Raw genomic sequence first — 57,671 nt, forward strand, 5'->3', positions numbered from 1 at the left:
TCTCCAGAAAACCCAGTACAACAATATTTGTACAAGGTACCGCTGACAGGCGGTCCGGCTGAAAGACTGACTCCTGCGGCATTTAGCGGGACTAACAAGTATGAAATGTCGCCGTACAGCCTTTGGACATACCATTCTTTATCTACTTGGAAATTGTATCGTCCACTGAATGAGTTTATCAATCTGAAAGATACGCCAGTGGTAAGCAAGAAGATGCAGGATGGCATGAAGAACTTTATCAATCCAACAAAGAACCTGGAATATGTACAGGTAACAACAGTAGATGGCGTAAAGATAGATGGATTTATGGTGAAGCCAACAAACTTTGATCCGTCTAAAAAATACCCTATTATCTTCACCGTGTATGGTGGTCCTGCGGCAGCCACTACGCTGGATTCCTGGTATGTAGGCCGGGATCGACTTTACAAAGGTAACATGGCAGATGATGGATATATTTATGTATCGTTTGATAACCGTGGTACGCCTTTGCCAAAAGGAAGAGAGTGGAGAAAAGCGATCTACCAAAAAATTGGTGCGATCGATACTCGCGATCAGGCAATGGCAGCAAAAGCATTGATGGAGAAATATGCTTTCATTGATTCTACGCGTACCCTTATCTGGGGCTGGAGCGGTGGCGGTACCATGACGTTGAACTTGCTTTGCCAATATCCAGGTATTTTCAAATCTGGCGTAGCCATAGCACCTGTTACGAATTTATTGACCTACGATAATATTTACCAGGAGCGTTATACTGGTTTGCCACAAGAAGACATGGATGCCTATAAAAAAGGCTCCCCTGTATCTTATGCGGAACACATGGAAGGCAACCTGCTGATGATTCAAGGTACGGGAGATGATAATGTACACTATCAGAATTCTGAAATGATGCTGAATGCACTCATCAAGTATAATAAGCAGTTTCAATTCATGGCATATCCCAATCGTACACATAGCATTTCAGAAGGAGAAGGAACTGAAGAGCATCTGTCGACGCTGTTTACCAACTTTGTGAAATCGCATTGTGCGCCGGGAGCGAAGTAGATTTTTTATGGCGAAGGAAGAAGTTAATTCTTTACCTTCGCCTCCCTAAAATGAGTGATATGTCTAAAACCAGGATTATTGGTATCATCGCAACGGCAGCAATTATTATCTGTGCTTTTCTGCCTTGGTCAGAAATCAATGATGCACATCTGAAGCACTTGATATTTACCGGTGTGAATACAGAAGGATCCAGTTATGGAGAACCGGGAAAACTGAATATTTTCCTATCAGTATTAGGTTTGGTCATGTTTGCATTGCGTAAAAAATGGACCCTGCGTGTCAATCTGTTTGTATGCGGATTCCTGCTGGCATGGACATTCCGGAATGTCTTGATTTTCTCCCGTTGTGAGGTGGGTATTTGTCCACAGGTGCATATCGCATTATATATTTCTGTAGTGGCTGCACTGGCAGCATTCTTATCTGTGCTGTTTACCAGGGTAGATCAATAAACACTTACCATACTTTCTGCAGGATCCAAGTACCTGCCATTACACCAGCGCCCATTAACCAATAACGTATAACAATTGGTAATGGGCGCTGTGCTGTTAATTTGGCTTTGATAAAGCTGAATATTGTTAATCCCAGGAAAACCAACATCATGCTGGTTTGAGAAGCAGCATTGAAGTTTTCATTAGAGAGATACGGACACACTGACAATGCACCGCCCATCAGAAAAAAGAGTCCTGTAAATATGGAACTTCTGATGGCACGGCCACGACTAAACGTAGTTTCCTTCACCTGTTCTTCCTCCAGTGTACGTTCCCATAAATCCGCATCTTTTTTCATTTCCTCTGCGATATGATCAATGGTTGTTTCACTGATATCCAATCCCTGTAATTTCTTCTTTTCTTCGGGAGTGAGCAGGGGATTGTCATGCTGCAAATCTCCGCGATTGGCGTGGAAAGCACTAAACATTACCAGCAACGTACCAATGATCCAAATGGCCAACTGGAGGTTGTAGAATGTTTGCACTTCCATGGCGAAATGCTGTATGACCTGCGTAGAAAAGAAAAGCAGGAATAACCCATCTGGGAAACCGACTAATAAGTCGGTACTCCATCCGGAGCTTCGGATGGCTTTGTGGCTGTCCGCCATGTATGTAATAATTTTAAATTCCTGATGTCTAGCGGTGGAATGTTGATTCCAGGCTGCGCTGAATGATGCTTACACAATCCAACACCTGGGCTGCATTAATCAGCAGGGGTGGGGCGAAGCGGATTTTATCGCCATGGGTGGGTTTTGCCAGCAAGCCATTTTCTTTTAAGGTGAGGCAGAGGTCCCAGGCCGCTTCAGGGTCATCGTGTTTAACGACGATTGCATTTAGCAAGCCTTTTCCACGGATGGTGGTAATGTAAGGAGATTGGATATCGTGCAAGGCCTTACGCAGCAGTATTCCCATCGCCTCGGCATTTTCCGCCATTTTTTCGGTCTTGAGTACTTCCAGCGCAGTGATGGCCACTTTACAGGCCAGTGGATTACCACCGTAAGTGGAACCGTGTTCTCCTGGTTTGATTGTCAGCATGATATCGTCATCGGCGAGGACAGCGCTCACAGGCAAGGTTCCGCCCGACAAAGCTTTGCCAAGTATCAGGATATCAGGTCTTACATTTTCGTGATCACAAGCCAGCATTTTGCCGGTACGTGCAAGGCCCGTTTGGATTTCATCGGCCATAAACAGCACATGGGCATCTTTACAATACTGGTAAGCCTGTGCAAGATAGCCTTCGTCAGGTACTACCACACCGGCTTCTCCCTGGATAGGTTCTACCAGGAAGCCTGCTACATTTTTATCTTGCAGGGCCTGTTCCAGTGCATTCAGGTTATTGAAAGGAATAATTTCATAACCTGGCATGTAAGGACCAAAATTATTTCTAGCATCCGGATCGGTACTGAAGGAGATCACATTTAAAGTACGTCCGTGGAAATTATGGCCGCAAACGATAATCTTAGCCTTGTTTTCAGGAATACCTTTTACTTGGTATCCCCAACGGCGACACAGCTTCAGGGCAGTTTCTACGGCTTCCACGCCCGTGTTCATCGGCAGGACTTTATCATACCCGAAGTAGCGGGTGATATATTCCGCATATTCTCCTAACAGATCGCTATGAAATGCGCGGGAGGTTAAAGTAAGTTTTTGTGCCTGTTCAATCAGGGTGGCTATAATCGCAGGGTGACAATGCCCTTGGTTTACAGCACTATAGCCCGAGAGGAAATCGTAGTATTGTTTACCGTCAACGTCCCACAGGTATACGCCCTTGCCTCGGTCCAAAACCACAGGTAAAGGGTGATAGTTATGTGCGCCATACTGTTCTTCCAGATCCAGAAAATGTTGCGTTCTTTCCGTAAATGTATTTGTGGGTATCATTCTACAAAATTAAATCAATTAACCTTTCAATCGCTGCACCAGTGCAACGTACTCTTTCATGGCATCTTCCTTGGATTTGCCTTTTTGCTCTTCCCAGGCATTGTGTTTGGCTTTTGCTACAAAATCAAATGGATTGGATGGTCCGTCTCCAGTGGCATCGCCTTCTGTTGCTTGCTTATATAAAGAATATAGCTGCAACAGGATTTCGTTAGATGGCTTTTCAGGGAGAGTTTTACTAGTTGCTACCGCCTGTTCAAATTCCTGTGTAAGTTCCATAGACCCTTATTTTAAGAGATGAATGATCGTTGTTTTACTAAGGTGCAGATAAATTAAACATTCACCAAATAAACCAACTAATTTTAATACCTTTGCGGGCTGAAATGGCCTGATCTGCAATGAGATCATCCATCGTACCAGTAAATCATCATATGAAGAATATTCGCAATTTTTGTATTATTGCCCATATTGACCACGGTAAGAGTACCCTGGCTGACCGTTTGTTGGAGTTTACCAAAACAATTTCAGACCGCGACATGCAAGCGCAGGTACTGGACGACATGGATCTGGAGCGTGAAAAAGGGATTACCATTAAGAGTCACGCTATTCAAATGAACTACACCGCCAAGAACGGTGAAAAATATACTTTTAACCTGATCGATACTCCCGGCCACGTGGACTTCTCTTATGAAGTATCCCGCGCACTGGCTGCTTGTGAAGGCGCCCTTCTCCTGGTAGATGCTGCACAAGGTATCCAAGCACAAACGATTTCCAACCTTTACCTGGCATTGGAAAACGACCTCGAAATCATCCCTGTTATCAATAAAATTGATATGCCAGGCGCAATGATCGAGGAAGTAAAAGACCAAATTATCGAATTGATCGGTGTTAAGGACGAAGATATCCTCCTGGCTTCCGGTAAAACCGGTATTGGTATTGAGGAAATCCTGGAAGCGATTGTTGCCCGTATCCCTGCCCCTGAAGGCAATCCGGAAGCACCGCTGCAGGCCCTGATCTTTGACTCCGTATTTAACTCCTTCCGTGGTATTATCGCTTATTTCCGCATATATAACGGTACACTTAAGAAAGGCGATAAAATCCGCTTTGTCAACACCGGCGAAGAATATGAAGCCGATGAGGTAGGTATCCTCAAACTCGGCCTCGAACCGAAGAACGAGGTGCACACCGGAGACGTAGGTTATATCATCACCGGTATTAAAAATGCCAAAGAAGTAAAAGTAGGGGATACCATCACCCTGGCTAGCAACCCTTGCCTGGATGGCATCAAAGGTTTCCAGGAAGTAAAGCCAATGGTATTTGCTGGTATCTTCCCTGTGGTAACAGAAGATTTCGAAGAGCTGCGTGATTGTATGGATAAACTCCAACTGAATGACGCTTCTCTGACATATGAATTGGAAACTTCTCAGGCACTTGGTTTCGGTTTCCGTTGCGGCTTCCTCGGTATGCTCCACATGGAAATCATCCAGGAAAGACTGGAGCGTGAGTTTAACCAAACAGTAATCACCACAGTTCCAAACGTAGGCTTTATCGCCTATGATACCAAAGAAGAAAAAGCCATCACGGTAAATAACCCGTCAGAAATGCCGGACCCTACCAAGATGTCCAAAATCGAAGAACCTTGGATTCGTGCACAGATCATCACCAAACCAGATTATATCGGTAACATCATGACGCTCTGTCTGGGTAAACGTGGTCTCTTGCTGAACCAAAGCTACCTGACCACTACCCGCGTGGAACTGATGTTTGAACTGCCGTTGACAGAAATCGTGTTCGACTTCTATGATAAGTTAAAAAGCCAAACCCGTGGTTATGCGTCTTTTGACTATACGCCGATTGGCTTCCGTGAAAGCGATATTGTGAAAATGGATATCCTGTTGAACGGTGATAAAGTGGATGCCTTGAGCGCCCTGATTCACCGCAGCCGTGCACAGGATTTCGGTCGCAAACTTTGCGAAAAACTGAAAGAACTGCTGCCACGCCAACAATTCTTGATCGCCATCCAGGCCGCTGTGGGCGCGAAGATCGTTGCCCGTGAAAACATCAGCGCAATGCGTAAAGACGTAACCGCAAAATGTTATGGTGGTGACATCTCCCGTAAACGTAAACTCCTGGAGAAACAGAAAGAAGGTAAAAAACGTATGCGTCAAATCGGAAACGTAGAAGTACCACAGGAAGCATTCCTGGCCGTACTGAAACTGGATGAATAGTAAGAATTACTCTTTAGCCTGTTGTCCCGGCCCACTGGGCAGGGACAACGAAAAGATAAATAAATCGGGAATGATGTCGCAGACGTCATTCCCGATTTCATTTTTAGTCTACCCTGGAGAGACGGGCAGGAGATTGTACCACCGAAGAAATTATATAAATCATAGTAAAGATTGTATAACAGTTCCCCACTGTATCTGAGCGACCTTTGAAAAGTCAATCGGCAGACATCCTAATACGGTAACGCCTATACGTAATCACTAATTTTATATAAATTCAAATCAATATGGAAACGTACAAATTCAAAACAAACATCAATTGCAGTGGCTGTGTAGCAGCAGTTACGCCACATCTGAATAAAGAAGAAGGTATTAGCCACTGGAATGTAGACACCAAAGTGGATGAAAAAATACTAACCGTAGAAGCACATGGCAAGACTGCTGAAGAAGTAGCTGCTGTGGTGGCAAAAGCCGGCTTTGCGGCTGAAAAAATCTAATGTAATCAGGTAAATCAGGTCATTCTGATACATAGAGATAAATTAAACGGGAGTAAGTATATTTGAGTAAAGCAATTTTATGAAGAATATACTGCTCCCATTTTTGTTTGTGTTCATCTCGGTTGCTGTGTTTGCCCAACAGACGCCTCCTCCCGCCCAACAGGTCTTGAAAGAAGCTACAGAACAGGCCTCCAAAGAAAAGAAGCATGTCTTTATTATGTTCCATGCGTCTTGGTGTGGCTGGTGCCATAAAATGGATGATGCCATGAACGATCCAAGTATCCGTCATCTCTTCGATAAAAATTATGTTATCCGCCATATTACAGTACAGGAAAGAGGCGAAAAAGTAGCCAATGAAAACCCTGGGGGGATGGAGCTACTCACACAATACCATGGCGATGATGAAGGTATTCCTTTCTGGCTCATCTTTGGCCCCGATGGTAAGCTCGTGGCGAATAGCCGCATGAAGAACCAAAGTGGTGAACTACATAACATCGGATGCCCCGGCCAACCGGATGAAATTGAATATTTCCTGTCTATTTTGAAAAGTACATCCAATATGACGGCAAGAGATTTGCTGGCCGTAAAAGAAAGATTTAGCAAATTTACTGCTAGGAATTAATACCGTCCTTACCGAACATCCCTTGCCTGAATGGTGTTTACACCTATAAACCACTGGCATGCGTAAATGGCTTCGGCTAACTCTATTTATTGCAGGAGGAATTCTGGGAATTCTTTTGCTACTGTTAATTGGACTGGCATTATATATAAGGGCCAACAAGGCCGATTTTCTCAAACAAATCACAGCGCAGATAGACGGCAGGATATCCGGGAAGTTAACCATTGGTGATATGGAACCCTCTCTGGTAAAGAACTTCCCCAATATATCCCTTAACCTTAGCCACGTACAGTTGCAGGATAGCCTTTTTGTAACCCATCATCGCTATTTGATGGATATACAACATATCTATATTAAGCTAAATACCTGGTCCCTGCTGCGCAAACGGCTCAAGATAAAGGAAGTGATCCTAGAGAATGGTAGTATTTGCCTGTATACTGACAGCAGCGGCTATACGAATACCAGTTTATTTCGCCCTAAATCACCATCCTCCCCATCCAAACAAGCAGATATCGGGAAGCTGCAACTGGAAAACGTTAGCTTCGTTATTGAGAATAAACAAAAACAAAAACTGTTTGATCTGCTAATTAAGGAATTGTCTGGTAGCCTGGTGAACCACGGGGATTCTGCTGCTATTTCCCTCTACACAAGAATACTCTCTAGGCAATTTGAATTCAATACCCTTAAAGGCAGCTACCTGAAAGACAAAGAACTGGACCTGCCATTGCTACTTTCCTTTAATCGAAAATCAAAAGTACTGCGTATCCCCGGTCAGAAAATTATGATTGATGGAAAGCCCGTGACATTGGGCGGTACCTTTGTATTTACAGAAAAACCTCCTTCATTCAGTCTTCGAATTATCGCCAATGAGCTGCTGCTGAGCGAGGGTGCTTCCTGGCTACCGCCAAATATTTCAGGAAAGCTGAATAATATCGGACTCCAAAAGCCACTGGACGCTACCGCTAACATAGATGGCTATATGAAATACAGGGATACGCCTCATGTGGTAGTTACCTGGAAAACCACTGGCAACGTGCTTCAGAGCTCCCTCGGCGCGTGGTCTAATTGTAGTTTTACCGGTCGGTTCAATAACCAGGTACTGGATATTCCCGATCATACAGATGCCAATGCAGCCATCAGTATATTTAACCTTTCTGCTGCGCTTGGCGCTGTGCCTCTAATGGCCGATACTATTCGAGTAGTGAACCTGAAGCAACCCTTGCTGAGAGGGCATTTTAAATCGTCCTTTCCATTGACGAATCTGAACGATAATGCCAATGCGCTGCCTTTGCATTTCGATTCCGGGCAGGCGGTGGCCGACCTGAACTACACCGGACCAATCATGAAAAATGATACGTCCGCTTCCTCGCTGATGGGCATTGTGCAAGTAAGTGGCGCTGCATTTACATATGCGCCGCGTGCCTTACAATTTAAAAACTGTAATGCCACTTTGCGTTTTACAGGACAAGATCTTCTATTGGAAAATATTCGGCTGCAATCCGCGAACAGTACACTTTTCATGAATGGACAAATGAAAAATGTATTGAACTTCTATTTTACGGCGCCAGACAAAATTTTGCTAGAATGGAATATACATAGTCCACTGGTAGACCTGAATGAATTCCGATCGTATTTGAGTCCTCGTAAGGGTAAAAAGCAATCAGTTGCCGCCAGGAAAGCAAAGATAGGGCGAGTGGGGAATCAGTTGGAATCCGTACTGGAGGCCTGCAATGTGAAAATGCAAGTACAACTGGATAAAACGGTTTACAAACATTTCACTGCGCAACAAGTAAACGCCTCGCTGCTACTAACAGCGGATGATATCCTATTGAACCGCATCTCCCTACAGCATGCCAGCGGAACGTTGGGACTACAGGGAAAGATACATCAGCAGGGCATTAACAACTTCTTTGATGTAGCTGCTAGTTTTACGAATGTGAATCTCTCGCAACTGTTTTATGCCTTTGATAATTTCGGCATGGACGGACTTACCTATAAAAATATAAAAGGTATTGCCAGTGTTAAAACCAATATGAAAGGGAATGTGCTCGACAATGGTACATTGGCGAAGCGCTCCCTAAACGGTACGATTCAACTGAGTATGAAAAAAGGGGCACTGGTAGATTTTTCACCGCTGGGAGATATCGGAAATTTTCTTTTCCGTAAGCGCCGACTAGACAGTATCACCATTGCTAATTTGAACAATACGTTTCGGGTGGAAAATGGGAAGGTATATATTCCTCCCATGCGCGTGTCGTCCAGTGCTGTGAATATAGATTTGCAAGGCGTGTATGGAATTGGCGGCGGCACTAATATTCAAATGGAAGTACCGCTGCGAAATCCCAATAAAGATACCTCCATCACCGATCCTCAAGAGCGGTTCAGGCGCAGTCGGAAAGGAATCATCCTGCGGTTGCGCGCGGTAGATGAGGGCGGAAAGGTTAAAATTAAAATGGGTAAAGGTGATGATGAATAAAAATAGTTTGTTGGAGAAATAAATTAAATTTAGGAAGACAAAAATCAACGTCATGAAAGCAGTTGCTATAAGAAAAATCAAAGGAGTTCCTGAACTGATGGAGCTACCCAAGCCGGAGTTAAGGTCTGGAGCTATGCTAGTAAAGATGGAAGCAGCCGGAATGAATCCATTCGACTGGAAAATGATTGATGGTATCTTGCAGGATAAGATGAAACATACTTTTCCTATGATATTAGGTGTGGATGGCGCTGGTGTGGTAGAAGAAGTTGCTGACGGCGTTACAAGATTTAAAAAAGGAGATAAAGTTTACGGGCAATTTCTCCATGTACCTGTAGGAGAAGGTAGTTATGCAGAATACATTATAGTACCCGAAAAAGCGAATATTACACATTCGCCCAAAACGGTCACACCTGCTGAAGCGGCCGCAGTGCCTACTTCAGGCATGACTGCGCAACAAATGCTGGAAGGACTGCATTTACACAAAGGAGATCTATTGCTTGTATTAGGTTCTACTGGCGGCGTCGGCTCTTATACCACGCAGATGGCCGCCCAGGAAGGAATTAAAGTGATCGCTACTGTTTCTGATAGAGAAGGAGGAGATCGGATGAAAAAACTGGGAGCAACTTATATCATTAATTATGAAGAAGCCCCAGTGGCAGAACAAGTACAACGGCAGTTTCCAGAGGGCGTACACGGCATTATAGATTTGGTGAGCCCTGCTCCTGGGTTTAGTAAGAACCTGAGTTTGCTTCGGCCAGGCGGCGGCGCTTTTACTACTGTGTTTGTAGCGGATGAAAATGAAATGCAGGCAAGAGGCTTCCATGGTGGCAACTTTGAAACCAAAGGTTCACCTGCTGCATTGGATAAGTTGGCAGCCATCATAGATAGTGGGGAGCTCAGTATTCCGCTAGAAACAAAAATTCACCTGGAAGAGGTCCCCGATGCTATTTTGGAAAGTCGCCGCGGCAGAGGGAAAGGTAAAACCGTCATTGTAATGGACTAACCCAATGATCGATATAAAAAATCCTCCGCTTGTTTACAGGCGGAGGATTTTTTTATGCATAGCATCTTATTTAACTGGCACAGTAGCCTTGTAAATGGCTGCGTGACTGTCTGTAGTAATCTTGTATTGTGCGCCAATTGCTGCAAACACGCACTGACCTTTATGTAAAGTAAGCTCTGTTTCGTTATCGCTGATGGTGGCATTACCATTCATCACGATCATGATTTCAGGAGCATTTGCTTCATGCTGATAGGTTTGGCCAGCTTTCACTTGGATATCGCTTACTACGAAATCCGGTGCAGGCGTAGGATAGATTGTTTCTAATCCATCATTGGTTTTATCGCCGCTGATAATATTTGGATGAACGGCTTCAAAGCGGGTATGCTTCAGCAGTTCAGGTACGTCGATATGTTTAGGAGTAAGACCGCCGCGGAGCACATTATCAGAGTTAGCCATCAGTTCTACGTTCTGGCCTTCCAGGTATGCGTGCGGAATGCCAGCATCTTGGAATACCGCCTGTCCTGGATGACAATGCACGATATTAAAGAAGTAAATAGAGAAGATACCTCTGTCTAGTTTTTCCATGCTAGCAGGATCGTTGAGCACTGCTCTTGCCGCCCAGAAAGCAGGATCTGATTTTTCGAGATGGTTGTTTTTATACAGTGGGATAGCGCGTTCTGTCAGTGGGCGCAGGAGAATATTCACCATTGCCTGTGGCATTTCCATCACTGTTTTATACAAACCGAAGTAGCCTTCTGCGTCGTATATACTTACCAGTGAGGTGAATTCCGGTGTATCCAGGAGTACTTTTTTCAGTTGTGCTTCAGGCAAGAAACCGTGGAGCAACCAGAATTCGCTGAGGGCCACCATGATTTCAGGTTTATGGTTGGCATCCTTATAATTTCTGTCGGGAGCATTGGCAGGCATGCCTGCAGCGTTCTCTCTCGCAAACCCTTTTTCCGCTTCAGTTTTAGTAGGATGCACTTGGATAGACAGCATGTCTTTTACATCCAGGATTTTAAACAGATAGGGCAGTTGACCGAATTGGTCCTGTATCTGCTGGCCGATGGTGGCAATAGGATTTTCCTGAATAAGGGTATTCAGTGCCACAGGGCCTTTATCGGTGGTAATGGTGCTGGGAGCGCTTTGGTGTGCCCCCATCCAGTATTCAGCACTGGGTTTGTCAGTAGCTGCAATTCCCAGTAACGCTGGGATATATTCATATCCTCCCCATGCATAGTGTTGAACTTTTCCGTCCAGTCTGAATAGTTTCATATTGAGTAACTCGGTTTGTAAAGTTGAGTCGCAAAAATAATAGAATTATTATGAACAGTAACCGCAATATCGGAAAACAAGGGGAACAACTGGCGGCGCAGTATACTGCTGGTTATTGCAGCATCCGGCATGTGAACTGGAAATATGGAAGATATGAACTGGATATTATTGCGGAGCGTGGAGGTACTATTTATTTCATAGAAGTAAAAACAAGAAGTAGTACGCATTTTGGATTTCCGGAAGACGCGGTTACAGTTGTCAAGGAAGCGCATATCCGAGCAGCGGCTGCGCATTACTTAGAAACGTATGATCTCCATCCGCAGGCAATCCGATTTGATATTATTTCCATCGTGCTGCGCCGGGGGCACAGTCCGGAGTTGGTGCACCTGAAAGACGTATTCTGAGCGACTTTCAGCGTTAACTAACACTTAACAAAAAACACATCTATGAAATTTATTTAATTCAAATAGCTGTTTTATCTTTGGGGCGTAATAATGATTAACCCTCGTTGTTAACGATCCATCTTCCTCAGAAAAACTCCATGATGAAGTTTAATTTAATTATTCATTCATTAACAAAAGATAATGGATCAATGGAGCTTAATATTGATGGCCTCTCAATTGGCCGGTATATTTTCGGTGGGAGAGAAAGCATATACCATCCGTCAGGAAGGGCCATATGCGAATAGATTTGAGATAAGTGTTGCTGGAAATAATGTAAGAGGGCCTGTGATACTGACTGTACTGAATGATCAGCATATACCTGTACGTATCATCCCGTTTGAGCCCAGCAGTCTTGCATCCGCACAAAGGGTGCAACTGACCGGTCTACCATCCGGTAAATATATTTTTAATTTTTCCCTGACCGGGAAGGCAGGGGAGAAAGCATTCGAAATAAGGCAGGACTAGAATTCTGCCGGTTGCTTTCGAGAGTCATTGTAAAAAAAAGTCCGCAGCTAATAACTGCGGACTTTTTATTTATTACCAGATACCGGTATAGTTCTGTGGAGTGATCGCTTTGAGTTCTTTTTTCAATGCAGCACTGATTTTGAGCCCATCAATGAACTTGTGCATACTTTGCTTAGTGATTGCATCGCCGCCACGGGTGAGGGCTTTCAGCGCCTCGTATGGCTGCGGATAGTTTTCACGGCGCAGTACTGTCTGGATAGCTTCTGCTACTACCGCCCAGTTTTGTTCCAGGTCGTTATGCAGTTTGGCTTCGTTGAGGATCAGTTTAGACAAGCCTTTTTGGATAGATTTAGTAGCCAAGATGGTATGTCCGAAAGGAACGCCCAGGTTACGCAGTACAGTAGAATCGGTCAGGTCGCGCTGCAGACGGGAAATCGGCAGTTTGGCGCTGAGGTGTTCGAAGATAGCGTTAGCCAGACCCAGGTTACCTTCTGCATTTTCGAAATCGATCGGATTTACCTTGTGCGGCATAGCTGAGGAGCCTACTTCATCTTTCTTGATTTTCTGTTTGAAGTAATCCATGGAGATGTATTGCCATATATCACGAGAGAAATCAATGAGGATGGTATTGATACGTTTCAGGGTATCAAACTGAGCGGAGATATTGTCGTAATGTTCGATCTGCGTGGTATATTTCATTCTTTGCAGGCCGAGGGTATTGTTCACGAATTTCTCCCCGAATTTTTCCCAGTTGATTTTAGGGAAAGCTACGTGGTGTGCATTGAAGTTACCAGTAGCGCCACCAAATTTCGCTGCAAAAGGAATTTCGCTGAGCAGTTTAATCTGACCTTCCAGTCTTTCTACGAATACCATGATTTCCTTACCGAGAATGGTTGGAGACGCTGGTTGTCCATGTGTACGCGCCAGCATAGGCACTTTCATCCAGGCTTTAGCCATTTTGGAGAGTTCCAATACCATATTCGCCATAGCGGGCATATATACATGCTCGATAGCGTCTTTCCAGAACAGCGGGGTAGCCGTGTTGTTCACATCCTGAGAGGTCAGACCGAAGTGTACCCATTCCAGTTTGTCTTCCAGACCGAGGTTCTTCAGTTCATTTTTCAGGAAGTATTCTACTGCCTTCACATCGTGATTGGTGATCTTTTCCGTGTCCTTGATCAGTTGGGCATTCTCTACAGTAAATTCCTGGTAGATCTTGCGCAATGCGGGTACCTTGGCTTTTGGCAGCGTAAATAATTTTTGCTCTGCGAGCGCAATAAAGTATTCCACCTCTACCATCACACGGTAACGGATCAACGCAAATTCAGAGAAATAATTGGCCAGCTCGTCCAGTTGCTTGCGATAGCGCCCGTCCAGCGGAGAAATGGCAGTTAATGGTTGTAATTGCATAATTTAGTTACTTTTGCAGCTTCAAAATTACAGAAATTGGAACGGAAAGTAAAAGTAGCGGCTGTAAGTTATTTGAATACGAAGCCTTTATTGTATGGATTCAGGAATCATCCGGTGATGGATATGATGGAATTATCAATGGACTATCCGGCTAAAATAGCGCAGCAACTGATAGACGGAGAAGTAGACGTGGCGCTGGTGCCAGTAGCCATTATACCTAAACTAAAAGAGTACCATATCATCGCTGATTACTGCATAGGAGCAGAGGGACCAGTAGCATCGGTATGTTTGTACAGTGAGGTGCCCCTTCATGACATTAAAAGAATTTACCTGGATTATCAGAGCCGTACTTCGGTAGCGCTCCTGAAAGTGTTGGTAAAAGAATACTGGAAGCTGGATGTGGAGTTTGTAGCCACCAACGGGGACTATGAAGCCAATATTAAAGGGACAGATGCCGGCCTGGTGATCGGCGATCGCGCCCTGAAACAACGCCATATATCTCCGTTTATCTATGATCTGGCAGAACACTGGATGCGTTTTACCAGCCTGCCTTTCGTATTTGCGGCCTGGATCAGCAACAAACCATTGCCGGAAGCCTTTACCAGCGCCTTTAATAATGCCACTGGTATCGGTATCAGTAATATCCCTGCTGTAGTAGCCGAGAATCCGTATGATGTATACGACCTCACTACCTACTATGTACAGAATATCAGCTACCCGCTGACACCTGCCAAACGCCAGGGAATGCAGAAATTCCTGGGCTATCTGATGGCAGCACAACCGGTGGGCTAACGCCTTTTTTGTTTAGCAGGATTTCCGTAACTTCATAATTCACCCAATCATTTAGGGGCTATGAAGATTGGTATCCTGGGTAGCGGTCCCGTAGGACTTACCCTTGGTAAAGGCCTTATTCAGACAGGGCACCAAATCACAATAGGCACCCGCAATCCGGCTCGGGAATCATTGCAACAATGGGCCAAACACCAGGGCGACCAGGTGGCCATTGGTACTTTTCGTCATGCGGCTGAATTCGGGGAACTTATTCTGATCTGTACTAGCTGGATCGGTACACAAAAAGCTATAGAATCTGCCGGTATTTGGAATTTCAAAAACAAGACCGTTGTAGATGTCACCAATCCTGTGGATGGAAAAGGCCCGGATGAATTCGGACGCCTTAACCTGATCATCGGGCACAATCATTCTGCCGGAGAGCAAATCCAGGCCTGGCTGCCACCAGATGCAAGCGTAGTGAAAGCACTTAGCTGCATCGGACATGAGCATATGCTCCTTCCCAGTTTTCAGGAAGGAACACCTACCATGTTTATCGCTGGCAACAACCCGGAAGCCAAACACTTGGTCAGAAAACTGCTCCAGCAAATGGGATGGTATGATATTGCAGATATGGGCAGAATAGAAATGAGCAGAAATATAGAACCACTGTCTGTGCTGTGGGCCGCATACGGCTTTTTGAATAACAGCAGAGGTCATGCTTTCAAATTATTGAAGAAGTAGTTGCACCAAACCCTCGAGAGGGCATTCCGTCCGATTACTCCGTGTCTGCGGTAGCAAAACCGCAAGACTTTCAAAAATAAAAAGCTGTATGAAAAAGGGAATTGACACTACGTCAATTCCCTTTCTATTTTCTATTTTTCGTTGTTCCTGCCATGCAGGAGCCTTTTATTATTTCACTTCTTTTACATTGATATAGAAATTAGGATCCACCTCGAAATCCTTTGCCTTCGGCAGTGTAAAGCTGGCGGTATGCCACATCGTTCCAGGATAAATCAGGGTATAGCCGCTTTCGTTCAACTTTACTTTCACTGGCATGTTGAAATCCTTTACTTCACTCACCCAACGGAATTGCAACTGCTGGCCAATGATCCGGTATTCCAGCGTTGGAAGGGTGGTTTTAGTCAGGTATTGTTCATACATCTTATTCAGATTGATACCGGTAAAGGAATTGATATAATCCTGCACCTGCCTACCAGTAACTGTTTGATGCCAGAAGGTTTTATTCATACCGCGCAGCAGTTGGCGGAAAGCCTCGTCGCTACCCATAATCTGACGAATCATATGGATCATCTGGGCGCCTTTGTAATACATATCTCCACTGCCTTCTGCATTCACATTGTACGCAGGGATAATAGGTACATCATTTTTGATGTTTTTCCTGATGCCATGCGCATATTCATTACCGGCTTTCGGTCCAAACTGACAAGTGGTAAAGAGGGTTTCGGAATAATTGGTAAATGCCTCGTGTACCCACATGTCTGCCAGATCTTTGGTGGTGATATTATTGCCAAACCATTCATGGCCACTTTCGTGAACAATGATAAAATCCCATTTCAGTCCCCAACCCGTACCAGAGAGGTCTCTGCCCAGGTATCCCATCTTGAATTTATTGCCATAGGCCACCGCACTCTGGTGTTCCATACCGAGGAAAGGTGTTTCTACCAGTTTATAGCTGTCTTCATAAAAAGGATATTTTCCAAACCAATATTCAAAGCATTTGAGCATTGGTTTTACCACTTCGAAATGAGTGCGGGCGGTGTCTACATCATAATCCAATACCCAGTAGGATAAATCTAGCTTACCACCTTCTCCTTTATAGCTGTCCTTGATTTCGGTATAGTGACCAATATCCATGGTTACATCGTAGTTATTGATAGGATTGGAGACATGCCATTTGTAAGTGGTGGTACCATCCGCATTAGGAATGGTCTTTTTCAGTCGGCCATTGGAAACTGCCATCAGCTCTGCGGGAACAGTCAGGGAAATATCCATATTTTCTGGCTCGTCGTATTGATGGTCTTTATTTGGCCACCAGGCGCTGGCGCCAAATCCTTGGACGGCGGTAGCAATCCATGGACGTCCCTCTCTGTCTTTCGCCCATACTACGCCGCCATCCCATGGCGCATTGCGGGCCCCATGTGGTTTTCCAGAATAGAAGATGGTGATTTTAGCGGATTTTTTAGGCAGTTGGGGAGACTTGATCTTCACAAACCAGGCATTACCATCCCTGGTAAATTCCAGAGAGTGTTTATCCTGTAAAATACTGTCTATCACCATAGGTTCCTGGAGGTCTATTTGCATAGTACTATCGGCTTTCAGGATGGTATAGGTGATGGTATTAAACCCGTTGATGGTGGAGTCTTCCAGGTTAACGTTGACATGGAGGTCATAACTGGTTACATCCCACCAGGCTCTTTCGGGGGTAATGCTTCCTCTGAGGGTATCTGCCCTGGTAAATTTGGTTTGAGCAAAACTGGCACCGGTGGCCAGCATTGCCAGGCAGAACAATTTTATGCCGCGCATAATTCGATATGATTTATTTCGGGAAAGATATTAATTTACTGCCAAATGAAAAGTTGTTATTGTCAGGCGGTTATATTTGGATTTAATTTAATGGCTATTGTTTTGATTTTCGGAGGCTGTGGGCCTTCCGGAAAATCGGATAAACAGGTATTCCGCTATAACCAAGTGGAAGGTATTGCCAGTCTTGATCCCGCATTTGCCCGCAACCAGGCCGTATTATGGGCCGTTCATCAGTTGTATAATACATTAGTAGAGATAGATGACCAGTTGCAGATGAAACCCTCGCTGGCCAAAAGCTGGGAGGAATCTCCAGACCATCAGACGTTTACGTTCCACCTCCGTACGGATGTTTATTTCCATGACAATGACATTTTCCCGGGAGGGAAAGGCCGCCGGATGGTAGCCGAAGATGTGGTGTATAGTCTGCGTCGTATTATGGACCCCGCCACCGCTTCCAGCGGTGCTTGGATATTCAACGGCCGTGTGCCTAAGGATTCCGCTTTCATAGCGGTGAATGATTCTACCTTTCAACTCCGACTACTCCAACCATTCCATCCCATCCTGGGAATCCTGAGTATGCAGTACTGCTCCGTAGTACCGCATGAGGCCATCACCAAATATGGGAAAGACTTCCGCAATCATCCTTGCGGTACCGGACCTTTCCAGTTTTTCCTCTGGGACGAAGGTCAGGCACTGGTGCTCCATAAGAACCCGCATTACTTTGAAAAAGATAGCGCTGGCCATGCATTACCATACCTAGATGCCGTACAGGTAAGCTTCCTGGAGAGTAAAGCCACAGAATTCCTATTGTTCCGACAAGGGCAACTGGATTTCATGAACGATATTGACGCCTCCTTTAAAGATGAAGTACTTTCCCGTAAAGGAGACCTGAAAGCTGAATGGAAAGATAAAATGGTATTGGACAAGCATCCATATCTAAATACTGAATACCTCGGGATCTTGTGCGATAGTACCCAAGAGCTTGTCCGCAATTCCCCGCTGCGCCTGAAGAAGATTCGCCAAGCGATCAACTACGGTTTCGACCGTACGAAAATGATGACCTATCTGCGTAATGGCATAGGAACGGCGGCTACCGCTGGATTTGTACCCGCTGGTTTGCCATCGTTTGACAGTACCCGTGTTCCCGGTTACCGTTATAATCCGGCCAAGACCCGCCAGCTCCTCAAAGAAGCCGGCTTCCCAGATGGAAAAGGTCTTCCTGTAATCAAACTGTTGTCTATTCCTATTTACGCCGACCTGGCCAACTATGTAGCCAATCAGCTCCAGGAGAGCGGTATTCATATTCAGGTGGAGGTCATCCAGAAAAGTCTGTTGCTGGAGCAAACGGCCAAATCTCAGGCCTTGTTCTTCAGAGGTAGCTGGATTGCGGATTACCCGGATGCAGAAAGCTACTTGGCCATGTTCTATAGCGGCAATCCCGCCCCGCCCAATTATACCCGGTTTGCCCATGGGGCCTATGACAAATTATACCTGCAATCCCTCCAGGAAACGAACGACAGCCTAAGGTACGCCGAGTACCAAGCGATGGACCGTATTATCGTGGAGGAGGCGCCGGTAGTACCACTTTTCTACGACGAAGTGATTCATCTTATCCAGCCATCCGTGCAAGGAATGGAAAGTAATGGATTGAATCTGCTGGAGTTACGAAGGGTCAGAAAAAGTTTGCACTAGGATATTTTAACATTTCCTTGGGGATAATCAGGTATCTTTTCCGCTCAGTTCCAGGTAATTAAGCTACCTTTACTGCTTATTTGTCAACTTATAAATTAGAAAATGACAGCAATCCTGATATTCTTCTGTGTGCATTGGTTCGCGTCTTTGTTTTTTCACACGTTCTATTTGCACCGATATGCTTCTCACCAGATGTACACTACCAGTAAATTCTGGGAGCGGTTCTTTTATTTTTGTACCTGGTTTTTCCAAGGTTCATCCTACCTGGTTCCAAGAGCTTACGGTGTAATGCACCGCATGCACCACGAATTCAGCGACACTGAGCAAGATCCGCATTCTCCACATTTCTTCAAAGATGTATGGTCAATGATGTGGCATACCCGTAAAATTTATAACGGATTTTTACACAAAACAAATAACGTAGATCCAAAGTTCCTGGAAGAGCCATTACCAGAATGGGATGCAATGGATAAATTCGGTGACAACAACATCACCCGTTTTATCTGGATGGGATTATACATCGCTTTCTATGTTGCATTTGTACCTGCTGGTATGTGGTACCTGTACCTGCTGCTGCCTATTCACTTCCTGATGGGACCTGTGCAGGGTGCAGTAGTAAACTGGTGCGGTCATAAATATGGTTACAGTAACTTCGATAACGGAGACAAGTCTAAAAATTCTTCTCCTATCGGTATCATCCTGATGGGTGAACTGTTCCAGAATAATCACCATAAGTTTAAAGACAGTCCAAACTTCGCTAAGAAATGGTTTGAGCTGGATCCTAGCTACCAGGTGATGAAACTGATGAATTTCATCGGTATAATTAAACTGAAGCCGGCCCTGATTACCCCGGCGCAGCTTAAAGACGCAAAAGCTGCATAATACACCGGAATCAATCTGTATCAATAAACAAGGAGTCCCGCCAATTGGTGGGACTCCTTGTTTTTATATATCTGCGTAGGAAACTTTTTCCCTGAAGGGCCTGAAATGTGCATAGTTGCCTGCCAATGCTAGCATGGGTTTATCCCCGGAGCTATCGCCATAAGCATAGACGTTCGTATAGTCTTCTAGGTTATATACCGCCCGAATCCTTTTTACCTTCTCATCCCCATTACAGTTGATTCCCTGTAGCTTACCCGTTATCACCTGATCTCTTACTTCCAGCTCTGAGCCGATACATTTAATCCCGATTGCCTCGCACCAGGGGGCTACCCAATGGGTGGCCGATGCAGTCACCACTACCACGTCATGCCCTTGCTGCTGGTGCTGGCGTATGGTCTGCAATGCCTGTTCCCGAATCAGTGTTGGCAATGCCTCCCTACAAAAGCGATTACATCCTTCCGCAAATGCTACTTCAGACATAGTACCAAAGAAATGGGTCAGCACCCTTTCTTTCATCTGCTGAGCAGGGATACGCTTCATCTTGAAAGCAAGGAGTGCAGGAAGGAGTCGGACAACGCCCGCCACCAGCGATTTTTGACCGCGCTGATAACGGATGATTTCCCAGAGTGTATCCTTGGTCGTTATAGTACCGTCGAAATCGAAAAATGCAATGGTCACAGCTTTAGTTTTTTGAATATCCCTTCCGGAATGGATGTAATAATCAGCATGATATATCGCCAATGCCATTTTACGTAGAGGGTGTTCTTTTTCTTCATTACACCTTTATATATAGCCACTGCCACATCCTCAGGTTGGGCGGTGATCACTGGAGGCAGTTTCAGGTGCTGTGTCATTCGAGTATTCACGAATCCAGGTTGTACACTCATCACGTGTATGCCTTTGTGAAAGAGTCGGTTACGGAGACCGCTGAGGTAAGCCGTGAAACCCGCTTTGGCGCTGCCATAAATATAATTGCTCATACGACCTCTTTCCCCGGCTACGGAGCTAATGCCTACAATGAGTCCTTTGCCACTGGCGGCATAGCTTTCCGCCACAATATTCAGGATGCTCACCGCCCCTGTATAATTGGTATGAATAATCCGGGCAGTTTCGTCCCAGTTTTGCTCCGCTTTCTCCTGCTCGCCGAGGTAGCCGAATACACAGATCGTGATGTCTGGGACCTGGGGCAGATTATTATAAAAGGCGGCATGGGTATCAAAGGCCAATGCATCAAAGTCATGTACAGAGGCTTTTATATCGAAACGTATTTGGAGGTCTTGTTGCAGCGGAATGAGCGCGTTGCTATTCCTGGCAGCAAGAAGGATATCATATTTTTTAGCGGCGAATTCACGAGCGATGGCTACGGCCATATCTGATCCAGCGCCTAATATTAGTACGGATGCCATGGGATTAAAGAAGTACTTGGTTAGCAGGTGTTAGTTAAAGCTATTAAAATCATTTCACGCAAAGGCACAAAGGAACAAAGGCGCAAAGTTGTTATATCATCTCTATACATTATTCCGCTTGCCTCTTTGCGAGCAAAACTATACAACACAATCCTTTGCTGCTTTGCCTCTTTGCGACTTTGCGAGCAAAAAACTACTTCGTTAGTAACAGTCGCTCTGATTGCAGGGATGTAAATCGCTTATCTGGATTATACTGTTGTACAATGGAAGCGAATTTCTCCGCGTTGGGATAACTCTTCCAGAATACTTCCTGTTTCATGCGGGCATCTTTGGAGAGATAGAGTCGGCCTCCATACTGCAATACAATTTCATCTAGTTCGTCCAGGAATTCAAAGAGTCCCTTACGTACCGGAAAATCCAATGCCAGCGTATAGCCTTCCATAGGGAAAGATATCAGGCTGTCTTGGTTGCCGAATACTTTTAACACCGCTAGGAAAGATCCCCATCCTTTATCGCTGATCCTTTTCAGGATAGCTACCAAGCCGTCTTTATGTTCCAGGGGCAATACAAATTGGTACTGTACAAAACCTGCCTTGCCGTAACCGCGGTTCCAGTGGAGAATGGCGTCTAGGGGATAGAAAAACGGTTCATAGGGAACTACATTATTGATTTCCCGTTTGAGGTTTTTATTATAATAGAGCCAATTGAATATCTTGACAGTCAGTGTATTAAGAATAAATGAAGGCAGATTGAAAGGGATTGTCAATTTTCGTTTAGCCGGCAGCGTAAGAGGGGCCTTACGTTGTTTGTCATTCAGCTCTGCTGGTTGGGCATGTTCTCCTACGATCAGGATACTTCTGCCGAAGGCGTCGCCTTTTTTGAGGCAATCGATCCAGGCCATGGAGTAAGTATAATGTTTATACTCCTCAAATAACCGGATGACATCCTCCAGGTTTTTAGCCTTGATCTGCGTTTGTTTGATATAGGCTGTCTCAATTTTCTTGAGATCGAATTTCACGCGGGTAATGACGCCAGTAAGTCCCATACCGCCACAGGTAGCCCAGAAGAGTTCTGTATGTTGTGTAGGCGAACAGGTAACCGTTTCTCCGGTGCCTGTGATCACATCCATATCAATGATATGATTAGAAAAAGCGCCATCTACATGGTGGTTTTTACCATGTACATCAGAAGCTACTGCACCGCCAATGGTGATGAATTTTGTACCAGGGGTGATAGGGAGAAACCAACCTTTTGGAACAATAATATCCAGCAGTTGGTCCAGTGTTACACCGGCTTGGGTTTCCAGGATACCTTTTTGGGTATCGAACAGCAGTACCTTGTCGTATTTCAGCATGGAGATGCTATGTTTGCCCAAGGAGGCATCACCATAGCAGCGGCCGTTTCCGCGCGCAATTAGTTCATGGTTGTCGGATACGAAGCTCCGCAACTGTTCTTCTTGCGTAAAAGTACTTTCCTCACTGGCTATCGCGGGGTAGTTACCCCAGTTTGCTAACCGTTTTTGCATTATTCAAAGAATCTAACGTTAGTGGGTAAATAAATTAAAACATAAAAACTCAGGACCCACAGGAAAATGGTTAATTGAATAAAACGGTCTTTATATAGGATCTTGGTGGGAGAACCAGTATTGTTCTCCACGTAGGTTATTTGCAAATATCGTAATAATCCCCCAATAACAAAAAGGGAGGTATAATAAAGCCGATAGGTATGGAAACGGGTCTGTGTTTCCGGAGACATGGTATACATCAGGTAGGACACAATGATAACCGCAGACACAAGCCCCAGCATTACATTCATGAAATCCAGGTTGTAGCCTTTGGCCGCCTTGCGCATTTCCTGGCCAGATGCAATCTTGATAAGTACATCATCTCTTCTTTTCGCGATAGCCATAAATAAAGCCAGCAGAAACACCATGATCATCAACCATTCCGACATGGCCACATCAGAGGCAACGCCGCCAGCTTTCACCCGCAGCACAAAACCAATGGCCAGGATAATAATATCCAGGATAGAGATATTTTTTAGGCCGAAGGAATAACCCAGGTTCAAGATGAAATAAATACCCACCACGAAGGCGAATTTCTGTCGTACATAATAGGAGAGACCAAAACCCACCAAGATGCAAAGCGCAAAAATGACGAGGGCCACTGGTTTAGAGATTTCTCCAGAAGCAAGGGGGCGTTTACATTTTACAGGGTGCTTGCGATCTGCTTCAATATCCTGGTAATCATTAATGATATAAATGCTACTAGCAGTAAGACTGAAAGCAATAAAAGCGATTAACAGCTCAGTAATTTTCTCCAGGTTAAAGAGTTGGCCGGCAAAGAAGAGCGGAATAAACAAGAAGGCATTTTTAGCCCAGTGCTTGGGGCGCAGTAATTTCAAATATTTCATCGGGGGACAAAGTTGACGCGACAAGATACAATTTATTCACCTATTTTTGAACCACTTAATGTTACCATTAGATTACACAAGTAGCGAATCCCAAGAATTCTTATGCCAAAATTATCCCTTAAGCCTCAACATTGGGCTATCATTGAAATTCTACTGATCATAGGTTTTGCCCTTATTCCGTTGTTCATGACATTTCCCTACCGGGTGAATATATTCTTATCCTGGGAAGGCGCTTATCGTATTTCAGAGGGGCAGATGCCGTATAAGGATTTCGGTATGCCGCTGGGGTACGGATTCTGGATTGTGCCCGCACTGTTTTTCAAAATCTTTGGACCTCAGCTTATTACCTTAGTGAAGGCACAGGTTTTCCTGAATATCCTGGCGGGGTTGTCCTTTGCTGGTATCTTAAAAGCCTTGGATGTACGACCAGGTATCCGTTTGTTGAGTGTTCTTGTCTTTATCATCTCTTATTCCTTTTCAAATTTTTGGCCCTGGTACAATCATACCGTCATTGTATATGAGTTGGCGGGTTTAAGTTTTCTGCTGCGCGGGTTATTCATGGAACAGAAATTATCAAGATGGCTGTTTATGACCATAGCGGCTTTCTTTCTCTTCCTCTCATTTTTCACGAAGCAAGACGGCGGCGGCATGGCCTTGCTGATTGCGCTGGCGCTGGTAATGTATAATAGCATTATTACTCGCCGCTGGGTGGATATACCTGTATTCGTAGGACTGTATCTAGCCATTGCTATATTGATAATCAAGCCACTGGGACCAGGTTTCGGGTATTGGTTCAATCATGGGCAGGCCCCGCATAATTCCCGGTTCGATCCTTATGATATTTTCACGGAGGTCATGACCAATTCCGTTTGGATTAAAGCCTATTTCTTGTTGGTGATCTTCAGTGTAGCCGCTGGGGTTAGGAACATACGTGTATGGCTTACCGATAGGAAACAGGTGCTCTTTACTTTATTGACACTGGGTATCCTGACAGAAGCAGCTATCTTCCAGATCACCAGTTATACCCCGCCAGATAACAATATCTTCTTTCATGCATTTGCGTTCGCGTTTATAGCCAGCATGTTATGTAATAAGTTGGCTATAAATGTTGATAACGGGAGATTCGTGTCGCTCGGATCATTGTTGCTACTCTTATGGTGGTCGGGGGCCTATTGGAAATACTTTGACCGCCTAACGGAAAGGCTCTTTCCACATCATACGATTGATCAAGTAGCGGCAGTGGGAGGAGAGAATGTTGTCTCCCGACATAACTATATGATTGTTAAACCAGACAGTTCCTTTACAGATGAGCCGGTGGGCAAATGGATCTTTTCGTCCTTGCCTGTGTTTAAAAAAATCTATATGCCGACTTCCACCGTGAATGGCATCAATAGGGTGATGAGCCTTCCGATCGTAAAATCGAAAAAAGAGGGCCTTAAAGTGCTGAATATGACGGAGCTAACACCTTTAGCTGAGGCGATGCCTTATAAGTTGGAAATGGGGCCAGATTACCCCTTATGGTACCATCTGGGAGTAGGTATGTTCAACCGACAACTGCATGCGTTCGAAAAGAAGGTAAGGGAACACCACTATGATTTGGTCATGTTCGAATATGCCCCAGGCTTAAATAACTTTTATCCCTTCGAATTGAGGGATGTGCTCAAAGAAAATTATCAGCTAGTCGATACCTTTTTGGCGCCTCGGCGCCCGACAAATGCCGTCATAGAAATCTATGTAAACAAATAGATAAATATTCTAACGTTAGTATTTAAAATATATATAACTTGCAGACAGCATCCCCACACTGTCTGCATTTCTTTTTTGAAGCGGTTTGTTTTTCTTCTCTGCTTAATATTCCATCATTTCGGCCGCTGGGCTATCCTGATTTTAATAGCATTTCCATTTTGCTAATAATTGATTCTTAATTATTTGTATTCAAAAAGATCAAGCGTTGCTTTAGGTCGCTCTTTTCTCCCCGTAGCCACTGGATTTTATTAACCATCAAAAATAACTTTACTGGTTAAAACTTCTTTGTACCTTAGCTGCTCCATTAAATCATTACGCTAATGATCAGTGAGCCATCTATCAGCAATCTCCGTTTAACGGGTGGCGATCTCTGCCTGGATTTTATCAATACAGTCAGCCACCGTCTCCGACCGGAAGAGGGAGATTACCTGCACTCCTTTCGGGATATCACTAGTTGGTACCAGCATGTAAATGGCATGTCGGACAAAACGATCCAGACACTGGATCGCCTCGCCAAATCTTACCCCCAAAAAGCCGCACAGGTATTTGGGAAAAGTATCCAGCTTCGGGAACTGCTGTATGAGATTTTCCTCCAGGTAATCACTGGCAAAGCACCTGACCCCCAAGCGCTACTGACCCTCTCTTCTTATATCTCCGAGGCCTATTCGAATATGGAACTGGTTTGGAGTAAGGACAAGGGCCTCTTACAATTGCAGTTTAATGCCCCAGCACTGGAGCAGGTGAACTGGCATATTGCCCAGCATGCCCTGGATTTGCTATCTACGGGTCCACTGAAACAGGTGAAACAATGCCCTGGCTGCGGCTGGATATTTCTGGATAAGAGTAAGAATAGTTCCAGACGCTGGTGTAGTATGGCTACCTGCGGAGATATTGACAAAGTGACCCGTTTCCAACAACGCAATAAAAAACGTAAGTAAATGAATCCTCCAACATCCGGTAAAGGCATCAGTACCCAAACATGGCTGTACCTGTTTGCTGTATATATTATCTGGGGCTCTACCTACTTGGGTATGAAAATAGCCACTGCCACAGTACCGGCTTTTTACCTGTCTTCCATGCGCTTTTTCCTGGCGGGAATTGTACTCCTGGCCATTGGCGTATATAGGGAGAGAACACTGCCCAAGTTCCGCCAGATCGTGGCTGCTTCTTTCGTTGGGGTGTTACTGATAGGTATAGGAAATACTACCGTGGCACTGGCCGTTCATTATATGCCATCCGGATTGGTAGCCCTGCTCGTGGCAGCCATGCCTGCCTGGTTCATGGGACTGGACTGGGCCTTTTTCAGTAAGAACAGACCTTCCACCACCACGCTGTTGGGAATTGCCGTTGGTTTCGTAGGACTGTTCCTGTTATTTAATCCGTTCCACCAGGAGAACGTACAGGCCTTTCCGTTATGGCCAGTACTGATTGTTATCCTGGGGAATATTTGCTGGGCCACTGGCTCTCTGATGGTGCCCCGCTTGCCCATGCCGCCACAAATCACTTCCACGGCTATTCAAATGCTGGCGGGAGGCGTTTTCGCCTTACTGGTAAGCGCCATTACAGAGGATAATACTGCCTCCAGCTTCCTACATATGCCTCCTGACGGCTGGACTGCCTATTTCTACCTGGTATTTATCGGATCATTAGTAGGATATACCTCCTATAGTTGGCTGACCCGAAACGCGCCACCCAAATTGACCGCTACTTACGCCTATATTAATCCTATTGTAGCCCTTTTCTTGGGTTGGGCCATTGGCCATGAAAGCATTACCTCTATGGTGATTGCCGCTGCGGCTATTGTGATTGCGGGAGTAGTTTTGATGACTTTAGGAAAAAAGTAAATTAAATGGACCGGGGAGTACCTTGCCCCGGCTTTTTAACCCCTTCGTTTGCATAGCCCCTTCATTTTCTGTATATTGTGAACCATTGCTTTTGATTGCATTTATTGGGAATGCCCTGTCCATCTCCGGATAACCCACCTGAAGAACCATCGCTGCTGTACGCGCTTTATTATCTATCATCTATCGGTTCCGCTCTACGGGTACATTTATTGATTTGTGTGTGCTGTTTCCCATCAGAACGTATTTTGAAAATAGATATATAATAAGACTATGAGAAAAACTATTATTGTATCGAACAGGCTGCCGGTTAAGATTCAGGAACAGGACGGTGCGCATGTCCTGCAGACTAGCGAAGGAGGATTGGCTACCGGTTTGGGGTCTATTTATCGGGAAGGGAATAACATCTGGATTGGATGGCCCGGACAAGTCATTAACGATAAGAAGGAACAGGAGAAAGTCACCGCTCAGTTGAGAAAGATGAACCTGCTGCCGGTTTTCCTCACTGAAGATGAAATCAACAACTATTATGAGGGTTTTTGCAACGAAACACTGTGGCCGGTTTTCCACTATATGTCCGTTTATGCCCGCTATGTAGAAAGTAACTGGGATGCCTATTTCCAAGTGAACCGGAAATTTCGGGATATGGTACTCTCCGTCGCAGAACCAGGAGATATCATCTGGATACATGATTATCAACTGTTATTATTGCCGGGGATGATTCGAACCGAGATGCCAGAAATCTCTATCGGTTTCTTCCAGCATATTCCATTTCCCTCTTTCGAGCTGTTCCGACTGATACCCTGGCGTACCGAGATATTGGAAGGTATGTTAGGAGCCGACCTCATGGGCTTCCATACATTCGATGACACCCGCCATTTCCTGGATGCCGTAGCCCGGTTGTTGCCGGCCCAAGCATCTGCCAATATCGTATCCTTTAATGACAGGGCCATTGTGGTAGAAACATTCCCAATGGGAATTGATGAAAAGAACTATGCCACCCTAGGCATGCACCCAATCGTGCGTGCGAATATGGCGCAGTTGCACGAAGCGTTCAAAACGGAGAAAATGATTCTCTCCATTGATCGGCTGGATTACTCCAAGGGAATATTACAACGACTCGAAGCCTTCGAAAGGCTGTTAGAGCTTTACCCGCAATATATCGAGAAGGTATTTCTGTATATGATAGTAGTGCCTTCTAGGGATACCGTTCCTCAATATAAACAGCTCAGAGAGGATATAGACCAAAAGGTAGGGCATATCAACGCCCGCTTCAGGACACTGAACTGGCATCCGGTGCAATATTTCTACCGTTCCTTTCCGGTGGAGATGTTGTCGGCCCTCTACAACTTCGCCGATATATGCCTGGTGACCCCTATGCGAGACGGTATGAACCTCGTTAGTAAAGAATACGTAGCCAGTCGTATCAATAACGACGGCGTATTGATACTCAGCGAAATGGCTGGCGCCTCCAAGGAACTCGTAGATGCGATCCTGGTAAATCCCAATAATGTGGGCGCTATGCGAGAGGCTATTGTGGAAGCCATCAAGATGCCACTGGAAGAACAGCAACGCCGTATGAAGCTGATGCGCCAGATAGTGAGTAAGTTCAATATTCACCACTGGGTAGAACTGTTCATGACAAGGCTGAAGGAAGTCAATACCATGCAACAGAAGATGCTAGCGCGATTGGTATCACCAGAAACGGCCATGTATATACGTCAAGAATATCGGAAGGCTAAAAGTCGCATTCTCTTCCTCGACTACGATGGGACACTGGTTGGCTTTCAGACAAACATAGACCTCGCAGCACCTGATCCGGACTTGTACCAACTCCTCCGGGAATTGGCTGCTGTACCAGGAAATAGAGTGGTCATGATAAGTGGCCGCAACCATGTGACACTGGGAAAATGGTTTGGCCATATGCCACTGGACTTAGTGGCCGAACATGGCTCCTGGCAGAAAACCAAAGATGGCGACTGGTTTCAGTTGCCAGGCCTCAGTGATAAATGGAAACAGGATATCATGCCTATCCTAGAAACGGCTACGGATCGTACCCCTGGTTCCTTTATTGAAGAGAAGAGCTATTCCTTAGTATGGCATTACCGCAAAGTAGAACCAGGACTAGGGGAGCTGCGGGCCAATGAGTTGATGAGTACCTTGAAATACTATACCAATGAGAGAGGGTTACAGATACTTCCCGGAGATATGGTGATTGAGGTAAAGAATGTAGAGATTAATAAAGGTAAAGCGGCTGAATCGTGGTTACGGGAAGGCACATACGATTTTATAATGGCGATGGGTGATGATGTTACAGACGAGGATGTCTTTAAATCATTACCCCCGCAATCCTATACGATTAAAGTAGGCAGCCAAGTATCTGCAGCTAGATACTATCTACGAAGTTATCATGAAGTGAGGCATTTCCTCAGAACTTTGAAGAAGTAAAAACAGGCGCTGGTGTTTACCCGCCGCGCTTCGCACGGCGGGTAAAACTAAAAACGCGATGCCGAAGGCATCGCGTTTTTAGTTCAGTTGATAGGTACTGTTATAAAAATATTGGTGTATCCAATTTCATAGAAATCCTATAAGCGGCGTTCATCAATCCTACATGACTGTAGGCTTGCGGGAAATTACCCCACTGGCTGCCATTGCCCGATTCCACATCCTCACTAAACAGTAGCAGGTGGTTACAATATTGGAGGAGCTTTTCAAATTCCTTTTGCGCCTCTTCTACGCGTCCTACACAGGCTAAAGCTTCTACATACCAGAAGGCGCAAACCAGGAAAGTCGTTTTAGGCTTTCCGAAATCGTCAGAGTGTAAGTAACGATAGAAAAGACCATCATCTGTTTTTAATTCCTTCTCCAGCGCTTCCAGGTGATCTTTTGCCTTCTGGGAATTGGGGTCCAGGTAGTTCATCATAATCAACTGTAAAGTACTGGCGTCCAGGTATTTGCTGCCTGCTGCATTTGTATATACTTTTCTTTCCGGATCATAGCAGCTTTCAATATGTTCAGCGGCCTTTTCTTTCAAAGCTACTGCACGCTGGATCAGCTCTTCATTCTTTATAGTTCTGGCCATCTTCTCAGCGGCGTTGCATCCAGCCCACTGAAAGAGATTCGTATAGCAGTGAATGTTAGAAATATTTCTAAACTCCCATATACCTGCATCTTTCTCATCAATGGTACGTTCTATTTTCTCCAGCAGCAAGACCACCCACCTGGTGCTGTCTTTTCTTTCAGAGAAAATAAAGCGGTGATCCGTATAAAGGGGCAGCATGGAAATCAGTACCTGTCCGTAGATATCATTCTGAATATGTTCATATGCCTGGTTACCAACACGTACAGGTTGATTGCCCATGTAGCCGTCTAAATGGGGGAGTACTGTTTCTATCAGATCCTTCTTACCGGTAATGCCATACAGCGGCTGGTATCGGAAATCGCCAGAGAAGGAGATATCCGTAATATAGCCGAAGTAGCGTTCCATTTCTTCAAAGTGCCCGATGTGATTGAGGGCGGTGAGTACATAAAAAGAATCGCGCATCCAGCAGTAACGGTAATCCCAATTTCGGCCACTGGTGGGGAATTCTGGCAAACTGGTGGTACTGGCGGCAATGATTGCCCCGGTATCCTCGTATTGATGCATTTTCAAGGTGAGGGCCGAACGGATAACGAAAGGCTGGTAGTAATTGGCGATAGAGGATTGTTTAATCCAGCTACGCCAGTATAGTGTTGTTTCCCGGAGGAATCTTTCTGCGGTGCTTTCCAGGGCAGCTTCCAACGGATGGCCGTAGGTGAGGAGGAGGTATTTGGTATCGTTTAATACGAACAGGTCTTCGTCAATAATATAATTGACAGCAATGTTGGTTGTCAGGCGGATGCGATCTTCACAACCAATAAACTCCACATGGCTACTACCGCGCAGGGGCCGCAGTTGTATGGCGCCATAATCGCAAACTGGTTTACATTTCACTCGTATACGTGGAGATCCTTGCAGTGGTTCCACTTTACGTATCATCATGAGTGGCTTAAACTGGCGTTCGTACTGCATGAAACGAGGTGCGAAATCTGTTACACGATAGCTACCTTCTGCAGTAGTGATTTCTGTACAGAGGACATTGGTATTCTCCATATAATACTGGTTCGTCTCATATTTTCCTTCGGGGAGAATACAGAAGTGGCCACCTTTATGTTTGTCTAGCATGCCGCCGAATAGAAAGGTACTGTCCATCCGGGGCCAGCATAGCCAGTCTACATTCGTGTTAACATTGATATGCGCCATATAGGAGCAGTTGCCGATAATTCCAGTCTGATAAGTATGTCTTTCCATAATACAGTATTATTTAAACGGGAGCTTTATCAAATACATTTCTGCTGTCAAAATGTTCTGGTGGCAAATGCTGTTCCACAATTGCTTGCCCTGGTGGCGGTATTCCCGAATAATACACATGACTTTTTCATAATTATCCCTATTTTTAAGGCTCACAAAGCCTTTACGATGACCCAGACAATGAAAAAGCTACAATATCTTCCCACCTTCCAGGAGGCAGAGCATACTCATCAGCGTATATATCTGCTGGCCGGAGATTTGGGCGGCACAAAGACGAACCTGGCGCTTTTCAGTGCTGTAGATGGCGAGTTGGATGTAGTTAGAGAGCAGACATATGTTTCACGAGACTATACTAATATCACGGATATGTTCACCGACTTTTTGGAGCATAGCAGTGATACACCGGTACAGCGTATATGCATTGGCGTAGCCGGTCCGGTATTTAATGGGAGGGTAGAGCTGACTAATTTGTCGAGGGAATTGACCACAGAGGAGATTCGTCAGGCCACTGGTGTGACCCATGCAGCCTTGATAAATGATTTGGAGGCGACAGCATACGGGCTGGCCACTTTATCTCCTCAGCAATTAACGACTTTACACAGAGGCTCCGCTTCTCATGCTGGGAATATGGCCATTGTTGCGCCGGGCACAGGTTTGGGGATGGCGGGATTGTTTTGGGATGGAGTGTCACATCATCCTTTTGCTTCGGAAGGTGGGCACTCTGATTTTGCTGCGCGGAATGATGCAGATATCCGATTGTTGAAATATTTACAGGAGAAATATGAAATCGTGAGTTGGGAAAGGGTAGTGTCTGGGCCAGGAATAAGGGACATCTATTCATTTCTCAGAGATGTAGAAGGATATGAAGAAAGTAGCACCTTGAGAGCGGCCTTACAGCAGGGAGATGAATCGGCCGTAATTAGTAAATCGGCGTTGACAGGAGAGATGGGGATTACGAAAAAGACGATGGAATTGTTTGTTCGTTATCTAGGACGCGTGTCGGCAGATCTGGCTATGAAATATAAATCCACTGGCGGGCTCTTCCTTGGAGGAGGTATTCCACCGAAGATTGCGCCTTTATTGGAAACAGGCGACTTCTATAATCATTATATCCAGGGCGATCGTATGGCGGAATTGCTGTCGAGTGTTCCTTTGCATATTGTCAATAATGATAAGACAGCCCTTTGGGGTGCAGCCTATTATGCACAACTTCTAAAATAAATTTATACTTTTGCAACCATAGGAAATGGTGTCTTCCTACAATCAAACCGTTTCGCATCGCCGAAGCTGATGGCGCCTACAAATTTTCGACAGGGTAGTAGTCTCCCCTGATTAAGTTTATTTGTAGGAATATGAAACATAACCAATACCTTCCCAAGGAACAATTTACGATTGCTTATCAGCTACTTCGCTGGACCTTATTAGTTACGCCTGTTGCGGTTGTCACTGGATCGCTGGTAGCGCTTTTTCTCTGGTTGCTGGATACGGTAACGCATATACGCTGGAATAATCATTGGCTCTTATTTCTTTTACCGATAGCGGGTATACTTATATATTATATGTATAAGTTGGCTGGGAAGAATGCCGAGAAGGGTAATAACCTTATCATGGAGGAGATCCATCAGCCAGACGGAGGTGTACCGGCGCGTATGGCGCCACTGGTACTTATCACTACCATTATCACACATTTATTTGGTGGGTCTGCAGGCCGTGAAGGAACTGCAGTACAGATTGGCGGTAGTATGGCGGGTTGGATTGGTAGAACGATCGGGCTCACGCAAAGGGATACACGTATTTTATTGATGACGGGAATTGCCGCCGGTTTCGGGGCAGTCTTCGGGACACCGGTTACAGGAGCAGTATTTGCTTTGGAGGTACTAGCTGTGGGCGTTATGCGCTATGATGCATTGGTTCCTTGTCTGATAGCCGCTGTGCTGGCAGATATGGTATGTAGCGCCTGGGGCATCACGCATACTCATTACCAGATATTTTATGAAGCCATTCCATCTACAACAGGAATTCCTTTCCTGCATATGGATGTATGGTTATTGGTAAAAGTAATTGCGGCGGGTGTTGCTTTCGGGCTTACCAGTTGGTTATTCAGTACGCTCATGCATGCGATTAAGTATAACGCCAATGCATATATTAAAAGACCTTGGTTGATACCAGTTGTTGGCGGTCTTATCATTATCCTTTTATGTTATGTTTTCCAAACGACCGATTATCTAGGTTTAGGGGTTACCAGTGAGCATCCGAACGGTGTTAGTATTGTGAACGCCTTCAAGGCGGGTGATCAGATCAGTGATTGGAGCTGGTTATTGAAACTCGTATTCACGGCGATTACGCTGGGAATGGGTTTTAAAGGTGGCGAGGTAACGCCGTTATTTTTTATGGGCGCCACATTGGGACATGCCATTGCCGGCTGGCTGGGCGCACCTGTAGATCTGATGGCTGGACTTGGATTTATTGCGGTTTTTGCGGGCGCCACGAATACACCATTAGCCTGTACGATTATGGGCGTTGAATTATTTGGGACTACACACGTTATTTATTTTGCGGTCGCTTGTTTCACTGCATATTATTTCAGTGGTCACGCTGGCATTTATAGTGCACAGCGACCGGGCGTTGCGAAATATTTCCGCGCCGATTAGAATAGCCTCAAAGGGAGTGAAGCCGTAAAGGAACCTTGCAGGATTCTTTTACGGCTTTTTCTTTCCCCATAACACAGCGTTTTAGCCCCAAAATTCGGCCGCTGAAAATTAAATATTCGAGACATAGGTCACATAAAACATTTTTATCGCATTCTCAGCGGCTTCATTTTCAGGCATCTATTTGATTTTTTGCGACGCCGGGCGCGAAGCGCCAAAAATTTTTTTTTAAAAACCGGGTTTCGGTGGGCCTAGTTTTGTGTGTTCCGAAATTGTCTGATAATCTATCTTATGTTAAATAGAAAATTGGGTTTGGGATTCCTTTAAAGACCCTTCTGCCCGATTTTAGGCAGGTCCACTTTTTATGATTTATTCGGGCCGCCGGAGGGGCTGCTCCGTGTTGTGAATGATGCCGCCTTTGATGTAATTGTTTGAAATCAATTATATTGCTCTCTATGACTGATATTGTAACATTGTTTCGCCCGGTGAATGCAAAAGAGCTAGAGCTGATCCAACAATCCGAATGGAAGGAGTTTCCGCCGCGGCTCCCGGACCAGCCTATCTTCTATCCTGTTTCAAATTTCGAATACGCCAAGCAGATTACGGTTGAATGGAATGTCCCGGCCTACGGTAACGGCTATGTGACGGAGTTTGATGTAGATAAAAATTTCCTATCGCAATATCGCCAGGAAAATGTTGGCGCGGAGCTGCATAATGAATACTGGATTCCCTCTGAGGAATTACCGGCTTTTAATCAGCATATTGTGGGGCCCATCAGGTTTGTATTTGAATACAAAGATGAACCGGCTGAGAAATGAATACAGCATTTGAATTAATTATCCGGGAGACAGCCAGCGCTCTTGCCACCACCATTCCTTTATGGTACGCCGAATTCTTGCAACAGCAAGATCTCCGGACCAGCCGCTATTTCTCTGATACCACCGCTCTATACGGCCTGGAGGAGTTAACAGAAATGAATACAGCCTACGAAATCCAACAGTATATGCCTGGCTATCTGCTGATTGGCAGCAACAGTGGAGATTATGGCCTGCTCATTAACAACGAAACAACAAATATCTACCTGGTGGAACTCGGCTCCCTGAGTTCGGACGATGCCGCTGTTATGGCCCTATCCCTGGAAGACTGGCAGCAGAAAAACTTTAGTAGCAACGAGGAGGACATCTCAGCGCCAAGTCCTTATACCATTCGAAGAAATAAGGCTCTCCAGGAATATGCCCTTACTCCTGATGCCGCCTGGCATAGCTCATTACAGCAAATCCAGCAACAACAAAAAGCCTTGGAACAATCCAAGGCTTCGAATACTATTACATTAAAGGAATATTTGTCCGAGAAACAACGGCTACTAACAGCCATGAATACACTAGCATCAGAGAACAATGGTTATCTGACTTTCATGCAATGGTGGAAATAACTTATTTAACATAATATAAAAAGAGCCCCTATTTTTTCCATTAAAAAGTAGCTGCCGCGGGTTGCTTCGCTTTAACGTTAATGATTGTACGATTAATGAACGGCGCCATAATGATGACCAGCATAATCACCCCTATCAAAATAGCTACCAACGCATAATAATCCATCGCATATTGGAGGAAGGACTGTTTCTGCACAGCGCGCCCCAGCAAGCCCGTGGCGGCTTTCGCGGCTTGATCAGCCGGTAAGCCCCGAGATTGCAATGCCGACTGGTAGCCATGTAGTCTCTCCGATAATCCATCGTCTATCGCCGTGATACGATCACTCAGCCGGGTGGCATGAATTTTTGCGTAGAAAAGACTGAAGTAATTAATCGTAGCAGTGCTGGCGCTGAAGAAAGCAAATCGCACAAATACCCCTATCGCGGCGGCCGACTGGCTCAGCTCAAATGGTACCGATGAAATGGTGAACAAGATGATGGGCGTCATGAGTAACCCCGCTCCTGCCCCTTGTATAAATAGAGGGACGATGAATGTTTGCTGATCAGCTTCAGATGCAAAATGAAAATACATCCAGGCGTGAAATACAAACAGCAGGAAGAACCCCACTAGCCAGATAAACTGTGCTGGGCGTTGACGAATAACAAATCGCGCTGCAATAATGGTTCCAACGGCTATTCCTAAAATATTGTAAATGAAGAGTTCATAAATATGTTGGGGATCCATTCCCAATACGGTAGAGAAATAAGTGGTGGTCACATTAAAGGCGCCACGGATAAGGTACAGCAACCCTATTAACACTAACCCAAATACGAAACCACGATACTTAAACACTTCCATGTGAATCATCGGCCGCTTGCGGGTTAGTTGTCTCACTATAAATACAAAGCCCAGGCCTACCACTGCTGCGATACTCCAAACAATGGTAGGGTCCTGAAGCCAGTAGTATTGTTGTCCGTATATGAGCACATAAGCTAGGCATACCAGGAATGGCGCATACAGGACAAAACTGCCCCAATCCAACTGGTAAAGAGGAACTCTCCTTACCAAATGGATCCGGTTCATCAGTAACAATAGTAATACCGCGCCAGGAACAAAAATGTAGATCATCACCTTGTACAGCACATTGTATTCATAATCATCAATGATCGGGGCGGTAACTAGTGAGGTAAAAGAAGAAGCACACAATATCAGTGCGTAAAAAAAAGCATATCCGATTTCACGGGCATGCTCAGACTTAAGCCGAGAAAACAACAGGGTCAAACAGATACTGGTAACGCCACAGTTCAGTATCCCCTGGAGAAATCGGCATATAAATAATATAGACAGTTCACGGGTATTGTATATGCAATAGGTAACAACTACCTGCAACACAATACATATCAGGAAGTATTCCTTGGTGGAGATACGGCTAAAAAAACGTCGTTCCAATGGTGTAAAAGCGGCCAGGGCAGAGTAATATACCAGCATCGAAAACTGTATATCCTGCGGCTCCACTCCATAAAATCCCGTAGCTGCGTTTACGTTAGCGGTGGCCAAAGCAAACAACATAACGGTTGGCAGCATCACCAGGATGATAGTGAGTCGGATCAGCCATTCCGGCGCCCAGCTTCTGAAATTTGCATCTTTAGACATAACCTATCAGTTCCTTTCTTTTTTCACAGCCACTACGGCACTCATTCCGGCACTCAGGTCTTTCAGTTCCGCTCCACTACCTTCCAGGCGTATACGAACAGGAATACGTTGGGCTATTTTCACGAAATTACCAGTGGCATTATCCGGAGGCAACAGTGAAAACCGACTACCAGTGGCCGCAGACAGCGATTCTATTACACCTGTATAAGTTTTACCGGGATAAGCATCCAACACAATTTTCGCTTTCTCGCCTACTTTCATATGACGAATCTGCGTTTCCTTATAGTTGGCCACTACCCATTTACCGGCTTCTCTGTCTACGATAAAGGCCAGCGTCTGCCCTGCTTGGACCAGTTGCTTTGGCTGAATGGTCCGACGGCCCATTTTACCGTCGTATGGAGCTAGGATGACCGTGTAAGAAACAGTGAGGTCATTTTTTGTGACTACCGCCTCTCTCCTCTTAATTTCCGCGTCCAGCGCTTTCAGTTGCACCTTAGCATCTTCTACGCGGGATAAAGAAGTTTCGTAGGAATTAACCGCTGTTTTATAATCTGAGCGCGCCACGTCCAGGGCTGCGGTTACTCTGTCCAGTTGCTGTTTGGTGGCTGATTCTACGTCGTAGAGCTTTTTATAGCGTTCATATTCTTGTTCCTGATTCGTCAGTTTGGCTTTAGCTGCCGCGATCTGGGATTGGTATACTTTAGAGGATTGGTCGGTGGTCTTTACATTACTCTGAATAACAGCAATTTGTGCCTTTGCATTGAGTAAAGCGGCTTCCGCTTCCTGCTGAGCGGTGGCATATTCACTGTTATCAATGATGATGAGGGTATCCCCTTTCTTGACATCCTGGTTTTCTTCGTACCGGATTTCTTCAATATAACCTGTGACTTTAGCGACTACCGGGTTGATGTATTCATCTACCTGTGCATCATTCGTTTCTTCAAAATTGGCCTGGCGAATCAATGTCCTGATACCCCAAATAGCCAGGCATACCACTACGATAGAAGCTACTATGGTAGTTATTCTTGAAATTATTCTGTCCGTTCTGTTGGTGTTCGTATTTGTATTTGTTGCTTTGCTCATAAATTTATAGGTTGCCTGTTGCTTTCAATAATTGATAGTATTGCAATTGTGCCGTCACCTGTGCAGTGGTCAGATCAAAGCGGGATTGCAGCAATTGCGTTTCTGCATCCAATAGATCTGTCAACAACGACAGTTGATTGAAGTAGGTATTATTGACAATCCGAAAATTCTCCTGGGCCTGTGCGATATTCTCTTTAGCTACCTGTATACGGGTAATCGCTTCGGTATAGCGCAGGTATGCGGATCTTACTTCTTCTCTTACTCTATCTTGCGTATCCGAATGTTCAATTTCCTGACGCATCAGGTTTATCTTAGCCTCTGCTTTCCGGTGTTTGTTCAGATAAAGCTGAGAGATAGGCAGGGAGGCTTTCACCCCGGCCATTCCCAAGCCATATGGATTAAAGGAATACGGATATAAGATGATTTCAGGATACGAGTAATTGTATTCCGCGAACAGTCCTACCTTAGGAAGAATATTCGCTTTCACCTGCTGGAGCTTGATCTCACTTAATTTTGTTTCTTTCTCCGAAATTTTAAATTCAAAAGAATGCGTATAGGCATCCTGCAGAAAATCTTCGTAGGTGCGTTGCTGTGAGGATAGATCTACGGTATCTGCTGCCACATGAATAATAGCGGTATCAGGTGCTCCCATCATGATATTGAGCCGCTGGGTAGCGATCTTCAGGCTATTGCGAATTTCCAGTAGCGTCATTCTCTGCTTAGAGAGCTTCAATTCCGCCCGTAGTACATCGCTTTTAAGTACTACGCCATTTTGCAACAACTGGCGTATCTCTTCCAATTCTTTTTCCCGTTCTGATATGTCCTGGAGCATGACGCTCTCGTATTGCTCATTTCGGTAGATATCGAGATAATAGGCAGCAGCTTTGAATCGGATTTCTGATTCGGTCAAATTCTTCTGTTCTTTTGCCAGCTCTGTTTCTGTGGTAGCAGCGGTGATTTCACGGTTTAACTTTCCACCGTTATAGAGGTTGAAATATGCTTCTCCGTTCACTTTATAAGTCCCCTTCTTTTCAATGGGGATCTGTGTTGGCGCCTTTAAAAGTCCGTCTTCATACAAAGTAAAATTGGAAAACCTGCCATACATACCATTGGCACTCACTTCGGGCAGCTTCTCCGATTTGGCCGTTTTAACACGTTCATCTGCACTTTGGACTTTCAGTTGCTGCATCTGCAACTGTTTGTTATATGTGGCGGTTCTTTTCCAAACTTCTAGAAGTGTCAGTGTGTTCTTGTGTTCAGGGTCCTGGCTAAAGGCATTCATGCTGCCGGAAAGTGCTATCAGCAACACTCCCGCCAGTATCTTATTACTAATTGTAGACATACATGTGACGATGAAGCTGCAAAGTTCCATTCAGTTGGGTAATTATTTTTTCTATAAATTGCCATAAAATTGTTAGAACCGGCCAAATGGAACATATCAACTATGACCAGATTCTTGCCGACGCAGATGAGTTACCTCAGTCGGCGTACATATGGCATTGGAAAACCGAACACCACTTCCCTTTCCATAAGCATAACAAAGGACAACTAACGTATGTTGAAGGAGGTGCGGCTTTTTTATATACCAGGGAGAAAACATATTTCCTGCCTGCAAGGCATTACATGTGGGTACCAGCGGGTGTAGAGCATTATTTTGCCCATCGGTATCCGGCGAATTATGTGCGCACGATTTATTTTTTTTCAGAGAAGGAAGACAAGCAGCATCCGTTCTACAGTACTACTGGCATTTACCCGGTCACCAATCTCCTATTGGAAATGCTCCTGTATACGGCTAAGTGGGAAGGTAATGTGCTGCCGGGTTCTCGGCCATATGCGTTTATCAAGGCGATGAAGAATATCTTGCCGGATATCAGTACTAGTCCTCTTCCTATTACCCTCCCTACCAGCGATCATCCGCGAATGCGGCCCATTCTTAAATACATCCAGGAGAACCTCAGCGAACCATTGTCTATGGAGAGTGTATGCCATCAATTTAATACTAGCGAACGTACCCTCACCAGGATGTTCCGTTCTTCTATGGATATTTCCTTCTTTCAATACCTGAAACTGGCCCGCATGGCCCGTGCCATGGGCTATTTGATTGAAACGGATAAAACTATCAGTGAAATCGCCTGGGATACGGGCTATAACAGTGTTTCTGCCTTCAGTAATACCTTCTTTAAATTAACGGGCAAACGCCCATCGGATTATCAGCATCTTAGTAAAAGTATTCCGCCGGAGGAGCTGTAATTTTTTCCGCTCAGGGAAAAGCGCTTGTATTTAAGATCGATTTGTGTAATCTTACTGTACAATCAAGATCTAAATCACATGAACCCACTTAAAAAACACCTGCTGATTCCTCTGCTGATCAGCGGTATTAGCGCCACTACAGTGATCGCGCAGCAGAAAGCCAACAAACCTACTCCAGTGGCCGGAGAAACCACCAAACCATCAGTGACCCTCAACCCTGATACTACTATAATGAGTCAGCATGAGGTAACGATTAAGGGACAGAAAATCTCCTATAAGGTGACTTCTGGCACTCAGCCTGTCTGGGATGACAATGGTAAAGCGGTGGCAGGTATCTTCTTCAACTATTATGAAAGAACGGATATAAAAGACAAAGGATCACGTCCGTTGGTCATTTCCTTTAATGGTGGTCCGGGATCAGCGTCTGTATGGATGCAGATTGCATATACAGGCCCTAAATTGCTGAACATAGATGAAGAAGGTTATCCGGTACAACCCTATGGCCTACACGAAAACAATCAGTCCATTCTGGATATAGCGGATATATTATATGTAGATCCAGTGAACACGGGCTTTTCAAGGATCGTTTCAAAAGATACGCCGAGAGAAAAGTTCTTTGGTGTGAATGCAGATATCAAATATCTGGCAGAATGGATTAATACTTTTGTATCCCGCAACAATCGCTGGGGCTCTCCTAAATACCTTATTGGAGAAAGCTATGGCACCACAAGGGTTTCGGGTCTAGCCCTGGAACTGCAAAATGCCCAGTGGATGTATCTGAATGGCGTTATTCTCGTATCCCCGACGGATTTAGGTATCAATCGTAATGGCCCGGTGAATGCCGCCTTGCGCCTTCCTTATTTCGCTGCTACGGCCTGGTATCACAAGGCGCTGGCTGCCGATTTACAGCAGAAAGACCTGACCGCTATGCTGCCCGAAGTAGAAGCATTTACCATCAATGAACTGATCCCTGCTATCAGTCAGGGGGCTTTCCTCGATGAGGCCAAACGTAAAGCGATTGCTACGAAAATGGCGAGGTATTCAGGGCTCTCCGAGCAAGTAATTCTCCAGTATAACCTGGATGTCCCTACGGACTTCTTCTGGAAAGAATTGTTGAGAGATAAAGGCTTCACAGTGGGAAGGCTGGATAGTCGCTACCGTGGCATTGACCGCCAACTTGCGGGCGAAAGACCAGACTTCAATCCCGAATTGACTAGCTGGTTACATTCCTTTACTCCAGCGATCAATATGTATTTAAGAGATGAGCTAGGTTTCAAAACAGACCTCAAATATATGATGCTCGGCCCTGTGCATCCATGGGATTTTAACAATGATAATTCAGGAGAGAATCTTCGTCAGGCAATGGCCCAGAACCCTTACTTACATGTAATGATACAGTCGGGTTACTACGATGGCGCTTGTGATTACTTCAATGCCAAATACAGCATGTGGCAACTGGATCCTGGTGGCCGTATGAAAGACAGGCTGTCTTGGAAAGGTTATCGGAGTGGACATATGATGTACCTACGTAAAGATGACCTGGCCACTGGCAGTGAGGATATCCGGGACTTCATCAAGGCTGCCTTGCCTAAACCAGGTACCCCCGCGAAGTATTAATTGTAGGGAATGTATATAAACAAAAAAGCCGCATATGATATGCGGCTTTTTTGTTATAGGGAGACACGATCTACACTATATCTTATAGCTTACACCTAGCATCATGTAGATGTTATAGAGTGGAAAGTCTAATCCTTTGAATTCATTTGGGAATACTGGTTTCAAGCCCCAGGAGAGATTTCCGATTACGCTAAGGCGTTTGCCTACCCTACGTTCAGCGCCTCCTTGCAAGCCAGCGTCGAATTTACGTACATCGCGGCCGAAGTCGAAAGAGGCTTCATCTACGATAATTTTTTCGCCGGTAGGGCCTCCGTTGCGGATGTAGCCATCGGACACTGTTCCGTAGAAGTTGCTACTGAACTTCCAGGAGAAATAACCGCCGAGGGAAAAGCGCCAGTTATCATTGGGTGTAAAGACCGCACTTACCGGGAAGGTAACATAAGCATTACGGACAATGGTCTTGTTCTTACCCGTAAAGGTTCCCTCAAAAGTACCAGTGGAAGAACCATCTTTCACGGTGATCACCGTAGGGAAATACATCACCTCATCTTTGGTGCCCATTCCTTTGAAATCCAGTTTTACACCTACTGCGGCGCCCCATTTACGTGTAGCCCTGAGAGATAGTTCATAACCCAGCGCCGGCGTGAATTCCGGCCAGTAGCCTTTGATAGCTCGAATGGTATTAGGCAGTCCTACAGGAGCTGTTCCTCCGAAGTTGAAGCCCGCAATAATCCTATGTTCCAGGAAAGGCTTAAAAGTAGTAGTGCTATCCTGTGCGCGAAGCGATCCAGCAACCGAGATGATCAAAAATAAAACGGTCAGTCTTTTATATATCCTATTCATTGTAGCATTGGTTCTTTATTCGTGAATAATCTTCAAACTGTCTACCAGCAAGCGACTGCCGATAGCGCCTTCATATTTATCTCCGTTCTGGCTGGAAGAAATAACGATCGCCATCATCATGCTTCCTGAAGTAATAGCATTAGGTTTATATACAAATGGCAGATCAAAGCGGGTAAAGTTTCCTCTGGCAGAACCGTCAGGCAATTGGGCTACTGCTACAATTCTATCTGAAGTATGGATATTGGTACCATCAAGGCGGGTAGTGCCTCTATAGAGCACCGCGTAGATAGAGCAGGAATCAATTACACCTGGTACAGGCTTTCCGGCTTTATTCTGGTAGGTTGCGCCGGGATTGTATTTATAATAGCCCGTAAACCTCGCTGCACGGCCCAGGTAAGGCTGTCCGAATTGTGTAGCTGCCAGTGGCTGCGTGATAGCATACTTACTGTCAAATACCCCGAGATACAGCGAACCGGCGAATAATTTGATGCCCATAATGCCGGATAAGGTAGTGCCGCCACGTGTTTCCAATACGGCGGAATAATTGCCGTGATAGGCTTCCGTTGTATCGCGTAGTGGATAAGCAGCGGGATCTTTGGGAACGCCTGCTAGTGATACGCCTGGGTTACCGGAAGACCAAATCTGCGAGGAATCTGGTTCAATGGGATACAAGTACTTAGAAGTAGGTTGAATAACCCATTGTTCAAAGTCCCATGCCCAGGTACCAATGTTTACCACTTCTATGGTATACACTTTATGGTATTTCCCGCTCTGGGAAGTAACCGTGTATTGCTGCAAGCTGGTGGAATCAAATCGCAGGGTATCTCCTGCAGGTGGGTTAATAGTAGCGCCGGGCGTTACTACAATTCTAGGTACAATACCGCTGTCGTAAGCATTCTTTTTCAGGTAGAGCAATACTTTCGCATTCGCTTGATCAATAAAAACATCGCCTGAGAGATATTTCTTATCGACGATAAAAGAGTCGATGTCTGCTTCCGGGTTAAGAGGGGCATCCTTGATGCAACTGGTAAATAGTAGTGCAAACAAAGCAATAGCCGCCAGGAAGCCTGGTTTCCGTAAATTCATCCGTTTAACTATTATATTCAAAAAATCGTTAACATTGCGCCATGTCTGATAAAGAAAGATTCAAACGTGTAAGTATATACGCTGCAAAATGCGTTACTGGCGTTGTTATAGTGAGCCTCCTTTCATGGTTATTTGGCTACAAAGATACAGTATGGGTGCTAATTTCCGTGATGTTAGTATTATCCCCGGATGGATCTGACGCGGTTACGCTGGCGGTTACACGTATCAAAGCCAATCTGATAGGGGCTTTATCGGGTTTCCTATTAATCCTCATTCATCTTAATCAGTCGTTGATGACAAACATTGTGGTGTTCATGAGCATTGCTGTGGTAATAACGGTAGTTCTTTGTAACTTACTGAAACTGGAAGCAGCCACTCGCACCGCATTGGCTGCAACGATTATTGTCATGACACATGAGGCCGGCTTACATGTCTGGGATACCGCTATTGAGCGGGTGGGCTCTGTGGTAACAGGATGTCTGTTGGGCTTAGTTATTACATTTATATTTCATAACAAATTTACGCAAAAGACTGTAGATCAAGTAGATATTCATCAGGAAGCATAATACAGAATTACTACAGAATCTGCCTTTACTTTTGCGGCACAAGGAGAGTTGCATGAAGAAACTGATTTTGATGGTTGGCATTTCCCTCACTTGCCTGGAGACCATAACCGCGCAGCAGTCGGTTGTTACAGATACGACAGCTAATAACCATTCTGTTCTGAAAGATTCTATTCCCTTGACAGGGGCAAAGCCTGAACCTTCAACTGTTAAATTGCCTCATGGAGCGGATAGCCGTTTCCGATGTTCAGCCGCAGGATTAATCATTCCTTCAGCGATGGTAACATATGGTTTCATTGCGCTCAACAACCCTTCTCTGCGGGATCTAAACCGCAGTACCAAATCAGAATTATCGGAAGATCATCCCAGATTTAATACCGGTATAGATAACGTGCTGCAATACACGCCTACGGCAGCCGTATACGTATTGAATCTCGCTGGGATTCATGGTAAGCACAATCTGCGGGACCGTACTATTATCTTGGGTATCTCCGCAGTGATTACAGCAGGTACTACCCGCATTCTGAAAACCAGCACGCATGAAGAACGTCCGGATGGCAGTAATAACCTGAGTTTTCCTAGTGGCCATACTAGCAATGCTTTTATGGGAGCTGAATTTCTTTACCAGGAGTATAAGGATGTATCTCCATGGATTGGCGTTGCCGGATATGCAGTAGCCACGGCTACAGGCGCCTTGCGTATGCTCAATAACCGCCATTGGCTGAGCGATGTAGTGGCAGGTGCCGGAATTGGTATCTTGGGAACCAAAGCAGCTTATTGGATGTATCCTTTTGTACAACGTAAATTATTTCCTGGGAAAAAAGATATGGTAGTGTTACCATATTACAATGCGGAATGGAAAAGTATGGGATTAAGCCTTTCACTAACCAAGTTCTAAGCGCTACTCAAAAGGCTTACTCAAAGTGGCATAGTGGGGATTTCTTTTAATCTGCATAATATTAGCAAATGATTATGCTGCCAGGGGTTATTCATCTGCACCTATCTAAAACGTGAGACCCTAAAGATAACACCATGGTAATGAACACCATCTTAAAATTAGCAGATGGCAAAACTCCCTAAATTATCCGGATAAATTTGTAAACGGCTCGTTAATTAGAGAATTTTAAATCCTGGTTGCAATAAATCTGGTTTTGTTAACATCTAATAAAGGAATCAACAAATTAATAGAGATAATTTCATTCTGACTTAAGATCAGTTATGATTTACTCTATTATTGCCCCCATTGGAGTTGTTATACTCTGTATTTTTGCCCTTGTATTGTTGTTGACTACAGAAGGATATCTCTCGCAAACGCACGTACCAAGAGAGGAGCATACAAAGCCCCCTCCAACCAAGGACAGAACTCCTTCAAAGGAGGAGAAAATATGTGCCTTGGATGTAGTGACCCTGGTAAAATACCCCCTTTCTGAAGACAGCGAGGAAGCTGTTGAATATCTCCGGAATAACGGTCATGCGTCTGTGAAAGTGACGGTCAGACAGGAGAAATGTTGTTCTGCCAGATGGCAGACAAGTCTGCTCGTATTTAATAGGGTTTTGCCTGGTGAGGAAATTGCATTGGGCTTTGCCGGCCACGACGAGTCCGATGATGATATTGTCAGTGCAGCACATACGATATTATCCGCTGAGTACCTTTCCTAATCATCTTTTTTAACCACTTGTATATGTACGCACCTTTTATATTCCTCTCTGCCTGTATTATTACCTATTTACTGTATAGATCTCAGACGCTTCGGAAATCTATGAAGAAAAAGCGCCAGTACCAGCCCTGGGAAGGTGAAGACGCGATGGTGGATGCTCGCATTGTGGGCATTTCCAATCAGCTATTTCCATTGTCTCGTTATATGCGTAGTCTCCGCAATAACTCTCATTCCAGGTGGATTACAGTGGCTGTCAAACAGATTATCAGAACAGATATGGGCACTACCTGTGATACCAGGCTGATAACAAACATTGCTCCGGGAGAAGAAAGAAGACTAGGCCATGCGGATGATGTGCAGGAAGGAAAATACCGCATCTTTATTGGTTACGAAATAATATGGGCTAGGTACACGCCAGTGCCAAAATGGTTTCAGCCTAAACCCAAACGATTCCCAACTCCTGCGGAAATGTACGATGAGGTAATGCGGAAATATAAGCCACAGCCCATCCGGGAATTGGAACAACAAGAAGGCCCTCTCTCCGACGGCCTGTGGCCTTAATTCAGGGTTTCATGCCAGCGGCAAAACCCTTTCCATCAACATATGCTAGCCAAGCCATCGTCAGAAATACCCCTACCGCTGAACCAGCCGTAACATCTTCGAAGAAGTGCTGACTCATATACATCCTGGAGTATCCTACCAAAATGGCTAATAACAGGAATACCAATGACCAGACTTTGTTTTTGGTAAAATGAGCAAGTACGGTAGCTGCCGTAAAGGCACAAATGGTATGCCCTGAAGGAAAGCTTCTGAAATTATCTAGTACATCCACACCAGGTACATAGTAGATATGCGGAATGCGAGGGTCTGCATTCGCCTTATGTATTAGTTGTTCAAAATAGCGGTGCGGTCTTGGAAAGGCGACCATGAACTTCAAGAAAAACCCCACCAGCGAGGTAAAGCAATAGGCGGTAGCCAATACGAAGCTTTCCCGTTTATTGATAAAGAAAAGTACGACTACCAGTGTCACAGCGGCGCCCGTACTTCCCAGATGTGTCACTTTCGGAAAGAACCAGTCGCCAAACCCGGTATGTAAGCTATTAATGAAGAAATAAATATCCTCTCGGCTATGCGTTAGTTTGATGCCAATTAACAGGGCCAGCAGTGGCAGATAAGCCCAGATAAAATATTTTACGCTTTGATATACTTTCTGAAATTGATTCATTCGCTAGTGCTTTATGTTTCTCCACCAATAGCTGATCTTGTTGGCAGTAGGCAACTGTCCTGTTTCGCCAGGGGTTGGCAGCCATAATGTGACATCCTTTTCAGCGGCCAATTTGATGATGGTTTCTCCAGGTTCATCCCAATCGTGGAAAGCCAGGTTGAATGTTCCCCAGTGTACGGGAAGCATTACTTTTCCTCCAAGATCAATATGTGCTTTGAGCGCATTGGCTGGTCCCATGTGAATGTCGGGCCAATGAGGGTCTGAAGCACCTATTTCTAGGATGGTCAGGTCAAACGGACCGAATTGCTCTCCGATTGTCTTAAAGCCTGGGAAATAGCCAGAATCCCCTCCTATGAAAACCTTACGTTGCTTTCCTTGGAGTACATAGGAAGACCAAAGGGTATTATCCCTTTGAAACCAGCGGCCAGAGAAATGTCGTGCAGGCGTAGACGTTAATGTCAAGGTGCCTAGTTGGATGGTTTGTCCCCAGTCGAGTATGGTAATTTTATCGGCCGGAACGCCCCATTTTTCCAGGTGTTTATTTACGCCCAGTGGACAAATAAACCGTGGCGCTACTTTGGCTAGGTATTTCATCAGGTGTCTGTCTAGATGATCATAGTGATCATGCGACAGTAATACGGCTGTTAGTGGCGGGAGTTCCTGCGGCAAAACCGGTGAGGGGAAAAAGCGATGCGGCCCCATGAACGGGAATGGCGATGCCCTTTTGGAGAAAACGGGATCTACCAGCAGTCGGGTTCCCTCTAGTTCTAACAAATAGCTGGAATGGCCCAGCCAGGTAAATTGCAGTTCCTGCGCAGGCTCCTTGGCGAGTGCCTGTTCACTGATGCGAAAAGGCCCCAGTGGCCCAGGCGGTGTTCGCTTACCTTTATAGGTGAGGAATTTCCAGAGTATAGACGGCATACTCCCCGCGTTCATTGCTGTATGAACCGTATTAAAGTATTTGCGCCCGTTGAAATGTGGAGGATAAGCCAAAATGCTATTTTATTAGTCTGCGGTGATAATTGATTTGCCCCATATGATAACGGAAATGACCATATAAATGGGTCACAAACGTACCATAGGTCATCGGTTGATTCATGGGATTATCTTTAAAATCAGTAGCCATGAGTTCATCAGACAAAGTGGGAATAACCGTTTGAATGGTTTTCCTGGTATCTTCAATAGCTTCCAGGAGCGCGGCCCTTGGAAGGTCTTTGGCCGCAAATTCGTAAGGCCTGTCACGTTGATAGCCCGTGTCTCCCAAAACTGCCCCAACAAAATGTCGGATATTACCACAAAGGTGCAGGCACAAATTACCACCAGAATTGGCAATGCCTGGCGCCACTTTCCAGATGGCAGCTTCCGTTTCATAAAGATTGATCTCTTCTTTCAGCGCATCGATGGCAGTATCAAAAAGAGCGGGTAAAATTTTGTTTAGCATATACTAATTTTCAGATACACAAAGTACGAATTATCCAGTTATAGAACTCTGGCTAAAAAGTTCCCCCGTTGATTTATACTACCGTAGAAGGCTATACGAATCATCTTAAATATAGGCTTATCGTTTCAGGTTTCTGCAAAGGGCTTCCAGTGTTTCTTTCACCTTTAAAATATCGTCCTGGTTTACGCCATCTTCTGCCATGGCCACTACGCTTAACGCCAGTGGATAAACGGTTTCTTTCAGTTGATGGCCATGAGTAGTTAACCAGACACGTTTCCCTCGGCGATCTTCATCGTCCATGGAGCGCCTTACTAGTCCTCGCTTTTCCAGGTTGTCTACTAGTTTGGTGAGACTCGCTTTATCTTTATCAGTTTTATCTGCCAGCTCCTGTTGACGGCAACCATCTTGTTCTCCCCAGAGGTGACGCAGAATAAAATACATATCCGGGGTGAGGTCAACGCCTTTCTCCATGAATACGGAAAGTAATTTCAACCGAAAGGCAGTATGTGCGCGTGTAATATGACGGCTGACCGCAAAGCGCAGTACATCCGCTATTTCAGGTTCACTCATTGGTTCATTGGGTTTAATCACGAATATTGGTTAACTAAAATAACAAATCTAAATTAGCTAAATCTGATTATCACTGATTTTAAACATATATTAGCCGCTGTTTGTTTCATAAAAATAATGCAGGAGGATGACTAACGAACCAGTAAAAGCTCGGTCTACACTACAAAAGAAGCTATTCCAAATAATCTTCATGGCAGATACCACTGCCGGAAGGATCTTTGATATCTTCCTATTACTCTTTATTCTGGGTAGTGTGATCGTCGTAATGATGGAGAGCGTACAAAGGCTCCAGGCCCAATACGGGGATGTTTTCAATGTATTTGAATGGACATTCACCGGCCTGTTTACCTTAGAATATCTATTACGTATTTGGTGCAGTCCCCAACCTAAAAAATACATATTCAGCTTTTATGGGATTATAGATTTGCTATGTATCATCCCATCCTACATTGAGTTCCTCGTAGGCGGCGGACACTTCCTTATATCTATACGTATTTTAAGGCTATTGCGGATTTTCAGAATCTTCAAACTTGTGCCCTTTTTACATGAGAGCCGATTTCTGATCATTGCATTACAACGGAGTCGTCGTAAGATTGCCGTTTTCTTTTTCTTTATCATGCTAATGACCGTCGTACTGGGATCTATCATGTACGTGATTGAGTCGGGCCATAATTCAGGATTCACCAGCATCCCGGTGAGTATTTATTGGGCAGTGGTGACACTTACCACCGTAGGCTATGGAGATATCGCCCCTATAACGCCCATAGGGCAAGCTTTTTCGGCTGTCATCATGATCATGGGCTACGCCATCATAGCCGTACCTACAGGTATCGTGACAGTGGAAATGAACCGTCTTCGTACATCCACAGACGTTAGTATACGGGAATGTCACAACTGCGGACGCAATATAGCAGATGAAGATGCCATCTTCTGTAAATACTGCGGCAGTCATCTCTGATAAGATTTCAAGTTTTAAAATTTACCATGAGCACTGGAAAAATAACCTCCATATTAGACAATGATTTTTACAAATTCACCATGCAGCATTGTGTGGTGAAGCTGTTTCCTAAGGCGAGGGCCCGGTATAAATTCATCAACCGTGGCCAACATGCATTTCCTCCGGGATTTGCGGAAGCGCTCCGCGCTGCTGTCAATGATATGGAACAGTTACAGTTGACCAAGGAGGAGAAACATTACCTGGCAATTACTTGCCCTTACCTGGATCCTACCTACTTGGATTTTTTACAGGGCTACCGATACAATCCTGATGAAGTACATATATCACAACATGGCGAGGACCTGGAAGTGATAGTAGATGGCTATTGGTACCGGACCATTCTCTGGGAAGTGCCACTGATGTCGCTCATCTGTGAACTGTATTATGAACTGACCAACCAACAACGGGTGAGTGATGCAGAAGTAATACGCATTACCAGGGAGAAGATTGAGAATTATGCCCGTATGCAAATAACGATAGCAGACTTTGGCACCCGGCGACGTCATTCCCTGGCGGTTCACCGACTGGTAGTACAAACCCTTCGCAAGTACGGCGAAGGCTGCTTCATAGGCACCAGCAATGTACACTTAGCCATGCGCAATGGCGTGATTCCAGTAGGTACTCATGCACATGAGTGGTTCATGTTTCATGCAGCCAAATATGGCTTTAAAATGGCCAATATGATGGGCCTGGAACATTGGGTACATGTATATCGCGGTGATCTGGGGATTGCCTTATCTGATACCTATACCACGAAAGTATTCTTTGAGCAATTTGATAAGAAGTTTGCTAAACTATTTGATGGCGTACGCCACGACAGCGGTGATCCGAAGGCATTCGCAGACGCCACCATCGCGCATTATAAAAGCAAGAATGTAGACCCGCTCAGCAAAACGATTATCTTTTCTGATGGATTGAATTATAATAAGGTAGCGGAGATTGCGGACTATTGCCGGGGGCGTATAGGGATGTCTTTCGGGATTGGAACAAATTTCACCAATGATGTAGGCCTGGAAGCGCTAAACATAGTGATTAAAATGTATGAAGCCCATCCCGAAGATGCTCCGAGATGGACTCCTGTAGTAAAATTATCTGATGTAAGCGGTAAATATACCGGGGATGAAGGCACCATTAAACTGGCAAAAATCATCCTGGGAATAGATTAATTCGACGCAGTACCAAGACCAATACCGGTATCTCCCTGGTGGATATCACCTGTTTCATATCCTTTTTTGAACCAGGCCATACGCTGAGCGGCAGTACCGTGGGTAAAGGCATCCGGTACAATACGACCAGTGGCTGCCTGCTGTAATTTATCATCTCCTACTGCACTAGCGGCATTCAGACCGGATTGAATATCACCTGATTCCAGGATCTTTTTCATCTGGTCTGCATGATTAGCCCAGAGGCCAGCGAAGAAATCCGCTTGCAACTCCAGCATTACAGAGAGTTTATTGTATTCTTTCTCACTCAGTTGGCCGCGCATAGCATCCATTTTACGACTGATACCGAGCAGATTTTGAACATGGTGTCCTACCTCGTGTGCAATTACATATGCTTTTGCAAAGTCGCCTTGTACACGGAAACGTTCTTCCAGCTCCTGGAAGAAAGCAACGTCCAGGTAAACTTTTTTATCTGCTGGGCAGTAAAAAGGGCCCATCGCTGATTCCGCAGCACCGCAACCGGAAACAGTGGCATCGGTGAACAGTTTCATTTTAGGTTTCTGATAGGTCATCCCCATTTTTGCAAACTGGTCTGTCCAGACGTCTTCTGTACTATGCAGTACTTTGGAGGAAAATTGCTCAATGGGAGTACTATTTGCCTTGGTCAACTGCTCAGTAGTACCGCCACCTCCTTGATCTGGGCCCTGTACTTGCTGTACGGCCTGCATGACCGTCTGAGGGTCCTGTTTGAGGAAGAGTGCAATCACAAAAATGACGATTGCGCCAATACCGCCACCAATAATACCGGTACGCCTGCCGCCGCCACCAGACTCCTTCTCGACGTTGTCGCTCATTTGTTCATCGTCTAAACGCATAGTTGTAGTAGGGTTTAATTAGATTGAAATTTTCAGCTCGAAATTACATTTTTGCCGGTGAATTCCCCGCAGTTCACCGAGAATTCAATTTTACTGACCGATCGGCCATTGGCGAAGCTTTCCCTTGAAGATACTTTTGTATTATCAAAATCGTTCAGCCATGTCACAGATACTTTATACCTCAGGATTAAAGAAATCCTACAGCAATGGAAAGGAATCCATTCCCGCCGTCAACGGTGTGAACCTGGAAGTTTTTAGCGGAGAAATATTCGGCTTCCTAGGCCCTAATGGAGCCGGTAAAACCACTACCCTGCGCATGCTCACTACCTTATTACAACCCGATGCCGGAGAAGTGGTGATCTGCTCATACGATCTATATAAACAACCGGAAAAGATTCGGGCAGTAATTGGCTATGTTAGTCAAAGTGGTGGTGCAGACAAAGACGCTACCGCCTGGGAAGACCTTATCTTACAAGCCCGGCTCTATGGCATGCCTAAACGAGCCGCTGCCGCCAGGGCCAGCGAACTCCTGGAAGCATTAGGCCTGGAAGACATCGCGGATCGAAGACCAGCCACGTATTCCGGTGGACAAAAACGCCGACTGGATATTGCCATTGGCATGATTAACAAACCTAAAATCCTATTCCTGGATGAACCTACCACTGGCCTGGACCCACATAGCCGGGAACAGCTCTGGGACGAAGTCCGCAAACTGCGGGATCTTGGAACAACCATCTTCCTAACTACCCATTATATGGAAGAAGCAGATGCTTTGTCGGACCGCATCGCCATTATGGATCAGGGGCAAATCATTCTTACAGGAACTCCGGCCTCCTTGAAAGAAGCAATTAGTAGTAGTGATACACAAGCCTCTTTGAACGATGTCTTCCTACATCATACCGGCCGTTTGAGTAAAAACGCCCAACTCGCCTAATACCCTTATTTACATTACCTGAAACACCTTATATATGAACTTTCTAACCACCCTTCAACTCTTTTATACCAGGAAAATAAAAGAAGCCCTGCGTAATCCCGCCTTTGTCATGATGACATTGAGCATTCCTTTATTGTATTTACTGCTCTTCGCACCGCTGCTCAAAAATTTCACCGGCATGTCGGAATTCGGTAATACGAATGTGTTGAATTTTTTCATGCCGGGTATGATAATGGTGCTTGCTGTTTTTGGGGGATTGTTTGTTGGATTTGGGATGATAGATGAAATCCGACAAGGGGTGATAGAGCGTTTCCGTGTAACCCCTACCAGTCGCCTTGCACTCTTATTTGGCGCGGTACTGCGGGATATCACTTCCGTTTTGGCGCAGGCGATCATTATTATTGCAGCAGCTATTCCTTTTGGCCTAAAAGTCAATATTGGAGGACTGTTGCTAATATTCCTGTTGGCCGCTATGCTGACGGCCATCTTTGCTTCCTTTTCCTATGCACTCGGACTTATATTTAAAAGTGAAGATGCACTGGCGCCAATAACACAGGGAATATCCATGCCGATAACGCTCCTGGCGGGATTTCTGTTGCCTATGAGTTTGGCCCCAGGCTGGTTACAAACAGCAGCCCATTTCAACCCAGTGTATTATGCCATCGAGGCAGCCAGAACACTGATGAGTGATCATATTGATACGCTGGTAGTGCTGAGAGCATTCGCCGTTCTGACGCCACTGCTGGCAATTGTTTCCTGGTGGGCAGTACGGAAATTTAAAACCGTTATCAGTTGATCTGGAAGTTTTTTTGATATGGAGAATAGGTTGGATTGTAGTAAATTACGAATACCAGAACAATCCATTTCAAAAAAACGGTATTATGAAAGTACAGCAGATCCTGCTTGCAGCAAGACCCAAAGGCTTACCCACGTCAGCAACCTTTAAAACAGTAACGGTAGACCTGCCGGAGCTACAGCAGAATGAAGTTTTGATCAAACCAGTTTACTACTCAGTAGATCCTTACATGCGGGGAAGAATGAATGATGCAAAATCTTACATTCCTCCCTTTGAAGTAGGCAAACCCATTGAAAGCGGTGGTATTGCCACCGTAGCAGAAAGTCGGGATAGCAATTTCCAACCCGGTGATCTCGTTATGCTGACAGCCGCCAGACCTTTGCTCCCTTGGTCTACTGCATTGATTTATCCCGCGTCTTCCTTAAAAAAAATCGATGAAAATATACCTCCCAGCTATTACCTTGGTATCTTGGGAATGCCCGGACTGGCCGCTTATTTCGGATTGCTGGACATCGGCAAACCAAAGTCCGGCGAAACATTGGTCATCTCCGGCGCCGCAGGAGCGGTAGGTATCGTAGCCGGACAAATAGGTAAAATTTATGGATGCCGCGTGGTAGGAATTGCAGGTGGTGCAGAGAAAGTAAAGATGCTGACCGACAAATTCAATTTTGATGCAGCGATTGATTATAAAGGCAATCAAGATATCAAAGCATCTGTTGCCGCCATCTGTCCTAACGGTGTAGATATTTATTTCGATAACGTAGGTGGAGAAATTTCGGACGGCGTAATGGCGCACTTGAATAATTTTGCCCGTGTCATTTTATGTGGTCAGATATCCTTATACAACAGTACGGAAATTCCTATGGGACCAAGACCTCAACCCATTATGATAACCAGAAGCGTATTAATGCAAGGTTTTGTGATAGGCAACTATGCCTCCCGATTTGCAGAAGGATTTAAAGCCTTGGTAGAATGGGTAAAAGCAGGAAAGTTAAAGTACACCGAAACCACGATGGAAGGATTTGATAAACTGCCAGAGGCTTTCCTGGGGCTCTTCGCAGGCAAGAACAGCGGAAAATTGATTGTCAAGGTGTAGTAGTCGGAATTTGCAGTGAGATTACGTATTTTTAGGCATGACAAAGCCGGTTATACATACACGCATCAAAAAAGTATTGGACAGTGGTATACTGGATACAGATGATATACTGGCCACTGAAGAACCACTAGAAATAAAACTGATTTTCGGGCCGACCCATAACCGCCGGCAGCAGAACATCACCGTTACCATGCGCACGCCTGGCAATGATGAGGATCTGGCTGCCGGCTTCCTTTTTTCTGAAGGTATTATCAGTAGTTATGACGCCATCTCCCAGGTAAAGGCTAGTGAATCTAGAGATGGTAGTGTGATGACCGTTTCCCTGAAAGAAAATGTGATCCCCCGCCTCAGTAGTAATAACCGCAACTTCGCCGCTACGGCCTCTTGTGGGGTTTGTGGAAAATCAGACCTCGCCGATATTCATACAGGCGTTTCCGTTGCTAACGGTAACGCACATATCAGTAGCGCCACCGTACTACAATTACCCCAAACATTACGTATGCAGCAGTCCCTCTTTGAAAGTACCGGCGGCATACATGCTGCCGCGTTATTTGACCAGCAGGGAAAGTTATTAATACTCCAGGAAGATATTGGCCGTCACAATGCAGTGGATAAAATCATAGGCGCCGCTTTGCGCCAAGGGCTATTCCCATTGGAACAGCAACTGTTATTACTGAGTGGCCGCGCAGGATTTGAACTGATACAAAAAGCCGCTATGGCAGGTATTACTATCATTGCAGCCGTAGGAGCCCCTTCCAGTATGGCTGTACAGATGGCAGCAGCATGGAATATCACCCTGATAGGATTTCTAAGAGAGGGTAAATTTAATATTTACAGCGGAGCTCAAAGGGTTGTCTTATCTTCATAACTTAATATTTCGAGTATGCAGGGAGATCAGAATCCTGTGAAATTCACAGGGCTAAAGCTCACCAAACCCAAGACAGCAGCAGCCGGCGCCCCAGCCGTTTATTACAGCATGAAACAGGTGTTCGAGGAAACCAACATCTTCCGCGGCATGAAAGCACTGCTGAAAATGAACCAGAAAAATGGTTTCGATTGTCCTAGCTGCGCCTGGCCCGATCCTGACGACGACCGTTCCCCTATTGGAGAATATTGTGAGAATGGCGCCAAAGCATTGGCGGATGAAGCCACCACCAAACGACTCACCCCTGATTTCTTTGCGGCCCATAGTATTGCCGAGCTAGGAGGACTTACCGATTACGAGATCGGGAAGAAAGGACGTATTGCCCAACCAATGTACCTGGCTCCTGGAGCTACCCATTATACGCCATTGTCTTGGCAGGCCGCCTACGATAAGATTGCTCAGCATCTACAGGCCCTCGATTCTCCGAACGAAGCTGTTTTTTATACCAGTGGCCGGACCAGCAACGAAGCAGCTTTTTTGTATCAGTTGATGGTGCGGGAATATGGCACCAATAATTTGCCCGACTGTTCCAATATGTGTCATGAATCCAGTGGCGTAGCGCTGGGGGAAGCAGTAGGCATAGGCAAAGGCTCGGTGAAACTGGAAGATTTCTATGAAGCCGAAGTGATAATTATCCTTGGACAGAATCCAGGCACCAACCATCCCCGCATGTTGACAGCTTTACAGAAAGCCAAAGCTAATGGCGCTTGCATCATTGCAGTGAACCCCTTGCCGGAAACGGGCCTGCTGGGATTCATGAATCCACAGACGGTTAAAGGATGGCTCCATCTCCCTACACATCTGGCAGATTTATTCTTACAGGTAAAGATCAACGGGGATATGGCGCTGCTACAATCAATTTGCCTCTTGCTGCTGGAAGCGGAAGACCAACAGCCGGGTAAGATCTTCGATCAGGAATTTATTGCGACTAAAACAGACGGCTATACGGAGTACCTGGCACATCTTCGCCAGCAGGATTTCCATGCGCTGGTGAAGGCTTCCGGCGTGCCGGAAGAAAAAGTCCGGGAAGCTGCGAAGGCCTTGCTACATAAAAATAAAATCATTGCCTGTTGGGCAATGGGGCTTACCCAACATAAAAATGCCGTTGATACCATTCGGGAAGTCTTGAACCTATTGTTGCTGAAAGGTAGTATAGGCAAGCCCGGAGCCGGTACCTGTCCTGTACGCGGACATAGCAACGTACAAGGCGATAGAACCATGGGGATTTACGAACAGCCAGCTCCCGCACTGCTGGACAAGCTGCAAGCAGTATATGGCTTTAATCCACCAAGAGAACATGGCTATGACGTGGTACATGCCATTCAGGCCATGCATCGGGGCGATGCGAAGGTATTCTTGGCGATGGGTGGTAACTTTTTATCCGCCACACCAGACA

The 57,671-nt window shown here is 45.2% G+C and carries 55 protein-coding genes and 1 riboswitch (2 of these 56 cut by a window edge); of the genes, 34 read left to right on the top strand and 21 right to left on the bottom strand.

Going from position 1 to position 57,671, the window contains the following annotated elements; genetic code table 11:
• Together JO154_RS00655 and JO154_RS00660 are read left to right on the top strand one after the other, a co-directional pair.
• Positions 1 to 1,041: the end of a DPP IV N-terminal domain-containing protein gene (locus JO154_RS00655; protein WP_291940984.1), read on the top strand. 1,143 nt of this gene lie to the left of the window's left edge; only the last 1,041 of its 2,184 coding nucleotides appear in the window; its start codon lies beyond the left edge, outside the window; the stop codon is at positions 1,039 to 1,041.
• A gap of 59 nt (positions 1,042 to 1,100) precedes the next feature.
• Entirely contained in the window at positions 1,101 to 1,490 is a 390-nt protein-coding gene (locus JO154_RS00660) for a hypothetical protein (protein ID WP_291940985.1), read from the top strand.
• Positions 1,491 to 1,494: 4 nt separating this feature from the next.
• Here the strand turns inward: JO154_RS00660 and JO154_RS00665 are convergent, their stop codons facing one another.
• The 3 genes from JO154_RS00665 to JO154_RS00675 are packed head-to-tail and all read right to left on the bottom strand — an operon-like array spanning position 1,495 to position 3,682.
• On the bottom strand, positions 1,495 to 2,136 hold the full coding sequence (locus JO154_RS00665; protein WP_291940987.1) for a VIT1/CCC1 transporter family protein: 642 nt from the start codon (positions 2,134 to 2,136) through the stop codon (positions 1,495 to 1,497).
• A 28-nt stretch (positions 2,137 to 2,164) separates the two neighbouring features.
• The gene (gene rocD / locus JO154_RS00670; RefSeq protein ID WP_291940988.1) at positions 2,165 to 3,406 is read right to left on the bottom strand and encodes an ornithine--oxo-acid transaminase; all 1,242 of its coding nucleotides are present in this window, start codon (positions 3,404 to 3,406) and stop codon (positions 2,165 to 2,167) included.
• 18 nt (positions 3,407 to 3,424) lie between these two features.
• Positions 3,425 to 3,682, bottom strand: coding sequence for an acyl-CoA-binding protein (locus JO154_RS00675; protein ID WP_291940990.1), 258 nt, complete (start codon positions 3,680 to 3,682; stop codon positions 3,425 to 3,427).
• 152 nt (positions 3,683 to 3,834) lie between these two features.
• On the opposite strand from JO154_RS00675, the gene lepA reads away from it, so the two are divergent.
• From lepA to JO154_RS00700, 5 genes are all read left to right on the top strand, one after another.
• Positions 3,835 to 5,631 (top strand): translation elongation factor 4, encoded by a 1,797-nt coding sequence (gene lepA, locus JO154_RS00680; protein WP_291940992.1) that lies wholly within the window; start codon positions 3,835 to 3,837, stop codon positions 5,629 to 5,631.
• 284 nt (positions 5,632 to 5,915) lie between these two features.
• Positions 5,916 to 6,125: a hypothetical protein gene (locus tag JO154_RS00685; RefSeq protein WP_291940993.1), complete on the top strand. Its 210-nt coding sequence runs from the start codon at positions 5,916 to 5,918 to the stop codon at positions 6,123 to 6,125.
• 79 nt (positions 6,126 to 6,204) lie between these two features.
• On the top strand, positions 6,205 to 6,747 hold the full coding sequence (locus JO154_RS00690; protein WP_291940994.1) for a thioredoxin family protein: 543 nt from the start codon (positions 6,205 to 6,207) through the stop codon (positions 6,745 to 6,747).
• Between the two features lie 58 nt (positions 6,748 to 6,805).
• Positions 6,806 to 9,220, top strand: coding sequence for an AsmA-like C-terminal region-containing protein (locus tag JO154_RS00695; RefSeq protein WP_291940995.1), 2,415 nt, complete (start codon positions 6,806 to 6,808; stop codon positions 9,218 to 9,220).
• 52 nt (positions 9,221 to 9,272) lie between these two features.
• On the top strand, positions 9,273 to 10,223 hold the full coding sequence (locus JO154_RS00700; RefSeq protein WP_291940996.1) for an NADP-dependent oxidoreductase: 951 nt from the start codon (positions 9,273 to 9,275) through the stop codon (positions 10,221 to 10,223).
• A 66-nt stretch (positions 10,224 to 10,289) separates the two neighbouring features.
• Here the strand turns inward: JO154_RS00700 and manA are convergent, their stop codons facing one another.
• Complete coding sequence (gene manA / locus JO154_RS00705; RefSeq protein WP_291940998.1) at positions 10,290 to 11,498, bottom strand: mannose-6-phosphate isomerase, class I; 1,209 nt, start codon at positions 11,496 to 11,498, stop codon at positions 10,290 to 10,292.
• 50 nt (positions 11,499 to 11,548) lie between these two features.
• On the opposite strand from manA, the gene JO154_RS00710 reads away from it, so the two are divergent.
• Both JO154_RS00710 and JO154_RS00715 read left to right on the top strand, forming a co-directional pair.
• Positions 11,549 to 11,902 carry a YraN family protein gene (locus JO154_RS00710; protein WP_291941000.1) on the top strand — a complete coding sequence of 118 codons (354 nt, stop codon included), beginning with the start codon at positions 11,549 to 11,551 and terminating at the stop codon, positions 11,900 to 11,902.
• A gap of 180 nt (positions 11,903 to 12,082) precedes the next feature.
• Complete coding sequence (locus JO154_RS00715) at positions 12,083 to 12,406, top strand: hypothetical protein (protein ID WP_291941001.1); 324 nt, start codon at positions 12,083 to 12,085, stop codon at positions 12,404 to 12,406.
• A 72-nt stretch (positions 12,407 to 12,478) separates the two neighbouring features.
• Here JO154_RS00715 and purB read toward each other — a convergent pair whose 3' ends face one another.
• Positions 12,479 to 13,816, bottom strand: coding sequence for an adenylosuccinate lyase (gene purB / locus JO154_RS00720; protein WP_291941002.1), 1,338 nt, complete (start codon positions 13,814 to 13,816; stop codon positions 12,479 to 12,481).
• A gap of 36 nt (positions 13,817 to 13,852) precedes the next feature.
• On the opposite strand from purB, the gene JO154_RS00725 reads away from it, so the two are divergent.
• On the top strand, positions 13,853 to 14,608 hold the full coding sequence (locus tag JO154_RS00725) for a menaquinone biosynthetic enzyme MqnA/MqnD family protein (RefSeq protein ID WP_291941003.1): 756 nt from the start codon (positions 13,853 to 13,855) through the stop codon (positions 14,606 to 14,608).
• 60 nt (positions 14,609 to 14,668) lie between these two features.
• Positions 14,669 to 15,328, top strand: a complete 660-nt coding sequence (locus JO154_RS00730; RefSeq protein ID WP_291941004.1) for an NAD(P)-binding domain-containing protein — start codon at positions 14,669 to 14,671, stop codon at positions 15,326 to 15,328.
• Between the two features lie 168 nt (positions 15,329 to 15,496).
• Here the strand turns inward: JO154_RS00730 and JO154_RS00735 are convergent, their stop codons facing one another.
• The gene (locus tag JO154_RS00735; protein WP_291941005.1) at positions 15,497 to 17,131 is read right to left on the bottom strand and encodes a M1 family metallopeptidase; all 1,635 of its coding nucleotides are present in this window, start codon (positions 17,129 to 17,131) and stop codon (positions 15,497 to 15,499) included.
• Between the two features lie 45 nt (positions 17,132 to 17,176).
• On the opposite strand from JO154_RS00735, the gene JO154_RS00740 reads away from it, so the two are divergent.
• Complete coding sequence (locus JO154_RS00740) at positions 17,177 to 18,823, top strand: ABC transporter substrate-binding protein (protein ID WP_291941006.1); 1,647 nt, start codon at positions 17,177 to 17,179, stop codon at positions 18,821 to 18,823.
• A 102-nt stretch (positions 18,824 to 18,925) separates the two neighbouring features.
• Positions 18,926 to 19,705, top strand: coding sequence for an acyl-CoA desaturase (locus JO154_RS00745; RefSeq protein WP_291941007.1), 780 nt, complete (start codon positions 18,926 to 18,928; stop codon positions 19,703 to 19,705).
• 63 nt (positions 19,706 to 19,768) lie between these two features.
• Here JO154_RS00745 and JO154_RS00750 read toward each other — a convergent pair whose 3' ends face one another.
• The 4 genes from JO154_RS00750 to JO154_RS00765 all read right to left on the bottom strand — a co-directional run bounded on the left by JO154_RS00750 (position 19,769) and on the right by JO154_RS00765 (position 23,523).
• Positions 19,769 to 20,383: an HAD family hydrolase gene (locus JO154_RS00750; RefSeq protein ID WP_291941008.1), complete on the bottom strand. Its 615-nt coding sequence runs from the start codon at positions 20,381 to 20,383 to the stop codon at positions 19,769 to 19,771.
• Positions 20,380 to 21,111 carry an SDR family oxidoreductase gene (locus JO154_RS00755; RefSeq protein ID WP_291941009.1) on the bottom strand — a complete coding sequence of 244 codons (732 nt, stop codon included), beginning with the start codon at positions 21,109 to 21,111 and terminating at the stop codon, positions 20,380 to 20,382. Before JO154_RS00755 ends, JO154_RS00750 begins: the two co-directional genes overlap by 4 nt.
• A gap of 193 nt (positions 21,112 to 21,304) precedes the next feature.
• The gene (locus JO154_RS00760; RefSeq protein ID WP_291941011.1) at positions 21,305 to 22,636 is read right to left on the bottom strand and encodes an FAD-binding oxidoreductase; all 1,332 of its coding nucleotides are present in this window, start codon (positions 22,634 to 22,636) and stop codon (positions 21,305 to 21,307) included.
• Complete coding sequence (locus JO154_RS00765) at positions 22,636 to 23,523, bottom strand: decaprenyl-phosphate phosphoribosyltransferase (RefSeq protein WP_291941013.1); 888 nt, start codon at positions 23,521 to 23,523, stop codon at positions 22,636 to 22,638. Before JO154_RS00765 ends, JO154_RS00760 begins: the two co-directional genes overlap by 1 nt.
• 102 nt (positions 23,524 to 23,625) lie before the next feature.
• Here JO154_RS00765 and JO154_RS00770 point away from each other — a divergent pair, with 102 nt between their 5' ends.
• The 4 genes from JO154_RS00770 (at position 23,626) to JO154_RS00785 (ending at position 29,558) form a co-directional block, all read left to right on the top strand.
• On the top strand, positions 23,626 to 25,269 hold the full coding sequence (locus JO154_RS00770; protein ID WP_291941015.1) for a hypothetical protein: 1,644 nt from the start codon (positions 23,626 to 23,628) through the stop codon (positions 25,267 to 25,269).
• A gap of 320 nt (positions 25,270 to 25,589) precedes the next feature.
• A complete protein-coding gene (locus tag JO154_RS00775) occupies positions 25,590 to 26,207 on the top strand; it encodes an ABATE domain-containing protein (protein ID WP_291941017.1) in 618 nt (205 codons plus the stop codon).
• On the top strand, positions 26,208 to 27,113 hold the full coding sequence (locus tag JO154_RS00780) for an EamA family transporter (protein WP_291941018.1): 906 nt from the start codon (positions 26,208 to 26,210) through the stop codon (positions 27,111 to 27,113). It abuts the gene before it with no gap.
• A gap of 270 nt (positions 27,114 to 27,383) precedes the next feature.
• Positions 27,384 to 29,558 carry a bifunctional alpha,alpha-trehalose-phosphate synthase (UDP-forming)/trehalose-phosphatase gene (locus tag JO154_RS00785; RefSeq protein ID WP_291941019.1) on the top strand — a complete coding sequence of 725 codons (2,175 nt, stop codon included), beginning with the start codon at positions 27,384 to 27,386 and terminating at the stop codon, positions 29,556 to 29,558.
• Between the two features lie 100 nt (positions 29,559 to 29,658).
• Here the strand turns inward: JO154_RS00785 and JO154_RS00790 are convergent, their stop codons facing one another.
• Positions 29,659 to 31,440: a glycoside hydrolase family 15 protein gene (locus JO154_RS00790; RefSeq protein WP_291941020.1), complete on the bottom strand. Its 1,782-nt coding sequence runs from the start codon at positions 31,438 to 31,440 to the stop codon at positions 29,659 to 29,661.
• A gap of 168 nt (positions 31,441 to 31,608) precedes the next feature.
• On the opposite strand from JO154_RS00790, the gene glk reads away from it, so the two are divergent.
• The 4 genes from glk to JO154_RS00810 all read left to right on the top strand — a co-directional run bounded on the left by glk (position 31,609) and on the right by JO154_RS00810 (position 35,520).
• Positions 31,609 to 32,661, top strand: a complete 1,053-nt coding sequence (gene glk / locus JO154_RS00795) for a glucokinase (RefSeq protein ID WP_291941021.1) — start codon at positions 31,609 to 31,611, stop codon at positions 32,659 to 32,661.
• A gap of 12 nt (positions 32,662 to 32,673) precedes the next feature.
• A riboswitch (Fluoride riboswitch) is annotated at positions 32,674 to 32,747 on the top strand.
• Between the two features lie 45 nt (positions 32,748 to 32,792).
• Complete coding sequence (locus JO154_RS00800; RefSeq protein WP_291941023.1) at positions 32,793 to 34,091, top strand: voltage-gated chloride channel family protein; 1,299 nt, start codon at positions 32,793 to 32,795, stop codon at positions 34,089 to 34,091.
• A 452-nt stretch (positions 34,092 to 34,543) separates the two neighbouring features.
• Positions 34,544 to 34,906, top strand: a complete 363-nt coding sequence (locus JO154_RS00805) for an ADP-ribosylation/crystallin J1 (RefSeq protein ID WP_291941024.1) — start codon at positions 34,544 to 34,546, stop codon at positions 34,904 to 34,906.
• The gene (locus JO154_RS00810) at positions 34,903 to 35,520 is read left to right on the top strand and encodes an SMI1/KNR4 family protein (RefSeq protein WP_291941025.1); all 618 of its coding nucleotides are present in this window, start codon (positions 34,903 to 34,905) and stop codon (positions 35,518 to 35,520) included. Before JO154_RS00805 ends, JO154_RS00810 begins: the two co-directional genes overlap by 4 nt.
• 40 nt (positions 35,521 to 35,560) lie before the next feature.
• Here the strand turns inward: JO154_RS00810 and JO154_RS00815 are convergent, their stop codons facing one another.
• The 3 genes from JO154_RS00815 to JO154_RS00825 are packed head-to-tail and all read right to left on the bottom strand — an operon-like array spanning position 35,561 to position 39,578.
• A complete protein-coding gene (locus tag JO154_RS00815) occupies positions 35,561 to 37,153 on the bottom strand; it encodes an MFS transporter (RefSeq protein ID WP_291941027.1) in 1,593 nt (530 codons plus the stop codon).
• 6 nt (positions 37,154 to 37,159) lie between these two features.
• Positions 37,160 to 38,236 (bottom strand): HlyD family secretion protein, encoded by a 1,077-nt coding sequence (locus JO154_RS00820; protein ID WP_291941028.1) that lies wholly within the window; start codon positions 38,234 to 38,236, stop codon positions 37,160 to 37,162.
• A 4-nt stretch (positions 38,237 to 38,240) separates the two neighbouring features.
• On the bottom strand, positions 38,241 to 39,578 hold the full coding sequence (locus tag JO154_RS00825; RefSeq protein ID WP_291941030.1) for a TolC family protein: 1,338 nt from the start codon (positions 39,576 to 39,578) through the stop codon (positions 38,241 to 38,243).
• Between the two features lie 86 nt (positions 39,579 to 39,664).
• On the opposite strand from JO154_RS00825, the gene JO154_RS00830 reads away from it, so the two are divergent.
• Positions 39,665 to 40,486 (top strand): AraC family transcriptional regulator, encoded by an 822-nt coding sequence (locus JO154_RS00830; RefSeq protein ID WP_291941031.1) that lies wholly within the window; start codon positions 39,665 to 39,667, stop codon positions 40,484 to 40,486.
• Positions 40,487 to 40,564: 78 nt separating this feature from the next.
• Positions 40,565 to 42,103 (top strand): carboxypeptidase, encoded by a 1,539-nt coding sequence (locus tag JO154_RS00835; protein ID WP_291941032.1) that lies wholly within the window; start codon positions 40,565 to 40,567, stop codon positions 42,101 to 42,103.
• Between the two features lie 75 nt (positions 42,104 to 42,178).
• Here the strand turns inward: JO154_RS00835 and JO154_RS00840 are convergent, their stop codons facing one another.
• Positions 42,179 to 42,946: an outer membrane beta-barrel protein gene (locus JO154_RS00840; RefSeq protein WP_291941034.1), complete on the bottom strand. Its 768-nt coding sequence runs from the start codon at positions 42,944 to 42,946 to the stop codon at positions 42,179 to 42,181.
• Between the two features lie 15 nt (positions 42,947 to 42,961).
• Positions 42,962 to 44,032, bottom strand: a complete 1,071-nt coding sequence (locus JO154_RS00845; protein ID WP_291941036.1) for a PCMD domain-containing protein — start codon at positions 44,030 to 44,032, stop codon at positions 42,962 to 42,964.
• Between the two features lie 41 nt (positions 44,033 to 44,073).
• On the opposite strand from JO154_RS00845, the gene JO154_RS00850 reads away from it, so the two are divergent.
• The 4 genes from JO154_RS00850 (at position 44,074) to JO154_RS00865 (ending at position 46,814) form a co-directional block, all read left to right on the top strand.
• The gene (locus JO154_RS00850; protein ID WP_291941037.1) at positions 44,074 to 44,598 is read left to right on the top strand and encodes an FUSC family protein; all 525 of its coding nucleotides are present in this window, start codon (positions 44,074 to 44,076) and stop codon (positions 44,596 to 44,598) included.
• A gap of 52 nt (positions 44,599 to 44,650) precedes the next feature.
• Positions 44,651 to 45,493 carry a phosphatase PAP2 family protein gene (locus JO154_RS00855; protein WP_291941040.1) on the top strand — a complete coding sequence of 281 codons (843 nt, stop codon included), beginning with the start codon at positions 44,651 to 44,653 and terminating at the stop codon, positions 45,491 to 45,493.
• Between the two features lie 320 nt (positions 45,494 to 45,813).
• Positions 45,814 to 46,254, top strand: a complete 441-nt coding sequence (locus JO154_RS00860; protein WP_291941041.1) for a hypothetical protein — start codon at positions 45,814 to 45,816, stop codon at positions 46,252 to 46,254.
• Positions 46,255 to 46,277: 23 nt separating this feature from the next.
• On the top strand, positions 46,278 to 46,814 hold the full coding sequence (locus JO154_RS00865) for a hypothetical protein (protein WP_291941042.1): 537 nt from the start codon (positions 46,278 to 46,280) through the stop codon (positions 46,812 to 46,814).
• A gap of 1 nt (position 46,815) precedes the next feature.
• On the opposite strand, the gene JO154_RS00870 is transcribed toward JO154_RS00865, so the two are convergent.
• From JO154_RS00870 to JO154_RS00885, 4 genes are all read right to left on the bottom strand, one after another.
• The gene (locus tag JO154_RS00870; protein ID WP_291941044.1) at positions 46,816 to 47,478 is read right to left on the bottom strand and encodes a phosphatase PAP2 family protein; all 663 of its coding nucleotides are present in this window, start codon (positions 47,476 to 47,478) and stop codon (positions 46,816 to 46,818) included.
• A gap of 3 nt (positions 47,479 to 47,481) precedes the next feature.
• Positions 47,482 to 48,399, bottom strand: coding sequence for an MBL fold metallo-hydrolase (locus JO154_RS00875; RefSeq protein WP_291941045.1), 918 nt, complete (start codon positions 48,397 to 48,399; stop codon positions 47,482 to 47,484).
• Between the two features lie 76 nt (positions 48,400 to 48,475).
• Positions 48,476 to 48,919 carry a DinB family protein gene (locus JO154_RS00880; RefSeq protein WP_291941047.1) on the bottom strand — a complete coding sequence of 148 codons (444 nt, stop codon included), beginning with the start codon at positions 48,917 to 48,919 and terminating at the stop codon, positions 48,476 to 48,478.
• Between the two features lie 117 nt (positions 48,920 to 49,036).
• Positions 49,037 to 49,489 (bottom strand): MarR family winged helix-turn-helix transcriptional regulator, encoded by a 453-nt coding sequence (locus JO154_RS00885; RefSeq protein ID WP_291941049.1) that lies wholly within the window; start codon positions 49,487 to 49,489, stop codon positions 49,037 to 49,039.
• 190 nt (positions 49,490 to 49,679) lie between these two features.
• Here JO154_RS00885 and JO154_RS00890 point away from each other — a divergent pair, with 190 nt between their 5' ends.
• Positions 49,680 to 50,447 (top strand): ion transporter, encoded by a 768-nt coding sequence (locus JO154_RS00890; protein WP_291941051.1) that lies wholly within the window; start codon positions 49,680 to 49,682, stop codon positions 50,445 to 50,447.
• Positions 50,448 to 50,473: 26 nt separating this feature from the next.
• Positions 50,474 to 51,652, top strand: coding sequence for a nicotinate phosphoribosyltransferase (pncB, locus tag JO154_RS00895; RefSeq protein ID WP_291941053.1), 1,179 nt, complete (start codon positions 50,474 to 50,476; stop codon positions 51,650 to 51,652).
• Here pncB and JO154_RS00900 read toward each other — a convergent pair.
• Positions 51,649 to 52,524, bottom strand: coding sequence for a neutral zinc metallopeptidase (locus JO154_RS00900; RefSeq protein ID WP_291941055.1), 876 nt, complete (start codon positions 52,522 to 52,524; stop codon positions 51,649 to 51,651). The genes pncB and JO154_RS00900 overlap by 4 nt on opposite strands.
• A gap of 160 nt (positions 52,525 to 52,684) precedes the next feature.
• On the opposite strand from JO154_RS00900, the gene JO154_RS00905 reads away from it, so the two are divergent.
• The 5 genes from JO154_RS00905 to JO154_RS00925 form a co-directional block, all read left to right on the top strand.
• On the top strand, positions 52,685 to 53,458 hold the full coding sequence (locus JO154_RS00905; RefSeq protein WP_291941056.1) for an ATP-binding cassette domain-containing protein: 774 nt from the start codon (positions 52,685 to 52,687) through the stop codon (positions 53,456 to 53,458).
• Between the two features lie 34 nt (positions 53,459 to 53,492).
• Positions 53,493 to 54,254: an ABC transporter permease gene (locus JO154_RS00910; protein ID WP_291941058.1), complete on the top strand. Its 762-nt coding sequence runs from the start codon at positions 53,493 to 53,495 to the stop codon at positions 54,252 to 54,254.
• 85 nt (positions 54,255 to 54,339) lie between these two features.
• Positions 54,340 to 55,350, top strand: a complete 1,011-nt coding sequence (locus tag JO154_RS00915) for an NADP-dependent oxidoreductase (RefSeq protein WP_291941060.1) — start codon at positions 54,340 to 54,342, stop codon at positions 55,348 to 55,350.
• Between the two features lie 37 nt (positions 55,351 to 55,387).
• Complete coding sequence (gene fdhD, locus JO154_RS00920; RefSeq protein WP_291941062.1) at positions 55,388 to 56,218, top strand: formate dehydrogenase accessory sulfurtransferase FdhD; 831 nt, start codon at positions 55,388 to 55,390, stop codon at positions 56,216 to 56,218.
• Positions 56,219 to 56,233: 15 nt separating this feature from the next.
• On the top strand, positions 56,234 to 57,671 hold the 5' portion of the coding sequence (locus JO154_RS00925; RefSeq protein ID WP_291941063.1) for an FdhF/YdeP family oxidoreductase. It continues 857 nt past the right edge of the window; 1,438 of the gene's 2,295 nt are visible here — the first part of the coding sequence; the start codon lies at positions 56,234 to 56,236; its stop codon lies off the right edge, out of view.

The organism is Chitinophaga sp. (assembly GCF_019236475.1).
In the GTDB taxonomy this organism is placed as follows: domain Bacteria; phylum Bacteroidota; class Bacteroidia; order Chitinophagales; family Chitinophagaceae; genus Chitinophaga.

Coding starts and splice junctions, on each gene's coding strand:
- JO154_RS00780 (WP_291941018.1), top strand. CDS start 26,208: ATGAATCCTCCAACATCCGGTAAAGGCATCAGTACCCAAACATGGCTG.
- JO154_RS00715 (WP_291941001.1), top strand. CDS start 12,083: ATGGATCAATGGAGCTTAATATTGATGGCCTCTCAATTGGCCGGTATA.
- JO154_RS00820 (WP_291941028.1), bottom strand. CDS start 38,236: ATGAGCAAAGCAACAAATACAAATACGAACACCAACAGAACGGACAGA.
- JO154_RS00850 (WP_291941037.1), top strand. CDS start 44,074: ATGTCTGATAAAGAAAGATTCAAACGTGTAAGTATATACGCTGCAAAA.
- JO154_RS00760 (WP_291941011.1), bottom strand. CDS start 22,636: ATGCAAAAACGGTTAGCAAACTGGGGTAACTACCCCGCGATAGCCAGT.
- rocD (WP_291940988.1), bottom strand. CDS start 3,406: ATGATACCCACAAATACATTTACGGAAAGAACGCAACATTTTCTGGAT.
- JO154_RS00805 (WP_291941024.1), top strand. CDS start 34,544: ATGACTGATATTGTAACATTGTTTCGCCCGGTGAATGCAAAAGAGCTA.
- JO154_RS00900 (WP_291941055.1), bottom strand. CDS start 52,524: ATGCGTTTAGACGATGAACAAATGAGCGACAACGTCGAGAAGGAGTCT.
- purB (WP_291941002.1), bottom strand. CDS start 13,816: ATGCAATTACAACCATTAACTGCCATTTCTCCGCTGGACGGGCGCTAT.
- JO154_RS00745 (WP_291941007.1), top strand. CDS start 18,926: ATGACAGCAATCCTGATATTCTTCTGTGTGCATTGGTTCGCGTCTTTG.
- fdhD (WP_291941062.1), top strand. CDS start 55,388: ATGACAAAGCCGGTTATACATACACGCATCAAAAAAGTATTGGACAGT.
- JO154_RS00905 (WP_291941056.1), top strand. CDS start 52,685: ATGTCACAGATACTTTATACCTCAGGATTAAAGAAATCCTACAGCAAT.
- JO154_RS00875 (WP_291941045.1), bottom strand. CDS start 48,399: ATGCCGTCTATACTCTGGAAATTCCTCACCTATAAAGGTAAGCGAACA.
- JO154_RS00835 (WP_291941032.1), top strand. CDS start 40,565: ATGAACCCACTTAAAAAACACCTGCTGATTCCTCTGCTGATCAGCGGT.
- JO154_RS00830 (WP_291941031.1), top strand. CDS start 39,665: ATGGAACATATCAACTATGACCAGATTCTTGCCGACGCAGATGAGTTA.
- JO154_RS00825 (WP_291941030.1), bottom strand. CDS start 39,578: ATGTCTACAATTAGTAATAAGATACTGGCGGGAGTGTTGCTGATAGCA.
- JO154_RS00810 (WP_291941025.1), top strand. CDS start 34,903: ATGAATACAGCATTTGAATTAATTATCCGGGAGACAGCCAGCGCTCTT.
- JO154_RS00770 (WP_291941015.1), top strand. CDS start 23,626: ATGCCAAAATTATCCCTTAAGCCTCAACATTGGGCTATCATTGAAATT.
- JO154_RS00690 (WP_291940994.1), top strand. CDS start 6,205: ATGAAGAATATACTGCTCCCATTTTTGTTTGTGTTCATCTCGGTTGCT.
- JO154_RS00870 (WP_291941044.1), bottom strand. CDS start 47,478: ATGAATCAATTTCAGAAAGTATATCAAAGCGTAAAATATTTTATCTGG.
- JO154_RS00845 (WP_291941036.1), bottom strand. CDS start 44,032: ATGAATTTACGGAAACCAGGCTTCCTGGCGGCTATTGCTTTGTTTGCA.
- glk (WP_291941021.1), top strand. CDS start 31,609: ATGACCCAGACAATGAAAAAGCTACAATATCTTCCCACCTTCCAGGAG.
- JO154_RS00765 (WP_291941013.1), bottom strand. CDS start 23,523: ATGAAATATTTGAAATTACTGCGCCCCAAGCACTGGGCTAAAAATGCC.
- JO154_RS00700 (WP_291940996.1), top strand. CDS start 9,273: ATGAAAGCAGTTGCTATAAGAAAAATCAAAGGAGTTCCTGAACTGATG.
- JO154_RS00880 (WP_291941047.1), bottom strand. CDS start 48,919: ATGCTAAACAAAATTTTACCCGCTCTTTTTGATACTGCCATCGATGCG.
- manA (WP_291940998.1), bottom strand. CDS start 11,498: ATGAAACTATTCAGACTGGACGGAAAAGTTCAACACTATGCATGGGGA.
- JO154_RS00730 (WP_291941004.1), top strand. CDS start 14,669: ATGAAGATTGGTATCCTGGGTAGCGGTCCCGTAGGACTTACCCTTGGT.
- JO154_RS00710 (WP_291941000.1), top strand. CDS start 11,549: ATGAACAGTAACCGCAATATCGGAAAACAAGGGGAACAACTGGCGGCG.
- JO154_RS00695 (WP_291940995.1), top strand. CDS start 6,806: ATGCGTAAATGGCTTCGGCTAACTCTATTTATTGCAGGAGGAATTCTG.
- JO154_RS00735 (WP_291941005.1), bottom strand. CDS start 17,131: ATGCGCGGCATAAAATTGTTCTGCCTGGCAATGCTGGCCACCGGTGCC.
- JO154_RS00910 (WP_291941058.1), top strand. CDS start 53,493: ATGAACTTTCTAACCACCCTTCAACTCTTTTATACCAGGAAAATAAAA.
- JO154_RS00890 (WP_291941051.1), top strand. CDS start 49,680: ATGGCAGATACCACTGCCGGAAGGATCTTTGATATCTTCCTATTACTC.
- JO154_RS00685 (WP_291940993.1), top strand. CDS start 5,916: ATGGAAACGTACAAATTCAAAACAAACATCAATTGCAGTGGCTGTGTA.
- lepA (WP_291940992.1), top strand. CDS start 3,835: ATGAAGAATATTCGCAATTTTTGTATTATTGCCCATATTGACCACGGT.
- JO154_RS00885 (WP_291941049.1), bottom strand. CDS start 49,489: ATGAGTGAACCTGAAATAGCGGATGTACTGCGCTTTGCGGTCAGCCGT.
- JO154_RS00775 (WP_291941017.1), top strand. CDS start 25,590: ATGATCAGTGAGCCATCTATCAGCAATCTCCGTTTAACGGGTGGCGAT.
- JO154_RS00665 (WP_291940987.1), bottom strand. CDS start 2,136: ATGGCGGACAGCCACAAAGCCATCCGAAGCTCCGGATGGAGTACCGAC.
- JO154_RS00785 (WP_291941019.1), top strand. CDS start 27,384: ATGAGAAAAACTATTATTGTATCGAACAGGCTGCCGGTTAAGATTCAG.
- JO154_RS00840 (WP_291941034.1), bottom strand. CDS start 42,946: ATGAATAGGATATATAAAAGACTGACCGTTTTATTTTTGATCATCTCG.
- JO154_RS00860 (WP_291941041.1), top strand. CDS start 45,814: ATGATTTACTCTATTATTGCCCCCATTGGAGTTGTTATACTCTGTATT.
- JO154_RS00790 (WP_291941020.1), bottom strand. CDS start 31,440: ATGGAAAGACATACTTATCAGACTGGAATTATCGGCAACTGCTCCTAT.
- JO154_RS00675 (WP_291940990.1), bottom strand. CDS start 3,682: ATGGAACTTACACAGGAATTTGAACAGGCGGTAGCAACTAGTAAAACT.
- JO154_RS00740 (WP_291941006.1), top strand. CDS start 17,177: ATGAAAAGTTGTTATTGTCAGGCGGTTATATTTGGATTTAATTTAATG.
- JO154_RS00660 (WP_291940985.1), top strand. CDS start 1,101: ATGTCTAAAACCAGGATTATTGGTATCATCGCAACGGCAGCAATTATT.
- JO154_RS00800 (WP_291941023.1), top strand. CDS start 32,793: ATGAAACATAACCAATACCTTCCCAAGGAACAATTTACGATTGCTTAT.
- pncB (WP_291941053.1), top strand. CDS start 50,474: ATGAGCACTGGAAAAATAACCTCCATATTAGACAATGATTTTTACAAA.
- JO154_RS00915 (WP_291941060.1), top strand. CDS start 54,340: ATGAAAGTACAGCAGATCCTGCTTGCAGCAAGACCCAAAGGCTTACCC.
- JO154_RS00855 (WP_291941040.1), top strand. CDS start 44,651: ATGAAGAAACTGATTTTGATGGTTGGCATTTCCCTCACTTGCCTGGAG.
- JO154_RS00865 (WP_291941042.1), top strand. CDS start 46,278: ATGTACGCACCTTTTATATTCCTCTCTGCCTGTATTATTACCTATTTA.
- JO154_RS00755 (WP_291941009.1), bottom strand. CDS start 21,111: ATGGCATCCGTACTAATATTAGGCGCTGGATCAGATATGGCCGTAGCC.
- JO154_RS00815 (WP_291941027.1), bottom strand. CDS start 37,153: ATGTCTAAAGATGCAAATTTCAGAAGCTGGGCGCCGGAATGGCTGATC.